The organism is Stenotrophomonas sp. YJH_SMC_80, from assembly GCF_059372495.1.
Map to the genome: position 1 here is coordinate 1 of NZ_JCAFVP010000003.1, position 54,634 is coordinate 54,634.

Below are 54,634 nucleotides of genomic sequence, written 5' to 3' on the forward strand. Positions count from 1 at the left end.
CCAACGCTCGATGCCGCGAGGGCGGATGTGTTCGAATACATCGAGCGGTTCCACAACCCGAGGATGCGACGAAGGGTCGCCAGGCAAGACCAGAAGTTCTCAGCCCTTTTACAACCGTCCGTGATTTCGGGGTAGAACCCGGGACTGGCACGTCCGAACGGGGCGGATGCCGTATTTTCGGAAGCACGGCTTCCTTAAAGGGGCGCTGCTCGGGGGCGGATTGGGCGTGGTGGCGGTGGTGGCGGCTGCCGTTCTGGGGTTCAAGTATGCGGAGCATCCCCAGTTTGGGGAGATCGCTACCGCAGCGTTCTACTTGGCTTGGCTCTGGGGCATGTTCTTGATCGGCGTGCTGGCCGTAGTGTTCGGGTGGGTCAAGCGGGCGTGGGATAGGACGGCCCTGCCATCTGCCTGATGACCCAGCGCATGGACTGACATCTTAGGCGGGATGAGAGGTGAGCACCGAACCGTGTCCTTCGTGTGTCATTCCCAGTGTGACTTGATAGGACCGACCACGCACGTTCGTTTGGAACTCAAGCCAGTCGCCGTAGGGCTTTGCCACTCGCGTAATGATCGTGCATTTGCGTTCATGAACGTAGCTGACCACTGCGCTGTAGGAAATCTCGTCGTAGGCGGTTCCGATTACGCTCGGCTCTTTGCCAAGAGTCTCGATTGCCCATTCGATCATTTGGGTAGTGCGCGCATCGTTGCGCCTCGGAGCGTTGATGGGGAGTCGGCGTTCGATTGGCGTGTGGAGGCTGCGATACTGTTCTTCTGTCGGATCAATGTTTGCGAACTTAGCTTTGTTTGCTGCGTCCAAGCGATCCCACATCTGGCAGACGAAATCGATGCTGCCGGACTGCTGCTCCACGAAAGAGGCGCCGTTCTTCTCCATCTCTGCTGCGAAGCCCAACAGGATTTCTAGAGACTGCCGAGTGTTGAGCATCACGCCCAAGTAAGCCTCCGGAACTCCTCTACGCTGAGCCATCATCAGCAGCGCGCTGACAAACTCATCTCGCCGATCCTCGTTTTTAACCCAAGAGGGAAGGTTCTTCGGGCCCTCGCTGTCAATCGCTTTAAGGGCGATGTTCTTGTTGGCCTCCTGCATCCTTACTTTAGCTTTAAGGATGGCTTTCCCTACAAATACTGCACCGTAGACCAGTAGAGATAGGCCGCTGGTAGGGATCGCAAGGGCTAGCGCAATCAAGAAAAGGATTGTCATGTGCGTCCGAGGATGTGGAAAAAGATGTCGGTTGGGCGGAGTATACGTTCCAACTTTATCGGACGGCAGATATGTCGTGGCAACTTCATCTAAAAGTATCAAGGGTGCTCGAAAGTCAAGGGACAAGCCGGATCAAGAGCTGGAGGATGTGGTTGCCCAAGCCAAGGCGATCACCGAGTCATGGGCAGAGCGCCACGACCTGTGGGGTGATTCTGGGCACAAGGATCCACTTGATCACTACGACACTGAGCCGGGTGAGGGTTCTTCCATTTTGACCCTCTGGTCCGAAGGTATGGTGGGGCGCTGCTTGAATGAAGGGATGGACGAGGCCGAGGAGCTCTACGCGGCATTGGAGTCCATCGGTGTATTCATTGAGCTAGATGACCACGTCACCGCCGGCTACTACCTCATTGACCAGGAGTCCGACCTTCAGAAGAGGTTCGACGAATGGGCTCGCTGGAGGTGGACCTGTCGGCTGATCGAGGCCGATACGGCGGATGTTTCCGGCGATATCTACGAATATTTTTCGAAGCGCCCAGATGACCTGTATCGGCTGAGTCCCCGTGCGTTCGAAGAGCTGATCAGCAGCGTGTTCACGGCCAGAGGCTGGCGGACTCAGATCGGACCGGGCAGCGCCGATGAAGGCGTGGATGTCCGAATGTGGATTCAATCCCCTTTGGGTGATGCCCTCACGCTGGTGCAAGCGAAGCGTTACGCCAAGCATCGTCCTATAGACCTTGATGCAGTGGCAGCCCTTGAGGCGCATAGCCTGCGGGAGAAGGCGGGCGGGTTGTTTGTTACTACGTCTCGCTACAGAAACGTCGCCAAGCGCTTTGCTAGCCGAAATAAGGACCTGATCCTCGCCGACTCATCGGACGTTGCATCTTGGTGCGAGGAGGCAAGCCAAGAGGCCATGAAGGCGAAGGCCAGGGCGCTAGCAATGACTTCGCTCGGCCCGCTGCTCGACGAGATTCGTGCCCGAGGCACGCATCCTGCGCTGGTCTTTTCCTGGAAGAGCTTCAGCTACCCGTGCTTCTGCATCGTTCTTCGAGAAACGCCGACAGGTGCTCTCCTTTTACCAATCCCTTCTCAAGCAACTCCGCCGGATGGCCTGGTTGGATATGTTCTCCCGGTGCTTGATGGGAGCTTGGTCGACCAGACACCGGGCAACGGCGTGTTCAGAGCGATTCGGAGCGAAAGCGAAGGCCGGGTCAGCTATTGGGGGAGTGGCGAGCTGTATGGTCGGTGGGATGGCAAGCCGTTGAGGTTTGATCTCTGCGACTGACCTATGGGCGGGGACGATGGTCCCCGGCACATCAGCTAGGCCCTCTGCATGTCAGCGTCAGCGTCTGGTAGTCCACCCGCACGGGGTTGTAGAACTGGCGATACCAGTTGAACGCGAAGGTCTCGCCCACGTTGTGCTCGTTGCACGCCGGCAGGCCTTGCTGGGTGCCAAAACCGCCGTTGGGCGTGCATCCAGGCTGGCCCGTGCAGGTGGTGTAGGGCGTCGAAGCCACCACCGAGGACTCAGGCCACTCCCAGCGATAGGGGTTGTTGCTCTTGCCGACCAGATCGGACGCGCAGGCCTGGCGGCACACGGCCAAGGAGGTGCCGCCGCTGGTCCAGTTGTAGTCGCAGTAGTGCATGCCCATGTTGGAGACGCACTCAAAATCGTAAGAGTAGGCGTAGCGGATGTTCCCCGCGTCCGAAAGCGCGTTGCATTGCTCTTCATAGAAAGCCGACTCGCTCACGTTGGCGGGCCAGTTGCCGGGCATCGGTGCCGGCGTCTCGACCCGTTGGATGGGCACGTTGGCGATGGCCCAGTCCAGCTTTGCTTTCTCCGCTGCTGTCAGGCGCACCACGGCGTCGGGATACCAGTAAGAAATGCCACTCGAACCCGAGGGCGGCGGCACGTCCTGCCCATCGGCCGAGTGCCACGCCACAACCTGCAAGCTCCCATCGCTGCAGCGAGCGGCCGTGGGCTTGCACGTGTTGACCTCGTAGCGACGAGCCCCGGTATCCACCCAGTGGGACCAGCCGCCGTAAGTGGGCCCGGGCAGGGTCGTGGTGCCAAACGGGCAATGGGTGAACACGTCCCGAGACCGCACCTGCTGCCGCTCCCAGGTATGCGTGCCGGTTTGGCCTGACGGGCAGGCTTGCGAAGTGGGCAGCCATTGATCCCGTTGCTCCCGGGCGGCTCCAGGGCAGGCCTGGCAATCCCTCGCCGTCACGGCCACCACGCTCTGGGATTGAACCCAAGCCTCGGGATGCTCCCATGCAGCGTCTGAGTTTGGATCCACGTCGCCGGGAGCGCAGACCTCGCGCGTGCGCACCGTCTCCGTGCCCCAGGTGCCCGTCGGACAGCTGGCCCGAGCCACCGAGCTTTCCGATTGCCGGCAAGGCACCAAGGCGGGCGGGGCCGGGTTGGGGACTGGCATTGGGAGCGGCTGAGGCACCGGAGCGCTGGGCACAGCAGGGAGCGATGGAACCGCAGGGGACGGCCCAACCCCAGGGCCCAGCGACACACTCCCAGGAACGCCAGGCAGTGCATCGGGCACGCTGGGCGCGGTGGATACGGGCCCAGCCGGGGTTGGCGTTGTAGGGGCCGGGAACGCGGGCGTGGAGGGAGTGGGAAGCGTGGGCACCACGGCCACCGACGCACCGGCCACCAGGCCCGAGTAATAGACGATCTCGACAAAGGCCCCATCGGCCCCGCATGCCAATCCCAAGCCGGGGATGTCCAAGGTTCCGCCGTTGCCCAACAAAACACTGGTGTTGCCCACGATCACGTCCCGCACGTTCGCGTCGCCCGCAAGGGCGGAGACGAACGGCACGCAGGCCCGCGCAGGAAGCCCGGACAGCCCCACGGAAAAGGCATCCCCCGCCAAGCGCACCGTGGCCGGGGACACAGTCACTGCACCACCCCACGCGTTGCTCATGGTCGCTGCGCTGGCTTGGCGGAAGTCGGCGGGGGCCAGCCCATCTTCAAGCACGTTCAACGTGCTGACGCCGCGGAACGAGCCAACGACGCCATGGGACCGATCAACGCGGTTGGCCAGGTCCCGAACGTTCTCGACGTCCGATGCCACGTTCACCCGGGTGGTGACGCGGGGGTAGACCAAAAACGCGGCGGCCCCCATTGCCGTGGCAACCCCCAATGCGAGCAGCAACTCGACCAGGCCAAAGCCTGGGGCAGGAGAACGACGGTGAGGGCGAGCTTGCGTTGTCATGCACTTCAGCATGCGACACGAACGCGTTTTGACAAGCCCTAAAAGCAGTTCTTGATTTTAGTCAAAACCCTTCAAATCAATGGGTTGACAAAGGTTGGCGATGTGGTTGGATCGTGGTGTAGGAGCGGTTTAATGGGTAAACCGACCTATCCACAAAAAGAGAGTGACGACATGAAGATTCATCCCGTCGAGCCTGCCAGCACTGACCTGGCGCATTTCCAACTCCACACCGCCGCGCGGTTCCTGGACCGCACCAATGGCCTCAATCAGCTGGCCGACAAGCACCGCAGGATCCAGCGCTTGGCCACCCGCGCCCGCCATGAGCGGCGTTGGAAGAAGGAAGAGGAGCGCTTCGTATGAGCCTCTTGAACATGGCCCTGCTGTTTGTCGGTCTCCTGGGCACCGCGGTGTTCTACCGGGACCTGGTCGCCAACCCCATCACCGCCGGGCGCGCCCTCGTGCGCTTCTATCAACTGCCGGCGGAGCATCGCCAAGGCAGCGTTCTGCAAGAGGTTTCCACGGCATGGTGGAACATCGTGCTGGTGCCGTTCTACGTGCTGGTGGCCTTGGTGCTCATCGGGGTTCTGGGAGGTGGGCAATGAGTGCCGGGACCGAAAGCCTCATCCGAGCCATCCAAACCAACGACCCGCTGGCGTTCTATGGGTGGCTACACACACTCAAGGGAACGTCCGACCTCGACGCTGGCGTGGCCGGCGATCCTGGCATCACTGCGTTGGCCGTCGCCTCCCTCATGTATTCCAAGGCCATCCAGTCGGACCCGGTCCTGGCGACGCGTTATGCGGCAATGATTGAGGCGCTTATGGACGCCGGGGCCAATCCGCTGGTTCAGATCGGGGAGCGGTTCGTGGTGCGACGGGGGCACACCGGGAAGCTGGAGCGGCGCCGGGTGGACGAAGGCCGAACGCTGGCGGAGGTCTGCGGGGGCGTTCTTTGCCCGGCCATGCAGGCATGGTTCGCACGCCATACCGCAGATTTGATGAACACCCACCTTCACCGCTACCACCCAGCGTTCATCAAGACTCAGCAACCGGTCGCTGAAGAGGTTTGAAGCGCGTGCCGGCGGCTACTCGCCGCCGAAAGGCGGGGTGGAGACAACGGCAGGGTGGGCCACGGCTTCCGCCGGGCCCCAGGGTCGCTGAACGTAAGACGTCTGCACCGCTGAAACCCTCTAGCTGCACGGCCCTTGCGGGATTAGGTTTGCACCATAGTGTGTTGCACGACCTACCCATAAAAGGAGCCTTGCCATGCGTCTCGTTGTTTGTTGCTTCAAAGGGGGCGTGGGGCGCACCACGCTATCGCTCAACCTCGCCGCCGCGTTTGCCGGCCAATCCCGCGTGCTCGTCAATGACCGTGACCCTCAGTGCGGATCGGTCGCGTGGTCTGCGATGAGCGATGGGGAGACCCCGTTCACCGTGAGCCGGGCGTCCTCGCCTGGGTTTGACCTGGAGATCCAAGACCTGCCGCCCAGCGCGCCAGTGAAGGATCAGTTGCCGGACGCGGACCTCTACATCGTCCCAACGCTGCTCGACGGGGGCAGCTACGTTGTTTACCTGCGGACCATCGACACGCTGCGACGTCAGGGCAAGCCCTTCCTGCCGGTCGCCAACCGGGTCAACCTCAAACGGGCGGAGCACCGCCGCCGCCTGGAAGATCCCAGCCTGGCAGGCGCCATCGTCATTCCCGAGCGGGCGGCGTTGGCGAGCTACTACGAGCTTGGCGAGACCGTGTTCTCCATGCGCGGCGCTGGCGTGGACAAGGCGCGAGAGGACATTCTGCGGATAGGTCAGGCTATCCAAAAAAGATTGGCCAACCCGGCGCGGGGGCATGCATGATGGAGCTCCCAATGCTGCCCCTGCCGGACCTCATGGCTGCCAAGAAGACCCCCGCCAAGAACGCCGTTGCCAAAACCCGCAAAGACCTGTCCAAGGCTGCGAAAGTGGTTCATGCCAAGCCGCAGCGGGAGTATGCGCCGCTCATTGATCTGGACCAGTTTTCCGAACAGCAGCTGGCAGAGCTGATGGTGGCTGCAGGGGACGCGCCAGGACGAAAGACCTACTTCGATTTCCAAGAAGAGCGGCCCTACTTGCGGGACGGCCAGAGGGTTCATCTGGAGGTGGGACGCGACTCCACCATGTTTGACTACCGCGACGAGAACGGGGCGCGTGTGGAGCGAACGATGGTCACCGTGCCGCCCAAGCTGCGTGAGCAGATTCAGGACGTCACCGGGGAAGAGCAGCCGATTCTCACCACTGCGCTCATCGCGCTGGCGTCCTGGGCCTGCCAGGAGCTCAAAAAGAGCAAACGTCGCCTCGTAGTGACCACGGCAACCGATGACCTAGATCCGATGCGGAGACAGGTTCGGAAGGCACTGGTAGGCCAGGCCCGGAGGGCTCGTTAGTCCATGGCTGAAATCCAAAGCTCCGGACGCTTCCACCACGTCATCGTGTTGCTCAAAGGAAGCGACAAGAAGAAGGCCTTGTTCACCGATTTGACGGCAGCTGAGCTAAAGCGGCGCTTTGTTAGGCCATACAAGCAGGGCAAACCGGTCCTGCTGCCGGACAACTCGGTTGTCCAAACACGGGACATCACTTGGACCGCTATACGAGCCACTGTCGAAGCCGCCGCGCCCACTTTGGAGGCGCTGGCAGAGGCGAGTCGCCGCAATACAGATGAGCTCAACCGAGGTGGCGGAGTGGTGTTCCTGGGGCGCTACTCTTGGGGCAACGAAGATCTGGCGGAAGAAGGGCAGGACGTCACATCGCGCTACATCCAGGCCCCGCCGGGGGAGGATAGCCTTTACCGCCGCTTGGGTTCTTGGCTGGCGGACAACTTGGGCAAGGCCGGCATCGGCCTCCTGCTTGCCGTTGTTTCGGCGGTGGTGCTCACGTGGTTGGGATTGAAAAGGTAGGGCAGGGCAGATGCTCGGTTGATTGAGCGGAGCATAGACCGGTGCTTCCATGTTCGGACTAGGCAAACCAGCCCCATGCGAAGCAGGCGCACTCGGTCCATCATTCCGCGAATCGGGTCCAAGCGTAGCCATGCGCAGTGAGCCGCCGTTCTGCGATCGCCAGAAGATCTTCATCGAAGAACGTGCGCCATTCGGTCTGCACGATGATGGCCTCACAGGTCAGGTCCATTCGGCCCGCCAGTAGCAACTCGTTGAAGCCGTCCGAGGGCTTAGCGCTCGCGACGATGTCCTTGACCGTTTGAAATGGTCCCTTGCTGCGGATCATCGCTACGAAACGGTTTGGGTGATAGTTGAATGCCTTGGCCTGGTCCACAGCTTCGAGAAGCACCTGTTCGAACTTCGCTTCCTGTTTGCTGTCCATCAAATCTCCATCTCAAAAGGGTGATGCGTTCAATCTTAGCCGAACCATTGATGGTGCCTAGCGTTAGCACGCAAGGAGAGGAACTTTCAACGGGTTCGTCGACGGACACGTTCGCCGGATTTGGTTGCGCGACGCTAAGCACACCTGCTATTCGACCAGGCATCTGACGGAGTTTTCTTTTGGCTCCTGTCGAGCTGCTGGGATCGGCACCCGGCTGGCCAGGGAGACAGCCGGTGGGATCGCGCTGGGCGGGGCGAAGAGGCAGCTGGTAGACCGGTCTCTTAAACAGAGCCGCCGAGTTATTTTGAGATCTTGAAGAGAAAAAGCAACGTCAAAGGCGGCTAGAGCAAAAGCGACGTGGAGAAAAGGCGGGTGGGCGGGCCCGGTGCTTGGCTATGAATGTGAGGCATTTCAGGATTTTTTGTGTTTTCTGTGGTTGCCCGTCAGTTCTACACTTTAGTCAAAAAAATGTGTTGTTTTCGGATTTACATTTTTTGGCCCTGTCGTAACCTGGGTTCATAGGGAGGCAATACCGCTAACCTGAAAAACAAAGGATTCATCATGAAAACCGCTCGCCGCCGAACCCTCGAAAACCGCGCCGCCCGTTTGGGTCTGAAACTCTCCGAAGCTGGGCGCCACGTCAAAATGGAAGCTGCCAACAACTGCGAAGCCATGCCGCGGTGGGAGCTCTCTGACGGGAAGCATCAAGGCACCCTCCGCGGGTATGCCACCCTGGCCGAGGTTTCCGAAGCGTTGGATCACGAGGAAATCGCTGCAGAGTTTTGAGCAGGTCCTACGCCATCCCTCGGGTGGCAGTGAAAGACAGGCGGCCATGGGCCGCCTTTTTTATGGCTGGCGGCGGGTGGAAAGAGCAACGGCAAAAGCGGCTAGAGCAAAAGCGTGTTGGGGAAAAGGCAGGTGGGGCCTCGGCTTCCGCCGGGGCCGGTGCTTGGCTGGAAGTGTGAGGCGTTTCAGGGTTTTTGTATTTTCTGCGGTTGCCCGTCAGTTCTACACTTTAGTCAAATAAATGTGTTGTTTTTGAGTTTACATTTTCCGGGCCTGTCGTAACCTGGATATATAGGAAGGCAATACCGCTGACCGAAAAAGCCAAAAAGGTAAACGGCATGCAAAACAACACTTTCACCATCGAAGCCGACTACTCCACCAACAGCTGGAGCAGCAACTGGGAGCCCATCGAGAACGCGGAATACTCGACGCTCGCCGAAGCCGAAGCGGGCATGGAAGATCTGGAGCAAAACCTGGGCTGGCGCAACATGCGCATCGTGGATGAAACGCGTTTTGTCTGGGCCTACGGACAGGAGGGCGAGGATGAGGAAGTTGCTTAACCCCTACGCCATCCAACCCAAGCAACCGGCCCCGCGCCGGTTGTCTGGACCGAAGAAAGAGCTGATCTACGTCGATGCATCCAACGTTCTGATTGAAAGCGATGCGCATGTCCTAGATATGCGAGAGCTTCTCAAGCTCCACAAAGAAGATTTAGAAAAGAGGAGCAATAGCGTTTTGCAGGAGATCGCTCGTGGTTCGTAACCCCTACGCCATCCGACCCAAGCAACCGGTGCCCCGCCGGTTGCCCATGGTTCGCATTGCCGCCAACAAGGCCGCCGCATTCCGGGCTCTCGCTCACCAACGGGGGCTTACGGCCAGCGGTGCCCTAGCTGCCCTGGTGGCCGCCCATGCTGACATCCGCCAGCCGTTCGAGCCCCGAGTCCGTGCCAAGCATGGGCCTGATGGGATGCGTTACGGCGCGAGCCGTTGCTGCGGTCGGTTCCGGCACGATTTCGGTTGGGCGTGCAGTTGCAATACAGGCCGTGGTCAATGCGGTTGCAGGTGGTGCTGGTTCCGCCGCAGAGAGCGCAATCAAAGGCCAGCCCATCACGGCGGAGGGCGTCGCTTCAAATGCGATTGGCAGTGCCGTTGGAGGATTGGGAGCCTCCGGTGTTGGCGTTGCCATGGGTGATTTCGCTGGCCCAGCTTCACGAGGAACACTCAAAAGGCTGAGTCAATCCCGCGGCCCAGGCGGACCGAACATGGCAAGTGCCACTGCATCAACTGGAACTGCAATTCCGAGGCAATCAGCATTCCAGGGCGGGGCTTCCCAAGCGGGCCAAGGCGTCGCGGGAGCAGGGGCAACTATCGTACAGAAAGATCTGGAGAAGAAGAAATGACTTCCATGATAAAAGGTTTCCTAGGGGCTCAGCTTCTCGCTGCGTTCTTCGGCCTTGCGTATTTCGCGGTTCTTACGTACCGGCATCATCCGGATGCTATGCATATCAGTCTGCGGATTTGGGGCTACTTCGCGGCGTTGTTTCTGATCCTTCAACTTTTCTTTGCGCTTAAACAGTGGTGGCAAAGGCCGCATCGAAGGCGATAGATGTGCGCTCTTTTTTGGTGTGGTGATTTTTGGAACGTTCTGGTCGATCTTTACACGGAAGAGGGGGGAGGGGTGATCTAGTGCTTCAGGCTCACGTGTACGAAGTTGGCGATGGATATCGATACGAGGTGGTATTGGTAAACGAGCCGTAGAGTCTGCGGGTCTGTTCGAATTTCATCGGTTTTCAGCAGTTGTGACTGAACTGGCGGCTACATGGGGTGTGGTCGACCACTGCGGACGATCCTCATCCAAACACCGCCTCGCATCCTGTCCTAACTTGGCCTTATGGCCACTTACGGACGCTCCACCCAATGTCATTTGCACTCACCAAGCGCATCGTTCTCACAGTTGAGCCCAGAGAGCGCCCCTACCAGCTCAGGAACGCTCAGGTTCGTGGTTTGATCCTTCGAGTGCCGCCCTCGGGTCACAAAGCATGGATCGTGACCTGGGCGCACGGTAAGCGTCGTACCTTGGGTCCGGTAGAACATCTGACACTTGATCAAGCCCGCGACCAAGCCCGGCAAGAGGTTGCCGAATGCGTTCAGTCCGGATTGCCGACACTCGCAAAGTCCAAGCCCACCAGTTGCACGCTTGAAACACTGCTCAATGACCACTTCGAACCTTGGGCGATAGCTGAGCTCAAGGGCGGTCGTCAGTACCCGGACCGCATCAGATCGGTGTTCTCGTGGCTATTGCGCCGTCAGATCATTGAGATTGACGCGCCCACCATGGAGCGATGGTGGCGCGGGCGCGTCATTGGCCCTGCCGTCGTCACCAAGGCTACCGCAGCGCGCGACTTTGCTTGCCTGCGGTCTGCCTTGTCGCGGGCCGTTGAGTGGAAGCTGATCGAGACTAACCCCCTCATGGGCATGCGTCAGCGATCAGCGGCTAGCCGCAAGGTGGTCCGGTTCCTGTCCCCTGATGAGGAGACGATGCTCCGGGCCGCGCTGGCAGCGCGCGATCTAGCTGGGGTTGAGGGGAGGGCGAACGCCAATGCGGCCCGACGCAAGTACCGGCAAGCGGTTCTGCCTGATTTGCCGATGGACGGGTACGTCGATCACCTGACCCCGGTGGTTCTTACAGCCATTACGCGATTCCGACACCGCCGGGTGGCAAAATTGAAGGATCACCCGATGGTCGATTTGTTCAGGCAAAGGGGTCTGATGGTCAACCCACTGGGGTTCGAATAGATGGCGGGCACAAGCCATCAACTCATCCTGATCCCCGCGCCCAGCAGCCGCATGGTCATGTTCCCGGTGTAACCAATGCCGACGGAACCCCATGGCTTCCGATCAAACAATGAGTTGGAGTGACGTAAATCATGGAAACTGAAGCTGCGATCATTGAGATGACAAAGCTTGTGAATGAGTTCGCGTTGGGCTCCGTTGATGCCCAAGCTTTCATTGAGAAGTACTCGAATTTCTACTACTATGAAGCGCTGGACGGACATGAAGCTTCAAGTGCACTGCGCCCCGAGAGCATGATGAAGCTCGGGCCCGCTATAGAGCTGCATCGCCGCGTTCAAGAAGATGTGGTGAACAAGATCTCGTTCGATGCGGGGTTTTCAACTGAAGCGATGAGGATGGCTGGGCGACTCTCCCCGCCGGAGGCGCGGGAGCACGCGCTGAGGATATGTGCAGATGTTGGGATTGAAGTTGTTCTGTCGGCAATCAATGCCGCATGAAGCCGTCCGGCGACAGGTTGTCACCGCCCGGCGACGAAGCGGCAGTATTGATGTCACTTCTGGACTTCGCATCAAATCCTCCGGGGAAATCCAGTCTCCTGCTCTGGGGGGGGGGGCGGTCACGAGGTGAGCCATGCTGCCCAGCATGATCGGGTTGGATTGTCCGCTTTCCAGGCTTTGCTTGTTGCGCCACCGTCCAACTCGGAGAGCAACGGCGTGATGCAGATCCGAGTCGGCGCATCTTCGGAAGAGGCGCGGGCTACGGGGGTGGAGACCCGGGCCGCGCTTGAGCTGGGGGAGCCTGCCCGGAAGAGCTACAGCGACACGAACGGCACGGTTAATGTCTGCTCCCCCACCAGCAATCGGGAGTGTTGAATGAACCGCGTTCTGATGCTTGCGTTGGCCTTGTCCAGTGCCTCATGTCGCGCCGGTGAGGAGCTCCCTGGGCCTTGCCAGGCGGCAAGCAGTCCGGTGGAGTCCATTGCGCCGGTCGTTCCCGCCGCGACCGAGATGCAGGTGCGTGGCTCTGTCGTGGCGACCGTCGTCGTTGAAGAGGATGGGCGGGTGACAAATCCCGTCATCACGCGGTCACAGTTTGAAGCGCTGGACCGGGGGAGGGTCGACAATGCTGCTTATGAGCGCGCAGCCTTGGTTGCCGTGGCGAAGTGGCGTTTCCCTCCGGTCCCATCCCGGTGCACCAGGAAGGTCACATTCGATTTCCAACGTCTGGATTGAATGAGCCCGGTCAACCTGTTGAAACAGCAACGGCAGCGAGCAGGAATTGAAGACCCTCATCGAGGACGACGAGAGGAAATGATCATGCGGATTGCTTCTTCAGTCGTCATTCTGGCCGCCTCGCTGCCGGCTGCAGCGTCCGCTGCGCCACCTGTCTCTGTGCCGCAGGCCTGCGCGCCGACCTACTGCATTGAGGTCGGCGCCACGTTGCCCGACCGGCCGGTGACGATCCGGGTTGAATCGACGGTTCCCGCAGACGCCTCGACGACAACGGTGGACATGGGGCGTGGATTTTCAATTGCCTTCCATTCCCGGTATGTCGAATGGAAAGCCGGGCGAATGGGCCTCCCGTCCGCGCGATGGACACCAGGCAAAGCCAAGGCGAGCGCGGCAGCTTGCCTGAAGTGTGGCGCGCCGGGCTGGAATGAAGTCATGGGCATTGCCATGACCGGCATCCCCGAAGACTATGGCAATGACCTTTCCGGTATCAGTGTCTGCTTTTGGCCGCTTGATCGTTCATCGGCAGGGCACGGGGACGGCAAGTCCCTGCGCCTTGGGGGGAAGGTCTGCATCGCAGATCCAGCCCCGAAGCGCTGAGCAGCACGTCTGCGCGGAGTGCTGCCTTAATAAGCAAGATCGAAATAGTAGATCTTCTTTGCTCCGAACACGCCGCAACCTTCGCTGGTGAGTGCGTGGAAGCCGATCGGTGTCCGCGATGACGCCGCCGACAGGATGGCCGCGTACTTTTCCCGGCCGGATTTGTCGCTGGCCAGATCGATTGTCCAGCGCCCGTCGGAAGCACACTCGTTGTTGGTGGGCTGGCCTTCCAGCCATACGGAAACGAACGTGGATTCGACAACCAGTTTGGTGATTTTTCCGGTCTGGTGTGTATCGGCCCATGCGCTGCCGGACAGCAGCAGTGCACCGAGCGTGATAGCGAGTTGTTTCATGTCTTCCCTGCAGGCCCGGGGCATCAAGCCCTATATATAGCGCAGCAGGTGCCGGATCTGATGAGCACGAGCATCACCAGTTGCCGCAGAAAGCCGCCGATCACCCCGGCCAGCACCCCGGCCGCGATCCGCATGGCCAGCCGGAACCATCGCCCGGTGCGTTCCCGCAGCCAGGGCAGTACCACCGTTACCTGTGCAGCCAGCAGCAACACCACCACATCCATCCCCAGTGCATCGACCAGCGACAGCAGCGGCAGCAGGTCGGGATTGCAGGCCAGTACAAGCAACAACACGCTGCACAGCAGCGCGAAGGCGCGGCGCCCGGTGGGCAGGGTGGTCCAGCGCAGTAAACGATCAATCAGGGGCATGAATCTTCTGCTCCTTGTCAGAGCGGTGCTCGCAGGCGGTCATTCCGCGCGGACGGGCTGCCGCAGCACGGTCTTCAACCGCGCCGCGTCGGTCCTGCGCGGGTCGCTCAGGTAGATCTCATGATGGGGGCCGGCAAAGGTGTAACCCAGTGCGGGCATCAGTTCGTCGTGCAGATGGGCCAGGGCCGGACCCTCGTCATCGTAGGCGCCTACATGCAGGGTCTGCAGGCAGAGGCCCTCCTCAATCACCTGATGGCGAAGGCTGGCCGGAACGTCGCCCAGTTTCTTCGCCGCCTTGGCAATGGCAGCCTCCAACTGCGCTGGACTGATCCCATCCGGCGTGCGGATCGTCGCCGTCCACCTCCACTCATCCTTGCGGCGTGCCACAAAGCTCGACGGATCCTCGGCGGTCCAAAGCGCTTCCAGCGGTGGCACCACGTAGTCCTGGCCCCCGGCCTTCAGGGCGAACTTCAGTGCATAGCTCACCGAGTACAGCCATTGCACTGCCTGCAGGTAGGCCGGGGCAGAGTTCGGGTCGCCGCGACCATCGACCATCAGGTAGGGCAGGGGCGGTACATCGACCGGTACGAACTGGCCGGCGGGCGGGTGATAGAGTGCCCGGTCGCGCTTCTTGAAGTCGATCTTGTCCATCGGGGTCTTCCTCCTGTGCCGAGCATCCCATGCCAGGCACCCGTCAGCACGCCTGAACCGATTCAGGTGACTTTGCCGAACGAGGGCGAACGGCCCGCGAACGTCCAGGGCCGGAATGCCGCCCTGGGTCATGCGCCCCGCCGCGCCCGCGCGGTGCGACAACGTGTCGCAGCCAGAATCGGGCCTTTCCTGCGCTCGATCAATGTCAATGCCTTTCTTAAATGGTGGGTGACGGCCTAAAATTGAAAGGCTGACTCGACCCACCTCCCTACCTGTCTTCCGGACCGGTGGGACCGGCTTTGGCCGGAACAGGCAGGACGGGGAACGGCATTCCCTCGCAATTGGATCGACCGATGATTCCGTTGAAAACCCTTGGGCGCTGGTTGCGCCCGGGCCTGCTGCTGTCGTTGCTGGTGATGCTCACCGGCTGCGATGCCGTGGCCATCCTCAGTCCGAAGGGCCAGATCGGCCAGGATGAGAAGACCCTGCTGATCACGGCCACCGTGCTCATGCTGCTGGTCGTCATCCCGGTCATCATCATGACCCTGACCTTCGCGTGGAAGTATCGCGCCTCCAACACCAAGGCCCGTTACGAGCCGAAGTGGTCCCACTCGACGGCGATCGAGGTGGTGGTGTGGTCCATTCCCTGCATGATCGTGCTGGTGCTGGCGGTCCTGACCTGGCGTTCGTCGCACGCGCTGGACCCGTATCGTCCGCTGGAATCGGACGTCAAGCCGGTCACCATCGAGGCGATCTCGCTGGACTGGAAGTGGCTGTTCATCTATCCGGAAGAGAAGGTGGCGGTCGTCAACGAAATCAAGTTCCCGGTCAACACGCCGCTGAACTTCAAGATCACGTCCGATTCGGTGATGAATGCCTTCTTCATCCCGCACCTGGGCAGCATGATCTACTCGATGGCTGCGATGGAGACCAAGCTCCACCTGATCGCCAACGAGACCGGTGAATTCCCGGGCATGTCCTCGCACTACAGTGGCGCAGGCTTTGCCAAGATGCACTTCACCGCCTACTCGGTCACCGATGCCGAATACCGCCAGTGGCTGGACCAGGTCCGTGCCGGTGAGCAGACCCTGGACAAGGCCTCGTTCAAGGCCCTGGGTGAAGCACGCAACGCCGAGTGGTATCCGGTCACCTACTTCGGCAAGACCGAAGAAGGCCTGTTCGACTGGGTCATCGCCAAGCACATGGGCGACAACAAGCATTACGGCATGAAGCACTCGCACGCCGGTGCCGCCGCTGCCGATGCCGCCAGCCATGAAGCGCACGAGGGGCATGCCCCCAGTGACGCGCATGATTCCAAGGAATCGGGTGAAAACCTGGATGCCACCGAACACGAACACGCTGGCCATGCTGGCCACGCGGGTTCGGGAGAATGAACATGTTGGGAAAACTCTCTCTTGAGTCGATCCCCCACGATCCGATCGTGCTGACCACCCTGGTCGGCGCGGTGCTGGGTGGCCTGGGCGTCATGGCCCTGATCACCAAGTTCAAGCTGTGGGGCTATCTGTGGAAGGAGTGGTTCACCTCGGTGGATCACAAGAAGATCGGCGTGATGTACCTCATCGTCGCCTTCGTCATGCTGCTGCGCGGCTTCTCCGACGCGATCATGATGCGTACCCAGCAGGCGCTCGCCGTCGGCGGGTCCGAGGGTTACCTGCCGCCGCATCACTACGACCAGATCTTCACCGCCCACGGCGTGATCATGATCTTCTTCGTGGCGATGCCGCTGATCACCGGCCTGATGAACCTGGCCGTGCCGCTGCAGATCGGTGCGCGCGACGTCGCGTTCCCGTTCGTCAACTCGCTCAGCTTCTGGCTGTTCGTGTCGGGCGCTGTGCTGATCATGCTGTCGCTGTGGATCGGTGAGTTCGCTGCCACCGGCTGGCTGGCGTTCCCGCCGTTGTCGGGCATCGAATACAGTCCAAGCGTCGGCATGGACTACTACATCTGGGGTCTACAGGTGGCAGGCCTGGGTACCACGCTGAGCGGTATCAACTTCTTCATCACCATCCTGAAGATGCGTACCCCCAGCATGAAGCTGATGCAGATGCCGGTGTTCACCTGGACCGCCCTGGTGACCAACGTGCTGATCGTCGCTGCCTTCCCGGTGCTGACCATCACCCTGGTGCTGCTGACCCTGGACCGTTACCTGGGTACGCACTTCTTCACCAATGACGGTGGCGGCAACGCCATGCTGTACATCAACCTGATCTGGATCTGGGGTCACCCGGAGGTGTACATCCTGGTCCTGCCGGCGTTCGGTGTGTTCTCCGAAGTCATCGCGACCTTCTCGCGCAAGGCGCTGTTCGGCTACAAGGGCATGGTCTACGCCACCGCCTGCATCGGCGTGCTGTCGTTCATCGTGTGGCTGCACCACTTCTTCACCATGGGTTCGGGTGCCAACGTCAATGCCTTCTTCGGCATCACGACGATGATCATCTCGATCCCGACCGGCGTGAAGATCTTCAACTGGCTGTTCACCATGTTCCGCGGCCGCGTGCACTTCACCACCCCGGTGCTGTGGACCATCGGCTTCATGGTCACCTTCGTCATCGGCGGCATGACCGGCGTGATGCTGGCGATCCCGGCCATCGACTTCGTGCTGCACAACAGCCTGTTCCTGATCGCCCACTTCCACAACGTCATCATCGGCGGCGTGGTGTTCGGCATGTTCGCCGGCATCACCTACTGGTGGCCGAAGATGTTCGGCTTCCGCCTCAACGAGTTCTGGGGCAAGTGCGCGTTCTGGTGCTGGTTCATCGGCTTCTACGTGACCTTCATGCCGATGTACGTGCTGGGCTTCATGGGCATGACCCGTCGCCTGCAGAGCACCGTCAACCCGGCCTACGAGCCGCTGCTGCTGATCGCCGCCGCAGGTGCCTTCATCGTGGGTGCCGGCATCCTGTGCCAGATCATCCAGGTGGCCGTGTCGATCCGCGACCGCAAGAAGACCGTCGACCTGACCGGCGACCCGTGGGATGCCCGTACGCTGGAGTGGGAAACCTCTTCGCCGCCGGCCTTCTACAACTTCGGCACCCTGCCGGAAGTCACCGAACTGGACGATTTCTGGGAGCGCAAGCAGCGTGGTGAAGCCTGGCCGAAGCCGGCCAAGTACACCGACATCCACATGCCGCGCAACACCGGCACGGGCGTTGTCATCGGTGCCTTCAGCCTGGTGTTCGGCTTCGCGATGATCTGGCACATCTGGTGGCTGGCCATCGTCGGCTTCGTCGGCATGATCGCCACGTTCATCTACCGCACCTTCGACCAGGACGTGGACTACTGGGTCCCGGCCGCCGAGGTGGAACGCATCGAGAACGAACACCGCAAGCACCTGGAAGCCCAGGGCCTGGTGAAGTCGGAGCTGAAGGCATGAGCACCAATACCTCGACCCTGAGCCACGGGCACGCCGCGCATGCGGCGGCCCATGGCCATGACGACCACGAGCACCACGACACCGGCGGCAACACCGTCTTCGGTTTCTGGGTGTACCTGATGAGCGACTGCCTCATCTTCGCCTCGCTGTTCGCCACCTACGTGGTGCTGGCAGGCGGCACCGATGGTGGCCCCACCGCGAAGGACCTGTTCGAACTGCCGTTCGTGGCATGGGAAACCGCGCTGCTGCTGACCTCGTCGCTGACCTTCGGCCTGGGCATGATCGCCATGCACCGCAAGCAGATGGGCCAGATGTACCTGTGGCTGGGCATCACCTGGCTGCTGGGCTTCGGCTTCATGTGCATGGAAGTGTGGGAGTTCCAGCACCTGATCCACCAGGGCTACGGTCCGGACCGCAGTGCCTTCCTGTCGGCGTTCTTCGCCCTGGTCGGTACCCACGGCCTGCACGTCAGCGCCGGCCTGCTGTGGCTGCTGGTGATGTTCGTGCAGCTGAAGAAGTACGGCCTGACTCCGACCAACAAGACCCGCATGGCGTGCCTGAGCCTGTTCTGGCACTTCCTGGACCTGATCTGGATCGGCGTGTTCTCCGTCGTCTACCTCAATGGAGCGCTGTAATGGCACATGACAACCATGCACACGACCACGGCACCGGCGGCGAAAGCCATGGCACCGTGAAGTCGTACCTGATCGGCTTCGTGCTGGCGGTGGTGCTGACCGTCATCCCGTTCTGGATGGTGATGTCGGGTGATTTCTCGCGCACCGTCAACGGTGTGGTGATCGCGATCACGGCAGTGCTGCAGATGCTGGTCCACCTGGTGTTCTTCCTGCACCTGGACCGTTCTTCGGAAAGCCGCTGGAACGTCAACGCTGCGGCCTTCACCGTGGTGGTGATCGGCATCATCGTGGTCGGTACCCTGTGGGTCATGCACAACATGAACGTGCACATGATGCACTGACGTCCGTGCGACGTTGCCACGCAGAAGGGCCGCCCTCGGGCGGCCTTTTTGTTTGTCGCGCCCACCGGGAATGGCACGCGCAGTGGTAGTGCCGGCCGCTGGCCGGCAATTGCGGGAAGCCGGCCAGCGGCCGGCTCTACCAGGATCCACGCCATGCGTGGATGGGGTCAGAGTCCTTGCCTGCAGCAAGGGATCCGACCCCAAAGCCATCGGCCTCATCCCACCTGGCATGGCCGGCACAGGGGGTAGTGCCGGCCGCTGGCCGGCAGTTGCGGGAAGCCGGCCAGCGGCCGGCTCTACCAGGAGATCCACGCCATGCGTGGATGGGGCTGAATCCTTGCCTGCAGCAAGGGATCCGACCCCAAAGCCATCGGCCTCATCCCGCCTGGCATGGCCGGCACAGGGGGTAGTGCCGGCCGCTGGCCGGCAATTGCGGGAAGCCGGCCAGCGGCCGGCTCTACCAGGAGATCCACGCCATGCGTGGATGGGGTCTCACCCCACCCGGCGCAGGAATTCCTCGGCGTCCATCGGTCGGCCCAGGTGGTAACCCTGCAATTGATCACACCCCAGTTCGCTCAGGTACTCGCGCTGTGCCTGCGTCTCCACGCCCTCTGCCACCACCTGCAGCTGCAGGGTGCGCCCCAGCGCGATGATCGACGAGACGATGGCGGCATCCTCTTCATTGCATTCCAGATCGTGCACGAACGCGCGGTCGATCTTCAGTTCGGTGGCGGGCATGCGCTTCAGGTAGAGCAGGCTGGAATAGCCCGTGCCGAAGTCGTCGATGGCAATGTGCACGCCCATCGCGGTCAGGTCGTTGAGAATCGCCAGGCTGGCGTCCACGTCCTTCATCGCCGTGGTCTCGGTGATCTCCAGGGTCAGGCACGCCGGCTCGATGCGGTGCCGTTGCAGCACCTCGCGCACACTGTCCAGCAGCGCCGGCGAGGCGAACTGCAACGGTGACAGGTTCACCGCCATCGACCATTCGGAATGTCCGGCATCGTGCCACGCGCGCAGCTGTGCACAGGCACGGTCCAGTACCCAGTCACCGATCGGCAGGATCAGACCGCTGCGTTCGGCGATGGGAATGAACACATCCGGCGCCAGCAGGCCCAGCTCGGGATGCTGCCAGCGCAGCAGCGCTTCGGCGCCGGTGGCCGGTGCGCCGGCGGCAGGGAACTTGGGCTGGTAGTGCAGCACCAGCTCGTCGCGGGCGATGGCCTTGCGCAGGTCCTGCAGCAGGCGCAGCTGGCGGTTGGCACTGAGCTGCATCGAGGGGGTGAAGAACGTATAGCCGTTCCGGCCGGTCTCCTTGGTGTGGTACATCGCTGCATCGGCGTGTGCCATCAGCTCGCGCTCGTTGCCGGCATCAGCCGGATACAGGGCGATGCCCAGGCTGGCGCTGACCTGCAGCTCGGCTGCATCCAGCAGGAACGGTTCGCCCGCCGCCGCGATGATCCGCTCGGCGACCACCACTGCATCGTCGGGAACATCGATGGCCAGCACGATCACGAACTCGTCGCCGCCGAGGCGGGCGAAGGTGTCCTGTGGCCGCAGCAGGCCGCCGATACGCTGCGCCACCGCCACCAGCAGGCGATCTCCCAGCTGGTGTCCGTACGCATCATTGACCGCCTTGAAGCCGTCCAGGTCGCAGAACATCACCGCCACCGCCTGGTTGCGCCGCCGCGCCTTCTCGATGGCCTGCTCGATGCGGTCCTGCAGCAGCATGCGGTTGGGCAGCTGGGTCAGCGGGTCGTGCAGGGCGGCCTGGATCAGCCTGTCGTTGGCGTGTGCCAGTGAATCGGCCAGCAGCCCGGTGCGCACGCGCATCTGCCGGTCGAACAGCGAGGCCACCAGGGCGATGCCCAGGGTCGCCACCGTGGTGACGATCACCAGCACCGCCAGCCAACGCGTGTCGATGCCGCCGCTGCCGACCGCGCCGCAGATGCTGCCCTCCGGGAAGCGCGCCGCGGCCATGCCGGTGTAGTGCATGCCGACGATGGCCAGGCCCATCACCAGTGAGGCGAGCAGGCGCAGGCGCGTGGTGTTGCGCTGCTCGGCACGCAGGCGGAAGGCAATCCACAGCGCCGCACCGGCGGCGCCGATGGCAACCGCGATGGAGGCAGCGAACCAGCCCGGGTGATAGTCGATGCCCGGCTGCATGCGCATCGCGGCCATGCCCAGGTAGTGCATGGTGGCAATGCCCAAGCCCATCAGCACGGCGCCGGCCAACAGACGTCGCCAGGGCAGGCTGGACCGCGACACCAGCCACAGCGCATAGGCCGAGGCGCCGATCGACACGGCCAGCGAGTACAGGGTGATGCCGAGGTCGTAGCCGACCGGAATCGGCAGGTCGAAGGCCAGCATGCCGATGAAATGCATCGACCAGATACCCAGGCCCATCGCCGCCGCGCCGCCGGCCAGCCACCAGCGGGCCACGCGGCCCTCGGCGGTGGCCAGGCGGCCGGCCATGTCCAGCGCCGTGTACGAAGCAAGAATGGCCACCAGCAGGGAGATGGCGACCAGGCTCTGACTGTAACTGCCAGTCATGTTGAATCCAGAGGGGGAGGGAGGGGGGCGCCCGCAAGGCGCACGCCCGCGACAGCTATCGGCGCGGGCAGGCGGGACTTGAGCGGTCGCAGCACCTGCGACCCGGCTCGGCTATCCTGCCACGCCTGTTCCCGTTGCTGGAAATCATCCGATGGCCAAAGCCCGCACCGCCTACGTCTGCAATGAATGCGGCGCCGAATTCAGCAAGTGGCAGGGCCAGTGCACCGAGTGCAACGCCTGGAACTCGCTGTCGGAAATCGTGCTGGAGAGCGCGGCGGCGGCCAAAGCGCCGGCGTCGCGCCGGGCGGGTTGGGCGGGCAAGATCGATCCGCCGAAGATCACCGCGCTGAAGGACGTGGAGCAGACCGAGCACCGCCGGGTCAGCACCGGCATCGGCGAGTTCGACCGCGTGCTCGGCGGTGGCCTGGTCGAGGGCGCGGTGGTGCTGGTCGGCGGTGACCCGGGCATCGGCAAGTCGACCCTGCTGCTGCAGGCAGTGGCGAAGATGGCGGCCGAACTGCCGGTGCTGTACGTCACCGGCGAGGAGTCGCTGGCACAGGTGGCCGGTCGTGCGCACCGGCTGGAACTGCCACTGGATGGGGTCAACGCGCTGGCCGAGACTGGCGTCGAGTCGATCCTGCAGCATGCCTCCAGGGCGGGCCCGCGGCTGATCGTGGCCGATTCGGTGCAGACCCTGTGGACCGAGAGCCTGACCGCCGCGCCGGGTTCGGTCAGCCAGGTGCGCGAGAGCGCAGCGCGGCTGGTGCGTTTCGCCAAGGAGACCGGCACCGCCGTGTTCCTGGTCGGCCACGTGACCAAGGAGGGCGGCATCGCCGGCCCGCGCGTGCTCGAACACATGGTCGATGCGGTGCTGTACTTCGAAGGCGAGAGCGGCAGCCGCTTCCGTTTGCTGCGCGCGTTCAAGAACCGCTTCGGTGCGGTCAACGAACTGGGCGTGTTCGCGATGGGGGACAAGGGCCTGAAGGAAGTCTCCAATCCATCGGCCATCTTCCTGTCCGGCGGCAGCACCCATCAGCCGGGCAGCTGCGTGATGGTCACCCGCGAGGGCACGAGGCCCCTGCTGGTGGAGGTGCAGGCACTGGTCGATGCATCGCCGCTGTCGAACCCGCGCCGTGTCGCGGTCGGCCTGGAGCAGAACCGCCTGGCCATGTTGCTGGCCGTGCTGCACCGTCACGGCGGCGTGCTGGTCGGCGACCAGGACGTGTTCGTCAATGTGGTCGGGGGTATCCGCGTACAGGAGACCGCGGCCGACCTGCCGGTGCTGCTGGCGGTGCTGTCCTCGCTGCAGGACCGGCCGCTGGCGGAAAAGACGATTGCCTTTGGCGAGGTTGGCCTGTCCGGCGAGATCCGCCCGGTGCCCAACGGCGAGGACCGCCTGCGCGAGGCGGCCACCCATGGTTTCAAGCGCGCCATCGTGCCCAAGGCCAACGCGCCCAAGGGCGGTTCGGTGAAGGGCATGGAAGTGATCGCGGTGGAGCGCCTGTCCGAGGCTATCGACGCGGCGTGATGCGCGCGGCCCTGCCTCTACAAACGTCGTATACGGCAACGGTCAGCCTGCCTGTGCTAGTTTTTCCCGCTCGACGAAGGCGCCCTCTGGCGTCTTTCCGTGCCCAGGAGTAAACGATTACATGCAGGACACCACGCTCACCGCCCCCAACGCCGAAATCCGTCGCGCAGGGGTCGATCTCAATGGACTGATGACGGTGCTGGGCAAGCACCTGTATTCCACCCCGGTGGTGGCGCTGCGTGAGCTGGTGCAGAACGCGCATGACTCGATCATCCGTCGCCGCATCGAGCAGCCCGGCATCGAAGTGCCGTCGCGCATCTCGGTGCAGGTCGATGCCGCTGCCGGCGTGCTGCGCATCACCGATACCGGTGCCGGCCTGACCCGCCAGGAAATCCATGACTACCTGGCTACCGTGGGCGTCGGCTACACCCGGGGCCTGCGCCAGGGCGGGGAGGACGATGAAGGCCTGATCGGCATGTTCGGCCTCGGGTTCCTGTCGGCCTTCGTGCTGGCGCGCAGGGTCAGCGTGCGTACCACCTCGTACCAGACGCCGGAACTGGGTCATCTGTACGTGTCCAGCAATGCCGAGCAGTACACCGTCAGTGAAGTGCCGGCACGTGCGGTCGGTACCGAAGTGGAACTGGAGTTGCATCCGGACTTCCTGCCGCTGGCCAACGAGGCGCGCCTGCACGAGGTGCTGGGCCGCTATTGCGCGCTGCTGTCCGAGCCGATCTTCATCGGTGCTGCGGCCGAGGCGCTCAACCCCGAGCCGCCGCCGTGGCGCAGCCAGGGTGACGTCGTCGTGCATCCGGTACAGGCGCGTCGCCAGGCGCTGCAGTTCGCTGCGCGCTTCGAGCACGATTTCGAGCCGATCGTCACCGTGCCACTGCGCGCGGATGGCGACAGCGATGCCACCGGCCTGTTGTGGGTCCAGGACGGCGCTACCTACGGCACCAGTGACAACCGCAATCTTTCGGTGTTCGTGCGCGGCATGCTGCTGGATGACGATGCGCGCGACCTGCTGCCGCCGTGGGCCGGTTTCATCGGCGGGGTGATCGAATCCTCGCGGCTGACGCCCACCGCCAGCCGCGAAGACCTGCAGCGCGATGACCAGTACCGGGCCGTGCAGCACGCGCTGCTGGAGGCGCTGATTGATGGCCTGGCCGACGTCGCACGGCAGCAGCCGGAAGCCTGGCGACGCGTTCTCACGCGCCATAATGAGGCCTTGCTGGGCGCGGCGCTGTGCGATGACCGCCTGTTCGACCTGCTGTTGGAGCACGTGCGCGTGCCGACTTCGCAGGGCGACCTGCCGGCCAGTGCGCTGCCGGCGCGTGGTGCCGTGCATGTGATTCTCGACAATGGCGGTGGCTTCGAGGAGATGCTGTTCCGCGCGATGGGGGTACCGGTCGCGCATGGCCACCGCTATGCAGTCGTGCCGTTCCTGCGTCGCTGGGCCCAGGCCAAGGGCCTGCGCCTGGTTGAACTGGGGACCGAGCAGGGTAACCGTGCACTGTTCCGAAGCGATGACAGCCTCGACGAGGCGCAACTGGCATGGCTGCGCGAGCAGCTGGGCGACGGCGAACAGTTGCTGCCGGCACGCTTCAGCCCCGAGTCGCTGCCGGTGGTGGTGGTGCCCGACCGCGAAGCCGAGCTGAAGCAGCGCCTGGAAGACGACGAGAACGACAAGCGCGTGTCGATGGCCGCGCTGCGCCTGGCCCGGCAGTTCACCGCACGCATCGAGTCGCGCGCGCCGTCGCGGCTGTATCTCAATCTCGACAACCCGGCAGTGCAGGCGCTGCTGCGCGCCCAGCGCGAGGGGCATCCACAGGCCGAAGCCGCAGCCCGTCTGCTGCGCTCACTGAAGATCATCGTCGCCGCGCAGGGCCGCCCGCTGGCACACGCGAACGCTACGCCCGGCCCGGATCTCAACGGCGCCTTTACCGATATTGCCGGTGCCCTGCAGCAGATGCTGCGCTGAGCACCGTACCTTCTCATCCAGCCTTCGCTAGACAGGAGCACTTACCCCATGGACATCTGGAACTGGGTCGAAAAACTGCAGGGTGACCTGCGCCAGGCCGGCCAGGCGCAGAACGCGCACCTGCTGAACCGTCTCGCCGACGAGGTGAGTGAACTGCAGATCGACCGCGTCGATGCATTGCTGCCCGAAGCGCGTGCGCTGGGCAAGGCACTGGACAACCCGTGGGTCGACGTCTATGTCGGCCACTGGGCGCTGCGCAACCGCGTCGGCAACCGCGTCGAAGGCGAGAGCGCGCTGGGCGAAGCGGTGGCGCTGTTCGAACGTGCGCACCGTGATGACACGCTGGAATGCCCGCAGTCGATCTGCGTGACCCAGGATCTGGCTGCCTGCTATGGCAACATCGATGGCCCGGGCTGGGTGCCCGAGCGCATCGAAGTCTGCGATGAAACACTGGGTCGCATCGATCCGAGCTGGGCCTGTTTCCAGTGCCTGAGCTGCGAGAAGGCCGATGCGCTGCTCGATGATGGTCGTGGCCAGGCGGCGCTGGATTACCTGCAGGCGCAGGCCGATGCCGTGGAGGCCTGTGGCAAGGAAGTGTTCGACAGCTTCCCGGAGATGCAGATCAAGATCCTGCTGGGAATGGGCCGTGCCGATGAGGCACTGGCGCTGATCGAAAAGCGGGAGGCCGAAGTTGCTGCGTCCGGAGAGTACGAACCGGCCAACTGCACGGTGCCGCGCCGCCTGTCCAAGGCCTGGGCGCTGGCCCAGCTGGGCCGCGACGAAGAGGCGCTGCAGCAGCTGGTGCCGTGGAGCGAGCTGACTCCGAACTACTGGCGCCTGTGGGCCAACACCGCCGCCGCGCTCTGCCAGCGGGATCCTGCGCGCAACACCTGGGATCTGGGCACGCGCTTCAACACGATCATCGAGCACTTTGCCCGGGTCGGATCGCATCGCCTGCTGATCGAAGTGGCAGCGCTGAGCCTGGAGCTGGCGCTGCAGCGTGGCGCGCGCTGGGTGGCACTGCGGCAGCTGGAACTGGCCCGCACCCATCTGGCGCAGCTGCGCCAGGATCGTGGTGCTGCGGCGCTGGTGGCCGGCCTGGCCGCGCGCATCGACGCGTTGCCGGATGTCGCACCGCTGCCGGTGCCGGCGGGCGAGCTGCTGGCATGGCTGGACGCGCAGGGCGAACAGAACCAGTCGCGCGATCCCGAGCGCGAAGCGCAGTGGTTGCTGCAGGCGCATGCCGAGCTGCCCGATGACGAGGCGCTGGCCGAGATGGCGGCCAGCGCACTCAATGCCTGCGGCGCGCAGCCCGAGGCGCGCGCGCTGCTGTGGCGGTTCGTACGCGGCCATGCGCAGTACGATGGTCCCGCGGCCTACACGCTGATGCGCTGGCTGGCCGAGCAGGGCGACGACGATGGCCTGCGCCAGCTGGCCGATCTCTACCGTGGCAGCGTGCCGGTGTTCGCGCACTGGTGCGAGGTGCAGCGTGCACGCCGCGTGTCCGACTGGCCGGCGCTGGAGCAGGCGGCCCGATCCCTGCTGGAGCTGTCTCCGGGCTCGCACGGCGCGCGCGGCACGCTGGCGCGCATGTACATGGAAACCGGCCGCTTCAGCGAAGCACAGGCCTGCTATGCGCAGCTGGTTGAATTGCTGGAAGAGCCGAATGCCGCGCATTGGGACCACATGAGTGCCGCCAGCGCGGCGCGGGATTGGGACGCCGTGCGTCGCTCGGCGAAGGCGATCGGCATGGAGCTGTCCAGCCAGGAAGGCGTGGTCGAAGAGCCGTGGGGCTGGGTGATCATCCGCAGCGAAGAGAACGGTGAGCCGATGGAGTACTACGCCCGTCGCAGCGGGCCGGTGACCGCGCGCATCGTCGAGAACGCGCCGTCCAACCGCGCCCAGCAGGTGGGCGACTGGGTGGTGTTCGATGCCGCGCTGGTGCATCCGGCACCCGAGGAGGAGGAAGCACGCGAGCATTTCATCCCGACCTATGCGCAGGTGCATGTGCTGGAACGCGGCGGCTTCGCCCGCAGCTGGATGATCGATGGCGCGCACCCGGGCGAAGAGGCCTGGAACGTCTTCGTCGAGGCGGCCGAAGCACAGGGTTGGAAGGTGTGGTCGCACAGCCGCCCGGACTACACCGTCACCGACCCCGATGTGGAAGACGGCACGCTGCCCGGCCTGCTGTTCACCGTGGCCCAGCCGCAGGACCATGCACCGCTGGCGCTGCACCGCTTCCTCCAGCAGCAGACCGCGACGTGGCCGCATCCGCATTGCTGGCTGCGCCTGGCCGAAGCCTGCGACCAGGATCGCCAGCCGCACCTGGACGTGATCGAGCGTTACGGGTTGTAAGCCGGGTATCGGGTAGTGCCGGCCGCTGGCCGGCAGCACCGGGATATCCTGTAGTGCCGGTCAGCTGCCGGCACTACCTCAAGGAGAAATACATGCGAAATACAGGGATGTTCGTGATCGCCGGGCTGCTGCTGGCCCCCACCGTGCAGGCTGCTCCCGCCTGCCGGGAGCCTGCGGCTGTGGCCCGCGCCTTCTACGAGGCGACGACCGGCAACGGTGATCTGCTGGATCCGCCGGCCGCGCTGGTCAGCGCGGCCTTCGGCAAGGCGCTGCGTGATGAGCGTGCCTGCCAGCAGCGCGAGGAGGGCATCTGTACGATCGATTCCGATCCGTGGCTGGATGCGCAGGATGGCGACATCGACAGCCCCGTGCGTTACAGCTGGAAAGAGGCCTCGGCGACCACTGGCCAGGTAGAAATGCGCTATTTGGTCTGGAAAAAGGCCTACGTGACCCGGTTGCCGATGGTGCGCCAGGGCCAGGGCTGCTGGCAGGTCGATGACATCCTCACCAACAGCGGCCGTTCGGTGCGGAAGATCCTGGCGCAGCCGGTGCCCTGACCGGCGGCAGCATCCACGCAGGGTGCGGTCCAGTTGCCGGCCAGCGGCCGGCACTACCAGGTGATGTTGGGTGGGGGCCGACCGTTGGTCGGCACACTTCTATCACGTATGCCCGAACACCAGTTCGATCACGAACTGGCTGCCGAAGAACGCTAGCAGCAGCAACAGCATTGCCGCCAGCGTCCAGTGCACCGCCTTCATGCCGCGCCAGCCGTAGCGGCGGCGGCCGACCAGCAGCACGCCGAACACGACCCACGACAGCACGCTCAGCACAGTCTTGTGCACCAGCTTCTGTGCCAGCAGGTCATCGACGAACAGCACACCGGTGACCAGGGTCAGGGTCAGCAGCGCGAAGCCGACGGTGATCACCCGGAACAGCAGTGATTCCAGGTCGGCCAGCGGCGGCAGCGCCCGCAGCCACGGCCGGAACTCGCGGCGACGCAGTGCGCGTTCCTGCAGCCACAGCATGATTGCCAGCAGCGCGGCGATGCTCAGCGTGGCGTAGGCCAGCAGCGCCAGCCAGGCGTGGCTGGCCAGGCGCCAGCCCAGCACTTTGCTCGGTTCGTGGCCGTAGCCGTGGTAGGCCAGTAGCAGCACGGCAGCCAGCGGGAACACCACCACGCCCAGCGCCGACATCCGCCCGCGTGCGCCGACCAGCGAGGTCAGCCAGGCCATGCCCAGGCCGACCAGCGACAGCGCGGCGAAGAAGTGCATGTCCGGCCCGCCGTTGGCGCGCATCGCCACCATCACGTGGTAGCCGCCGTGCAGCAGCATCGCCGGCAGGGCGGGCCACAGCCAGGCGGGGGAGCCGGTGCTTTCATCGCGGCCAAGCGCACGCACCAGCAGGGCGCTGGCGGCCAGGTAGAGCAGGGCGGCGATGAGAACGATTAACATCGTTGCAGTTTCGCATACCCCTGCGGTGGTGGCGACGGCCCCGTGGTCGCAGCCCGGGGAGGGGAGCGGACCCGTTATACTGTCTGCCTTATTGTCCCCCGCTTTCAGACAGGTTGCGCCGCATGTTCGAGTCCCTGACCCAGCGCCTTTCCGGCACCATCGAGCGCCTGCGTGGCCGTGGCCGCCTGACCGAGGAGAACATCCGCGAGGCGACCCGCGAAGTGCGCATCGCGCTGCTCGAAGCCGACGTTGCGCTGCCGGTGGTGCAGGCCCTGATCGAGCGCATCAAGGTACGAGCGGTCGGCCAGGAAGTGCTGAAGTCGCTGACCCCGGGCCAGGCGCTGATCAAGGTCGTGCGCGACGAGCTGACCGCGGTGATGGGCGCCGAAGCCAGCGACTTGAACCTCAATGTGCCCGCGCCGGCCATCATCCTGATGGCGGGCCTGCAGGGCGCCGGCAAGACCACCACGGTGGGCAAGCTGGCCAAGCACCTGAAGGAAAAGCGCAAGAAGAAGGTGATGGTGGTTTCGGCCGACGTCTACCGTCCGGCCGCGATCGAACAGCTGAAGACCCTGGCCGAGCAGGTCGGCGTGCTGTTCTTCCCGTCCAGCGCCGACCAGAAGCCGGAAGCCATCGTCCGTGCCGCCATCGACGACGCGCGCAAGTCGTTCGTCGACGTGCTGCTGGTCGATACCGCCGGCCGCCTGGCCATCGACGAAGCGATGATGGCCGAGATCAAGGCCCTGCACGCTGCGGTGAACCCGGCCGAAACCCTGTTCGTGGTCGACGCCATGACCGGCCAGGACGCGGCCAACACCGCCAAGGCCTTCGGCGACGCCCTGCCGCTGACCGGCGTGGTGCTGACCAAGACCGACGGTGACGCCCGTGGCGGTGCCGCACTGAGCGTGCGCTACATCACCGGCAAGCCGATCAAGTTCGTCGGTGTCAGCGAAAAGCCGGAAGGCCTGGACGTGTTCCACCCGGACCGTATCGCCAGCCGCATCCTCGACATGGGCGACGTGCTGTCGCTGGTCGAGCAGGTAGAGCAGCAGGTCGACAAGGACAAGGCGGCCAAGCTGGCCGAGAAGGTCGCCAAGGGCAAGAAGTTCGACCTGAACGACATGCGTGACCAGCTCGAGCAGATGCAGAACATGGGCGGCATCGGCGGCCTGATGGACAAGCTGCCGGGCCTGGGCAACATCCCCGACCATCTGAAGCAGCAGGTCAGCCAGGGCAAGGAAGTGCCGCGCATGATCGCCATCATCAGCTCGATGACCAAGAAGGAACGGCGCAACCCGAACCTGCTGAACGGCTCGCGCCGCGCGCGCATCGCCAAGGGCTCGGGCGTGACGCCGGCTGACGTCAACAAGCTGATGAAGCAGTACATGCAGATGGAAAAGATGATGAGCAAGATGGCCGGCGGCGGCATGAAGGGCATGCTGCGCAGCATGAAGGGCATGATGGGCGCCATGGGCGGCCGCGGCATGCCGTTCCGTTGATGCAGCGACGGGGCCGGCGCGCATTGCGACGCGGCCCGGTCACAATGACTGGCGTATGCTGGATGGCGACTTCTCCAACAGGTATGTCGCGTGAATGCATCGCCGATTCTTGAACGCGCCGACACCTTCTGTCGGCGTTTTTCATTGCAGCTTCCGATCCTGCTGGCACCGATGGCCGGTGCCTGCCCGGTGCCGCTGTCGGCCGCGCTGGCCAATGCCGGCAGCATGGGCGCGATGGGCGCGGTGTTGTCCTCTTCGGCCGATATCGGTCGCTGGATGGACGATTTCCGCGCCGCTTCGACCGGCCCGGCGCAGGTGAACCTGTGGGTGCCGGATCCGGTGCCGACCCGTGACGTTGCCGCCGAGGTTGCCAGCCGCGCCTTCCTGGCGCAGTGGGGCCCGGACGTGCCGGCCAGCGCCGCCGATGCCACGCCCGCCGACTTCGAAGAACAGTTCGCCGCACTGCTGGCCGCACGCCCGGCGGTGGCCTCGACCATCATGGGTGTGTTGCTGCCGCGCCACGTGCAGCAGTTGAAGGATGCCGGCATTGCCTGGATCGCCTGCGCGACCACCTTGTCCGAAGCGCGTGCAGCACAGGACGCCGGTGCCGATGCGGTGGTGGCGCAGGGCATGGAAGCGGGCGGCCATCGCGGTGCGTTCGATCCGGCGATGGCCGAGCGCCAGCTGGTCGGCCTGTTCGCGCTGCTGCCGCGCCTGGCCGATCACCTGCAGATCCCGGTGATTGCCGCCGGCGGTATCGCCGATGGCCGCGGTATCGCCGCCGCGCTCACGTTGGGGGCCAGCGCGGTGCAGATCGGCACCGCGTTCCTGCGCACGCCCGAAGCAGCGATCGCCTCGGCATGGGCCGATGGGCTGGCCGCCAGCGAACCGGAAGACACCTGGCCGACGCGCGCCTTCAGCGGCCGCCTGGGCCGCGGCCTGGCGACCGCCTATGTGCGCGCCGCTGCCGCAGAAGGCGCCCCGGCGCCACGCCCGTACCCGGTGCAGCGCGGGCTGACCGCGCCGATGCGCAAGCAGGCCGCGCAGGAAAACCGCCTGGCGGCGATGCAGGCCTGGGCCGGGCAGTCGGCGTGGATGGCGCCGGCACAGCCGGCCGCCGACGTGCTGCGCGGCATGTGGAGCCAGGCGCAGGCGCTGCTGCGATGACGGTGACCTGCAACGGCCTGCCGGCACAGGTCGAGGATCTGCTGCCGGCGCTGGTCAACTACGGCCATTTCACCTCGCTGCAGGTGCGCGACCACGCGGTGCAGGGACTGGACCTGCATCTGGCGCGGCTGTCACAGGCCACGCGTGCACTGTTCGGCAGCGAGCTGGATACGGTGCAGGTACAGACCTGGATGGCACAGGCCCTGCAGCAGGCCGGCCTGGCCGATGCCTCGCTGCGGGTGACGGTGTACTCGCGCCGGTTCGATTTCCGCAACCCGCTGGCGGCGGTGCCGGTGGACGTGCTGGTGGCAGTATCAGCGCCGGTGGCCCTGATCGCGCCCAAGCGCGTGCGCAGCGTGGTCTGGCAGCGCGAAATGCCGCAGATCAAGCACGTGGGCACGTTTGGCCTGTTCGCCGAGCGCCGCGCGGCGATGGCCGAAGGATTCGACGATGTGCTGTTCGTGACCGCTGATGGCGATGTGAGTGAAGGAAGCACCTGGAACCTGGCCGTGCACGATGGTGAACGGCTGCTCTGGCCGCAGGCGCCGGCCCTGCGCGGTACGGCCGAAGCGCTGCTGAAGCGGCATTGGCCCGATGCGCAGTTGACGCGGCCGTTGGCGCTGGCTGAACTGGGCAGTGTGAAGGCCGCTTTTGCCTGCAACGCCAGCGGCCTGTGGGCGCTGGAGGCCATCGACGGGCAACTCCTGCCAAGCTCGCAGGCGCTGGCTGAACAGGGCAGGGCGGTGCTGGCGGCGGTGGCTTGGCAGGGGCTGGGGTCAGATCCCTTTTGCGCCGCAAAAGGAATCTGACCCCAAGCGGCCCCCCGGGGTTGGCTCGGCCAGACTCTACCGCTATAATCGCCCGCTTACCTCGCCATCCTGGCGACTGGGCAATAGGAAAAACACCATGGTCAAGATTCGACTGACCCGCGGCGGCGCCAAGAAGCGTCCGTTCTACCACATCATCGTCACCGACGTGCGCAGTGCGCGCGACGGCCGCAACATCGAGCGCGTTGGTTTCTACAACCCGGTCGCCCAGGGCGGCGAGAAGCGCATCGAGCTGGACCTGGCCCGCGTTGACCACTGGGTCAAGAACGGCGCCCAGCCGACCGACAAGGTCCGCAACCTGATCAAGGAAGCGACCAAGTCCCAGGCCGCTGCGGCCTGATCCTGACGGGCCACGCTTCGGCGTGGCCCTCTTGGTTGAAGCAGATGAAAGATATCGAGCGCCGCATCCTGCTGGGCAGGGTTGTCGGCGCTTTTGGTGTGCGCGGCGAGATCAAGCTCGAGTCCTGGACCGAGCCACGTTCCGCCATTTTCCGTTACCAGCCGTGGATCGTGCGCAGCCCGTCCGGCGTGGAAACCACGATTGAAGGTGTGCGTGGCCGCGACAGTGGCAAGCACCTGGTCGCCCGGTTCCCCGGCGTCGAGGACCGCGATACCGTTGAAGCGATGCGCGGCACCGAGATCTACGTGGCCCGCAGTGCCCTGCCACCGCCGAAGCCCGATGAGTATTACTGGGTGGACCTGGAAGGCCTGGACGTGAAGACCACCGAGGGCGTTGCCCTGGGCCAGGTCTCGCACCTGTTCAGTACCGGCGCCAACGACGTGGTGGTGGTCCGGGGTGACCGCGAGCGGATGATCCCGTTCGTGCAGCCGGACTTCGTCAAGTCGGTCGATTTCGAGGCCAACCTGGTCGTGGTCGACTGGGATCCCGAGTTCTGAGTGTGAGCATGCGTTTCGACGTCATCACCCTGTTCCCCGAGTTCCTCGCCCAGTCCGCTGGACTGGGCGTGGTCGGGCGCGCGCAGGAGAAGGGATTGTTCAGCCTGCATGGCTGGAATCCCCGTGATTACGCCGAAGGCAACTACCGCCGGGTGGACGACCGTCCGTTCGGTGGCGGCCCGGGCATGGTGATGCTGATCGAACCGTTGCAGGCCTGCCTGCAGGCGATCCGCGATGCTGATCCGACCCCGGCGCGGGTGATCTACCTCAGCCCGCAGGGGGCGCCGTTGACCCAGGCCAAGGTGCGGGAACTGGCGGCATTGCCGCGCATGGTCCTGCTCTGTGGCCGCTACGAGGGCATCGACGAGCGTTTCCTGGAAGCCAATGTCGACGAGGAAATCTCCCTCGGCGACTACGTGCTGTCGGGTGGCGAGCTGGGTGCGGCGGTCATCATCGACGCCGTGGCCCGCCTGCAGGACGGTGCCCTGAATGACGCTGAATCAGCGGCCCAGGACAGCTTCGAAGGTGATCTGGGCCTGCTCGACTGCCCGCACTACAGCCAGCCGGCCCAGCACCCTCTGGGCGACGTGCCGGACGTGCTGCGCTCAGGCAACCATGCGGCCATCGCCGCGTGGCGCCGCCAGCAGTCGCTGGTCCGTACCGCCCAGCGGCGTCCGGACCTGCTGGATGAACAGGCGCTGGGCAAGGCCGACCGCGCGCTGCTGGAACAGGGCCGTCAGGCCCAGAAACAGAAGGCCGCCCCCTAGCGCAGGGCCGGCTTTATCGGCTATCATGACCAATTACCGCCAGCCCAGGCCGGCGCGCGCAGTACCCACAACAAACGTGCAGCACAGTCCGGTGACTGCATGAGCCCACGTTGTCTACATGACACGCCCACCCGAACAAGAATCGGTGTAACCCATGAGCAAGCTGAACAAGTCCATCGTCGCGGAATTCGAATCCGCCCAGATCACCCGTGAACTGCCGAAGTTCAGCCAGGGCGACACCGTTGTCGTCAACGTGAAGGTGAAGGAAGGCAGCCGCGAGCGCGTGCAGGCCTACGAAGGCGTCGTCATCGCCACCAAGAACGCCGGCCTGAACTCCTCGTTCACCGTGCGCAAGATCTCGCACGGCTACGGCGTCGAGCGCGTGTTCCAGACCCACAGCGCCATCATCGACTCGGTCGAAGTGAAGCGTCGTGGTAAGGTCCGCGCCGGCAAGCTGTACTACCTGCGTGGCCTGGAAGGCAAGGCTGCCCGCATCAAGGAAGACCTGGCTGCCGCTGCTGCCGCCAAGGCTGCCCGTCTGGCCGAAAAGGCCTGATAAACAACTTCGGTTGTTGCCGCGACGGCCACCTTCGGGTGGCCGTTTGCGTTTCCGGCATCGCATCGGCCACGATCAGGTGATGAACGACATCAACCCGCGCTATCCCGCCGTGATCCAGTCGGCGTTGCGCTTCCTCGACGGCAAGGGACTGGCGCGTGTGCAGTCGGCGCCGTTGCTGCATCGCCTGCTGTGGCGCATGGGCATCGCACTGCCACCGCCGATCCTGGCCGGCTTCGGTACCAATGCGCTGGTGCAGGGCCTGTTGTTCGGGCTGTTCTGGACCGCGCTGATGTGGCTGATGCTGTGGCAGGGCAGTGAGCGTCCGCTGGCGCTGCTGCTGGTGGCCGGGCTGTTGGCCGGAGCGCTGTTCGGCATGGTGATGGCGGCGCTGATGCGCTCGCTGCGCCGGCACCGCAAGCTGCCGGAGTGGCGCCAGTTCCGCGCGGGGCAGGCGGACTGAGCCGATGGCGCACTGCGCCGTTACCGCCCGGCACGGGCCGCGGTAGGCTGCAGTGTCATCCCGATGGACGTGCCGTGCGATGCCTGCCAAGCGAACCGCACCTTCCGCTGCGCCCAAGCTGTTGTCAGGCGGCAATCCGCAGATCGCCAAGGGCGAGGGCGATGCCACGGTACAGGCGTATATCGCGGCGATGCCGGACTGGAAGCGGCCGATCGGCGCACGGCTGGATGCGCTGGTCGAACAGGCCGTACCCGGGGTGCACAAGGCGGTGAAGTGGAACTCGCCGATGTATGCGGTGGCCGCGGGCGAAGGCTGGTTTCTCAGCTTCCATTGCTTCACCCGCTATATCAAGGTGGCGTTCTTCCGCGGCGCTGCGCTGAAACCGGTGCCGCCGGAGCCGTCCAGGAGTGCCGATACGCGCTACCTGCACATTGCCCAGGATGGCGTACTGGATGAAGCCCGGTTTCTTGACTGGGTGCGCCAGGCCGCGGCATTGCCCGGCGAACACATGTAAGCCCACCGTTCTGATCTCCTTGCCGACGAGAGCCGCTGATGGCCACGCATGCACCCAACCCGGCCGATGCCGGAACCCCGGCCGCCGAACTGATCGATGCGCGCATCGCTGAACTGGGCGACTGGCGTGGCGAAGCGCTGGCACGCGTGCGTGCGTTGATCCATGAAGCGCTGCCCGACGTGCAGGAAACCTGGAAATGGCGGGGTACACCGGTGTGGGAGCACAACGGCATCCTGTGCACCGGCGAGACCTACAAGCAGGCGGTGAAGCTGACGTTTGCCAATGGCGCGGCGCTGGCCGATCCGAAGGGACTGTTCAACGCCAGCCTGGAGGGGAACACGCGGCGCGCGATCGATATCCATGAAGGCGCGATGCCGGATGCCGCCGCGTTCAAGGCGCTGATGCGCGCGGCGGCCATGTTCAACGCGGCGAAGAAGAAGCGGTAGAGCCGGCCGCTGGCCGGCTGTTCCGCGATGCTGCTGGAGAGGTGTGAGGTTGCCGGCCAGCGGCCGGCACTACCGCATCGGTGCGGCATCCGGGTCGGCCACCGGCGACGGCGGGCAGGCCGGAATTTCCGACGGCGTGGCCAGTTCCTCGGCGTGCGAGGGCTTGCCCATCATCTTCGCCTTGCGCCAGCCGCCCCAGCGGTAGTACGCCAACGACAGCAGCATCGACACCAGCGAGCTGACCGGGAAACTCCACCAGATCGCATCGGCGCCCCAATACGGCTGCAGCAGCTCGGCGAACGGCACGCGCACGCCCCACAGCGAACCAGCCAGGATCAGCAGCGGCGGGATCACCGCGCCGGTGGAGCGCACCACGCCGGAGATCACGAAGCTGACGCCGAAGAAGAGGAACGAGCCGATCACCACGTGGTTGAGGTGACGGGCAATGTCCAGCGCCTGGCTGGCCGGCGGCAGGAACAGGGCCAGCAGCTGGCGATCGAACAGGACCAGTGGCAGGATCAGCGCGCCGGTCAGCAGGAAATTGAACAGCACGCCCTGGCGTGCGGTGCCGCGTACGCGGTCCCAGCGCTGTGCACCGACGTTCTGCGCCGCCATCGAAGAGCACGCCGCGCCGATCGCCATCGCCGGCATCTGCAGGTAGTTCCACAGCTGCAGGGAAGCGCCGTAACCGGCGGCGGTGTCGGTGCCGTACTGGTTGACCATGGTCATCAGCAGGATCACCGACAGCGAGATCAGCACCATCTGCAGGCCCATCGGCACGCCCTTGAGCACCAACGCTTTCAGGATGGTCAGGTCGAGCTTGAACAGGCGCATGTCGGCGCGGCCGAGCCACAACGTGTGGCGCTTGTGCCGCATGTACAGCAGCAGGCCGGCCAGCGACAGCGTCTGCGCGACGAGCGTTGCCCAGGCCGAGCCGGCGATGCCCAGCGCGGGGAACGGCCCCATGCCGAAGATCAGAACCGGGTTCAGCACGATGTCCAGTGCCACCGACACCATCAGGAAACGGAACGGTGTGCGCGAGTCGCCGGCACCGCGCAGCGCGGCGGTGAGGAAGGCGAACGCATACAGCGTCGGCATCGCCAGGAAGATGATCTGCAGGTAGGCCTCGGCCAATGGCAGCGAGGCGGCCGGCGTGCCCATCGCCGCCAGCAGCGGATGGGCCATGAACCAGCCGGCGATGGCGATGATCACCGACAGGCCGATGAAGAAGGTGGCGCTGGTACCCACCACGCGCCGCGCCTGCGGGATGTCGCGCGCGCCGATCGCCTGGCCGATCAGGATGGTCGAGGCCATGCCGAAGCCGAACACCGAGCCGATCAGGAAGAACATGATGTTGTTGGCGTTCGCGGTGGCGGTCAGTGCCGCCTCGCCGAGGAAGCGCCCGACCCAGACCGCATTCACCGAACCGTTCAGCGACTGCGCGATGTTGCCGGCCAGGATCGGCAGGGAAAACAACAGGAGATTGCGGCCGATCGGGCCGGAGGTCAGGTCAAGCGGCGCTTTGGCCATGGAGTGGTGATCGAATCCCGGGAGGCGCACACTAGCACCAAGCCGGTTTGCAGGATGTGGCAATGCATCAACGACTGCAGGTGAAATGGAGCATGGCGCTGGTCTTGATCGGCGCCGCACTGGCCGCATGTTCGACAGGTGACCGGCTGGGTGATACCCAGGTGCGGCCAACCGACCGCCCCGAGTGCCTGGTCGGCAGCCAGCGCCAGGATCTTTCCGCCGGCGTTCCCACCCTGATCGGGGGCAGTGGCTGCCGCACCGACCCCGACAACCCGCGTCCCCTGAACAAGCGAACGGAGTAGTCCCTGCCGATGACCGAGCTTTCCCCGCTGTCGCCCAGTGTCCGCCTGGACATCTGGCTGTGGGCGGCCCGTTTCTTCAAGACCCGCAGCCTGGCCAAGCAGGCCATCGAAACCGGCAAGGTCAGCGTCGCCGGGCAGCGCCCGAAATCCTCACGCGCAGTGCGCGTCGGTGAGCAGCTGCAGGTCGACCGCGGCGAAGAGCATTTCGAGATCCAGGTGCTGGGCCTGAGCGACCAGCGCGGGCCGGCGCCGACGGCGCAGCAGCTGTATGCCGAGAGTGAGGCCTCCAAGGCGCGCCGTGCCGAACAGCGCGCGTTGCGCATCGCGGCGCGCGATGGTTTCCAGCCGCCGGAGCACAAGCCGGACAAGCGCGCACGGCGGTTGATCCGCGCGCTCGGCGATATCGACGCGTTGTAAGCAGCAGGGCGCCAGACCGGATCCGGCGCCCCCTTGGCTCAGCGCTTGCCGCCCAGCAGGCTGCCGCCGATCTTCAGCAGATCGCCCACGCCGAGCTGGCCGTCACCGTCCTGGTCCAGCAGGCTGCCGAGCAGGCCGCCGGCAAGACCGCCCTGCTGCTGCACCTGCTGCTTTTCCTGGCCGAGGGCCTGGCTGAGCGAGCCGGCGTCGGCCTGGCCGCCACCGAGGCGCTGGGCGAGGAAAGCCATCACGATCGGTGCGAGGATCTGCAGCAGCTGGCTGGTGCGGCCACTGTCGAGCTGGGTGGCCTGGGCCAGGCCGGTTTCTACCTTCTGCTGGTTGCCGCCGAAGATGTGGCCGAGGATGCCGGCGCCATCGCTGGCGGCATCACCGCCACCGCCGCCCAGTACCGAACCGAGCACGCTGCCCAGGTCCAGCCCACTGTGGTTGTTCTGCAGCGCGCCGAGCAGCGCCTGCGCGCCCTGCGGCTGCGAGGCGTTGTTGCCCAGCGCGCCCATCAGCACCGGCAGCGCGGCACTGATCGCGCCGGAAGCCTGGGTGTCGCTGATGCCGAGCTGCTGCGATACCTGCTGCAGCGGTGCGCCCTGCAGTTTGGCGAGAAGTTCGTCGGTGAGGCTCATCTGCGGAATCCTTGATTGGGGTGGGGCGTGCAGAAGGTACGACGCGGACCGTTAAAACGGCGACGCCGCCTCACGGGGAGGCGGCGTGCTGTTCACGGGGCAGGGCGATCAGAGCTCGATGTCTTCGGCGCCCGGGGTCGCGGTGGGGAAGTCCGCTTCCGGCTGCGCCGGCTTGAACGGATCCGACGGCTGGCTGGCCAGCGCCTTCAGGGCCGCGGCAACGCCAGCGCCATAGGCCGGGTCGGCCTTGCTGCAGTTGTCGATGTGGCGCTGCTTGATGAAGTCCGGCGCATCGCCCAGGGCGCGGGCGGTGTTGGCGAACAGGCGGTCCTTCTGTGCCTGGTTGTAGCTGCGGAACAGCGCACCGGGCTGGCTGAAGTAGTCGGCGTCGTCCTCACGGAAATTCCAGAAGTCGGCGTCACCGCGGATCTTCATCGGCGGCTCGCGGTACTGCGGCTGTTCCTGCCACTGGCCGTAGCTGTTCGGCTCGTAGTGCGGCAGGCCGCCGTAGTTGCCGTCCACGCGCATCGCACCGTCGCGGTGGTTGCTGTGCACCGGGCAGCGTGCGGCGTTCACCGGAATCTGGTGGTGGTTCACGCCCAAGCGGTAGCGCTGCGCATCGGAATAGGCGAACAGGCGTGCCTGCAGCATCTTGTCCGGCGACGGGCCGATGCCGGGCACAAGGTTGCTCGGTGCGAACGCGGACTGCTCGACGTCCTGGTACCAGTTGACAGGGTTGCGGTTCAGTTCGAACTGGCCCACTTCGATCAGCGGGTAGTCGCTCTTCGGCCACACCTTGGTCAGGTCGAACGGATGGATGCGGTAGGTTTCCGCCTCCAGCTCGGGCATTACCTGGATGAACAGCTTCCACTTCGGGAAGTCGCCCTTCTCGATTGCGGCGAACAGGTCGCGGCCGTGGCTTTCGCGGTCATGGCCGACCAGGATCTGCGCCTGCGCGTCGGTCAGCGATTCGATGCCCTGCTGGCTGACGAAGTGGAACTTCACCCAGAAGCGCTCGCTGTCGGCGTTGGTGAAGCTGTAGGTGTGCGAGCCGAAGCCGTGCATGTGGCGGAAGCTGCGCGGGATGCCGCGGTCGCTCATCACCACGGTCACCTGCAGCAGGGCTTCGGGCAGCAACGTCCAGAAGTCCCAGTTGTTGCGCGCGCTGCGCAGGTTGGTATGCGGGTCGCGCTTCACGGCCTTGTTGAGGTCGGCGAACTTGCGCGGGTCGCGCAGGAAGAACACCGGCGTGTTGTTGCCGACCAGGTCCCAGTTGCCTTCTTCGGTGTAGAACTTCAGCGCGAAGCCGCGGATGTCACGCTCGGCGTCGGCGGCGCCACGCTCGCCGGCCACGGTGGTGAAGCGCGCGAACATCTCGGTCTGCTTGCCGACCTTCTCGAACAGCTTGGCACGGGTGTACTTGCTGATGTCGTGGGTGACGGTGAAAGTACCGAACGCGCCCGAGCCCTTGGCGTGCATGCGGCGCTCGGGAATGATCTCGCGGTTGAGGTTGGCCAGCTTCTCCAGCAGCCAGACGTCTTCCATCAGCAGCGGGCCACGTGGGCCGGCGGTCTTGCTGTTCTGGTTGTCCACCACCGGTGCGCCGAAGGCCGTGGTCATCGGCGTGACCGGATCATCGCCGTGCTTCTGCTTGGGCGTGGTGCTCAGTTCACGCTGCTGCTGGGCGCCTTCCGCAGGCGACGGCGCGGTGTGATACGGGCACTTGGGGCTGTTGTTATCGGACTGGCTCATGGCTGGCTCCTGCGGGTGAAGACGGGGTGGAACATCTTCACTCGACTTTAGCTATGGCCAGATGAAATGAATAATCGAATGATCCATTCAGGTTGATAGTTTTTGTCAATTGAAACGTGGAATAAGATTTACGGGGCCTTCCATAGGCCTCCCGCATGGCGGCGGGAAGCCATGTGTGCGCCCTGCGGTTACAGCAGCGTTTTCAGCCGATACAGCGCTTCCAGTGCCTGCTTTGGGGTCAACTCGTCCGGATCGATCGCCGCCAGCGCTTCCTGCGCCTTGCTGGACGGTGCCGCGAACAGCCCGAACTGCTGCGGGGCATCCAGCGCCTGCGGCGCCAGCTCGGCGGCGTGGCTTTCAGCGCCGCGCTGTTCCAGCTCGGCCAGGCGACGCCGTGCCTGCGCCACAGTGGCGCGCGGCAGGCCGGCCAGTGCGGCCACCTGCAGGCCAAAGCTGCGGTTGGCCGGGCCGTCTTTCACTGCGTGCATGAACACCAGCGCTTCGCCGTGCTCGACCGCGTCCAGGTGCACGTTGGCGATGCCGCTGCGGCCGCCCTCATGCTGTTCGTCGGCCAGCGCGGTCAGCTCGAAGTAGTGGGTGGCGAACAGCGTGTAGCAGCGGTTCTGGTAGGCCAGGTGGCGGGCCACCGCGTCGGCCAGCGCCAGGCCATCGTAGGTGGAGGTGCCACGGCCGATCTCGTCCATCAGCACCAGCGAATGGGCGGTGGCGTGGTGCAGGATGTAGCTGGTCTCGGCCATCTCGACCATGAAGGTTGACTGCCCGCGGGCGAGGTCGTCGCCGGCGCCGATGCGGGTCAGGATGCGGTCGATCGGGCCGATCACCGCCCGGCTGGCCGGCACGAAGCTGCCGATGTGGGCCAGCAGCACGATCAGCGCGTTCTGCCGCATGTAGGTCGATTTACCGCCCATGTTCGGGCCGGTGATGACCAGCATGCGACGGTCCGGATGCAGGTCCAGGTCATTGGGTTCGAACGGCTGTTCGCGTACCGCTTCGACCACTGGATGGCGGCCGCGTTCGATCTTCAGGCACGGCTCGGCCTGCAGCTCCGGGCGCGCCCAGTCCAGCGCCTGCGCGCGTTCGGCGAAGGCGGCCAGCACGTCCAGTTCGCTCAGCGCAGCGGCACATTGCTTCAGCGGTTCCAACTGCCCGCCAAGGGTGTCCAGCAGCTGCTCGTACAGGTACTTCTCGCGCGACAGCGAACGGTCGCGCGCGGACAGCACCTTGTCCTCGAATGCCTTCAGTTCTTCGGTGATGTAGCGCTCGGCATTGGTCAGCGTCTGGCGGCGGGTGTAGTGCACCGGCGCACGATCGGACTGGCCCTTGCTGATTTCGATGTAGTAACCGTGAACGCGGTTGTAGCCCACCTTCAGGGTGGGAATACCGCTGCTCTCGCGCTCGCGCAGTTCCAGGTCGACCAGGAACTGGTCGGCATGGGTGGACAGCCGGCGCAGCTCGTCCAGCTCTTCATCGAAGCCATCGGCCAGCACGCCGCCGTCGCTCAGCTTCAGCGGCGGCATCTCGGCGATGGCGCTGGCCAGCAGCTGCGCGCACGCGTCGTGTTCGCCCAGCGCCGCATGCAGGGCCTGCAGGCGCGGCGAGTCCAGCGGGGCCAGCACTTCGCGCACCGCCGGCAGCAGGCCCAGGCCGTCACGCAGGGTGGAGAAATCGCGCGGGCGCGCCGAGCGCAGCGCGACGCGGGTGAGGATGCGTTCCAGATCGCCGAGGCGGCGGAACTGCTCGCGGATGTCGGCGTCCGCACCGCGATCGATCAGGGTTTCCACCGCGTGGTGGCGCTGCACCAGCACCTCGCGCAGGCGCAGCGGGCGGTGCAGCCAGCGGCGCAGCAGGCGCCCACCCATGGGTGTCACCGTGCTGTCGAGCACGCCCAGCAGGGTATTGCGGGTATCACCGTCGACACGCGTGTCCAATTCCAGGTGGCGGCGGGTGGCGGCATTCATCGCGATCGCTTCGCCGGCTGTTTCCATCGCGATCGAAGTCAGGTGCGGCAGGCGCTGCTTCTGGGTTTCCTCGACATAGCCGAGCAGGGCGCCGGCGGCGGCGGTGGCACGGGGCTTGTCATCGATACCGAAGCCGCTCAGATCGTGCAGCTTGAAGAAGTTCAGCAGCTGGCGGCGGCCGCTGTCCGCGTCGAACAGCCACGGCGCACGGCGGCGCACGCCGGTGCGCTGGCGCAGGAACTCCGGCCAGTTCTCCTCGTCGGGCACCAGCAGCTCGGCCGGCTCCAGCCGTGCCAGCTCGGCTTCCAGGGCGTCGTCGGTCTCCACTTCGTTGACCAGGAAGCGGCCACCGGCCAGGTCGGCCCAGGCCAGGCCGTAGCCCTGCTTGCTGCGCGACAACGCCATCAGCAGGGTGTCGCGGCGCTCGTCCAGCAGCGCTTCGTCGGTGACCGTGCCGGGGGTGACGATGCGCACCACCTTGCGTTCGACCAGGCCCTTGGCGAGCGCCGGGTCGCCGATCTGCTCGCAGATCGCCACCGACTCGCCCAGCGCCACCAGCCGTGCCAGGTAGCCTTCGTAGGCATGCACCGGCACGCCGGCCATCGGGATCGGCGCGCCGCCGGAGCTGCCACGCTGGGTCAGGGTGATGTCGAGCAGCCGCGCAGCCTTGCGCGCGTCGTCGTAGAACAGCTCGTAGAAGTCGCCCATGCGGAAGAACAGCAGCAGGTCCGGGTAGTCGGACTTGGCTGCGAAGAACTGCTTCATCAGCGGGGTGTGTTCCTTGGACGCCTTGGCGTTGCTGGTATTGTCTTTTGTATCAGTCACTTGGGGCGTTTCGCGTCTTGGGCAGGGCGTCAGGGCGTGACCACGCGCAGGCATGGCCGGAGAAGTCATTAGTGTAGCGACCTGGGGTGGTCGATGATCCGCGGCACCCGCGCTGGGCCCGGAGGCTGTCCGTGTGCCAACGCCTGCGCCCCTGCGCCGGCACTTTGGTTGATTTCCCCAGGGTCCCACGGTAGTGTCAGCCCCGGCGATCTCCGCCAAGCGGCCTCCATGGAAAACGGGGCGACTTATCCCCGGGCGGGCGTTGATGGAAAGAACAAGCATGACTGCAGCCTGCATGGCCGCCGAACCTCGTTACACTTGGCGTACCGTCCTGCTGAGCATCCTGGTCGCCATCGTTCCGCTTGCCGGCTCCGCACCCTACACCTTGCTGAAGGCGGTGCTGCTGCTGGCCCTGCTGGTCACCGGCGTGGTTCTGATTCGCCGCCAGCCCGATGTCCGCCTGCGCTACCGCATCGCCCGGTTCATCGTAATCGTCTGCTTCCTGCGCCTGGCCTATGCCTTCTACAGCATCCTCTGGCACGGGCTGCGCTGGAACGAGCTGGATCTGCCGGCGCAGACACTGCTCTACCTGGGTACCGCTGCTGTGTTCGCCACTGCGCTGGACTGGCGCCTGATCTGGAAGATCTTCGCCGTGTCCACCCTGGTCTTCGGCGGGTCGTGCATCGTGCAGCACCACGTGATGGGCCTTGAACGCGCGCACGGTTTCAGTGGCGGCGAATGGACGGCCATCGAGTTCACCATGGTGACGCTGTGCATGGCGTTGTTCTCGGTCATCCGGTTGATCCAGCCCAATGTGCATCCGGCCGAACGCTGGCTGCACGGCGTGGCCATCGCCGTCGGCGTCTACGGTTCGATCCTGGCGCAGAGTCGCGGGCCGATCCTGGCGTTCATTCCCGCCATGCTGATGGTGATTGTGGTGCACGTCCGGCGAACCCGGCGCTGGCGGGGGGCACTGGTCTTCGTCGGTGCCCTGGCCATTGGCGTGGTCGGCGCCACCTCGGTGCTGAACCACGAGGTGATCCAGCGCTTCGGTGAGGTCAGTGGCGAGATCTCCGGCTTCAACCAGGAAAACGAGGTCGGCTCGGTCCGCGAGCGCATCGCCATGTGGGGCGTGGCGGTCGACGCCTTCGCCGAGCATCCCGTGGCGGGGGTGGGCCTGAACCAGTTCGGTACCTATGCGCGTGAGGGCATCGCTCGCGGCGAGGTGTCCGAGTCGATCTTCCGCTACAACCACCCGCACAACGAGTACCTGGAAGCGGCGGTGACCGGTGGCGTGCCGTTGCTGCTGCTCATGCTGCTGGTCTTCATCCTGCCCGGCATTCATTTCGTGCGGCGCCTCGGCCACGCCGACGACATCACCGCGACGATCGCCATCGCCGGACTTGCCGTGGTCATCGTCTATGCGCTTTCGGCGTTCACGGACAACGTGTTCTACCGGGCGATGCCGCATTCGTTCTATTTCTACCTGGTGCTGGGCTTCATGATGGCGACCGCCTTGCCGGCGCGTAACCTGCATCGGCCAGGGAGTCCGTCCTGATGGCGCATATCCATCTACTGGCCGCCGACAACCAGCGTGGCCTGTCCCATGACATCCAGGTGATCGAGCGCTCGTTGCAGCAGCTCGGGCACACGGTGACGGTCAGCCGCCTGGACGCGGTGCGCAATGGTGGCGCCTGGAAACTCCGCGGAATGCGCCTGCGCAGGCTGCTGGCCTCGTGGCTGAGCCTGGGGCGCACGCCCGCCCGGTTCGACGTCAACATCTCGCTGGAACATGTCCGGCCGACGAGCTTCGGACTGGCCAACGTCAATCTGTTGATCCCGAATCCGGAATGGGTGTCCGCACGCAGCCTGCGGATCCTGCCGCGGTTCGATGCGTTGCTGACCAAGACCGAAGAAGCCACGCGCATCTTCAACGCGCTGGGCATGCGCGCGCTGGAAGTCGGTTTCTGCAGCCGTGACCGCTACGACCCGGCAGTGCCGCGCAGGCCGCGCAGCTTCCTGCATGCGGCCGGTACCAGCCGTATGAAGGGAACGGCTGCACTCGTCAATGTCTGGAAACGGCACCCCGAATGGCCCTTGCTGACCATCCTGCGCGGCGGCCCTTCGGACGAAGATGAGGGCGGTGCCGCGAACCTGAGAATCGTCCGCGAGCGGCTGCCCGACCAGGAGGTGCAGCGCCTGCAGAACGAACATGCGTTCCACCTGTGCCTGTCGCAGACCGAAGGCTGGGGCCACTATCTGGTGGAAGCGATGAGCTGCGGGGCGGTGGTGATCACCTGTGACGGCGCGCCGATGAATCAGATGATCGACGACAGCCGCGGCATCCTGGTTGCCGCGCACGAGGGCGAGCCCTGCCATCTGTCCAGGACCTGGCATGTGGATGAGAAGGCGCTGGAACAGGCCGTCGAGCGCGCGCTGGCGATGGATGAGGCCGAGTGGACCCGGCTGGGCGCCAATGCACGCGCATGGCACCTGGCCAGCGAGGTGGCGTTCCCGCGCCGTCTGGGCGATGCCCTGGCCAAGCTCTGAGCTGATGTGGGGCTGGTCGCCGCAGCCCGCTCAGCCAGGCACCAGGGTGATCTGCGGATGGCTGCCGAAGATCTCCATGACGATCTCGAAGTAGGTCTGTCCCTGACCAAGCGCCAGTGCCGTCAACTGAGCGTGGATGGCCGCACCGTTGAACCTGCCGCCCTGAGCGAGTTTCGATTGCAGCCAGGCGCGCGTGGTCTCGCGGCCCAGTGCATCGCGGCTGTGGGCGATGTCACGCCACACCACCGTGGCGATGGCATGGCCTGCGAGAGCGCCGTAGCCGCCGTGAAGCAGGTCATCAAGCGCATCCAGGCTTGCGCCCAGTTGCCAGTCTTCGTCGGCCATGAACACGCGATTGATTTCCACGTAGAGGCTGGCGATGTCGTTGATGGACGCGCCTTCGATGTGCAGGATCCGTGTCATCTGCGGACTGTAGCTCTCCCGGGCGGCGGTTGTGTCCGGCGCAGATAATCCAGGGCCGCTTCGGATGGAGCTGGCATGATTATGGTGTTAAATCTGCGTGATTTTCATCGGGCGCTGGCGTGTCAGCGGTATTCGATAATGATATGGCGCCATTATCTGTCGCCTTGTTTTCTGACTGCCTGCACAGTTCCATATATTTGGATCGGTCCATATATAAAGTCCCGTAAAGTTTCCCTTCGCTGCGCCGCCATCGAACGTACGGCCACGATCAAGGGAATTGAGATGCTTGCCTTACGTAATCTCCGTGTGGGATCCCGGCTTGGCGCCGGCTTCGGTCTGCTGCTGCTGTTCATCATGGCCATCGTTGGCCTCGTGCTGTACGGAAACCACCTGAAGTCCGCCCAGTTCGAGAAAGTGGTGGACGTCAACATGGTGAAGATGCGGCTGTTGAACGACATGCTGGATACCAACAACGCGGTGCTGATGCATCGCCGGCTGATGGTGATCAAGCGCGGTGAGGATTTCGACAAGGATTATCAGAAGGCGCAGGAGCTGTCGCAGACCTACGACGGTATCTGGGCCAAGTACATCAAGATTCCACGCGACGCCACTGGTGATGCCCTGGTGGCGAAAATCGACGCGGCACGCAAGGCCACCGACGCCTCCACCCAGCATCTGCACGAGCGCATGAAGGCCGGTGATTTCGACGGCGCGGCCAAGGAACTGCTCGCCGAGCACGGCTTGGCCACCGCATGGAATGAGGCGATCTCGACCCTGCTGCGGCATCAGGAGACACTGACCGAGCGCAGTCGCGAGGAATACCGTTCAACCGAATCCTGGACCGGCACGTTGTCGATCGTGTTCGGCGCGTTGAGCCTGGTACTGGGCTCGCTGGCCGCGTGGGCCATCACCCGTAGCCTGACCCGCCCGCTGGAAGGTGCGGTGAAGCTGGCCGACGGCATCGCCAACGGGCGGCTGGACAACAGCATCGACGCGTCCGGCAACGATGAGGTGACGCAGCTGCTCAGGTCGATGCAGCGCATGCAGGCGCAGTTGCAGTCGGTGATGGCGGCGCAGGGTGAACTGGCCCGCCAGCACGACGCGGGCAGCCTCAGCTATCGCATGGACGAGAGTGCTTTTCCTGGCGACTACGGGCGCATGGTGCACGAGACCAATGCGCTGGTCGGCTCGCATGTGCAGGTGCAGAACCGGCTGATCGAAGTAATGAAGCATTACGCCCGCGGTGATCTGTCAGTGGACATGGATCCGTTGCCGGGCGAGAAGGCCGCAATCACCCAGGCCATGGACGAAACCAAGACCAGCCTGTCGGCGATCAACGGTGAGATCCGCCGCCTGGCGACGGCTGCAGCCGCAGGCGACTTCAGCCTGCGCGGCGATGAAGATCGCTTCGCCTATGAGTTTCGCGACATGGTGGCCGGGCTCAATCGCCTGATGCAGACCACCGACGAGAACCTGGTGCAGGTGTCGACCCTGCTGCAGGCGATCTCGCGCGGTGACCTCACCGTGCGCATGCAGGGCGACTTCCACGGCGTGTTTGCCCGCATGCGCGATGACTGCAATGCCACCGTCGATCAGCTCAAGCAGATTGTCGGCCGTATCCAGTCCAGCGCGTCCAGCATCAACCTGGCGGCAGGCGAGATCGCGTCGGGCAACACCGATCTGTCGCGTCGCACCGAGCAGCAGGCGGCGAACCTGGAAGAGACGGCGGCGTCGATGGAGGAGCTAACCTCCATCGTGAAACAGAACGCCGAGCACGCACGACAGGCCAACCAGCTTGCCATCGGTGCGCATGGCGTCGCCTCGCAGGGCGGCGAGGTGGTCGGCCAGGTGGTCACCACGATGTCGGCTATCGAAGCCTCGTCGAAGAAGATCGCCGAGATCATCAGTGTCATCGACGGCATCGCGTTCCAGACCAACATCCTGGCCTTGAACGCGGCGGTGGAAGCTGCGCGTGCCGGCGAGCAGGGGAGGGGCTTTGCGGTGGTGGCCAGTGAGGTGCGCACGCTGGCGCAGCGCTCGGCCGGTGCGGCCAAGGAGATCAAGGGCCTGATCGAGGATTCGGTCGGCAAGGTCGCCGATGGATCGGCGCTGGTTCGTCAGGCCGGCACCACGATGGGCGAGATCGTGGCCTCGGTGCAGCGCGTGACCGACATCATGGCCGATATCTCTGCCGCCTCGCAGGAGCAGAGCTCGGGTATCGAACAGGTGAACCAGGCGGTGGTGCAGATGGACGAGACCACGCAGCAGAATGCGGCGCTGGTGGAAGAAGCCAGCGCGGCGGCACGCTCCATGGAAGAGCAGGCCAACCTGCTGGCCGAGGCAGTTTCGGTGTTCCGCACGGGGGCGGTGACCGCCGCCGCAGCGGTCCGCCCGGCGTTGGCAGCCGTGGCGGCATCGGTTGCACCGGTACGCCGGCCGGCGGTGCTGCCGCCGCGGATGGAACCGACGCTGGCCGCCAATGCGGGCGGTTGGGAAGAGTTCTAGCAGAGGGCAATGCCGGTAGGAAGACAGCGCCCATCACGATGGCTGATCGTGATGGGCGCGGATTTCTTCCTGAACGCGCGATGGCCGATGAGGCGGCGGATACGCGCATTTCACTTCCGGTTGCCAACCGCAGGAGGACACTTGCGCCATACCGGAACTCAGGAGATGGCCATGAAGACCTCGACCCGATTGCTTGTGCTGGGCACGCTGCTGGCGGCTTCGTCGGTGGCCGGTGCGCAGACGTATGGGCCGCGCGATGAGGGACGCAAGTTCAATGACGGCAGCCGCGTGGTCTGCAAGAACGTGGAAGTGCAGCGCAACTCGCGCGATCCGAACCGCATCACGGGTACCGCTACCGGCGCAGTGATCGGCGGCCTGCTGGGCAACCAGGTGGGCGGCGGTAACGGCAAGAAGCTTGCAACCGTGGCCGGCGCCGTGGCCGGTGGTGCGGCCGGCCGCCAGATCCAAGGCAACCAGCAGCAGAAGAACGGTGACCGCGTGGTTGAACGTCGCTGCGAACGCGTCTACCGCTGATCGGTCACAGCCAGACCTCGTTTCCCCTTCCACACCGCAGTACCCGAACGCCGGCCCCACGCCGGCGTTCTTCGTAGCAGGAAAAAGGGGACGGAGGGAATTAAGTCGCAATCCCCTAAACCGGCCGTTTACGACTTAATCCCCTCCGCCCCCTTTTTTGCGAGGAGGCGCCAGGTGGCGAGGCTGCCGTAGAGCAGCAGCAGGACGGTGAGGGTGATCAGTTCGTGGCTGACGTCGGCCAGGCTGGCGTCCATCTGGTTCAGCCGCACCATCAGGTTGATGCCGGAGGTGGTAGGCAGCAGCTGCGCCAGCCAGACCAGCGGTTGCGGCGTCATCACTGCCGGCCACGACAGGTTGGCCAGGAAGAACAGCGGGATCGAGGTGGCGATGATGTACTGGAAGGCGCGTTCGCGGGTGCGGAAGAAGCTGCCGACGAACAGGCCGAAAACCACGGTAGCGGCGATGAACAGGGTGCCGCCCAGCAGCTGGCCCAGTGGGTTTCCGCCGCGCGGATAGTCCTGCACCCAGGCGGTGAACCCGGCGTACCAGAACAGGCCGAACAGGCCGATCAGGCCGAAGCCCATCGCCATGCCGGCCAGGGTCGGCAGGTCGAAGCGCAGGCGCCGGCCGAGTGCCAGACGACGACCACCGAGCAGCACGCCGATGCCCATCAGCAGGGTCTGGTGCACGATCAGCTCGGCCACGCCGGGCACGATGGCGCTGCCATAGCCTTCCTGGGTGTTGTACAGCGGGCGCTGCACCAGGGTGACCGGCGGCGCCTGTGGCGCGCCCATGAAGGCGGCCTGGTCGACCACGGCGTCACGCCCGAACGCGCCCAGTGCGTCGGCCACGCTGCCCAGCACCCAGCTGGCACGGCCCAGGTAGGCGCCGTTGCCGAGCAGCACCAGCTTGGCCGGGTGGCCGCGCAGGATGTCGCGCTCCAGGTTGGCCGGGATCAGCACGATGCCTTCGGCGTGGCCGGCTTCCAGTTGCTGGCGCGCACTGTCGATGTCCGCCGGTTGCCCGACCACGCGTGCAACGCGGAGTGCATCGAGCTTGCGCAGCAGCTCGCGGCTGGTCGCGCTGTGGTCCTGGTCCACTACCAGCACCGGCAGGTTGCCGGCCACCTGGTGACGGTACGCGGCCGGGTAGAAGAAGGAATACAGGATCACCGCGCCGACCATCACCACGATCGCGTAGCGGTCGCAGAGCACCGCCATCAGGGTCTGCCGCAGGCTGCGCCAGAGTGCGCTCATGCGTCGGCTCCCGCAGGCTGTGCGGCTTCCGGCGTGCGCGCAAAGGCGATCAGGCGCAGGCCGCCAATGCCTCCTGCCACCACCGCCATCAGCAGCAATGTGGCCAACGGCCACACCGAAACCTGCAGCGGCGAACCGATGAACTGCTGCTGGGTCTGCAGCTTGATGTAGGCGCTGAGTGGCAGCAGCTGATGCCAGATGCGGGTGAACAGGGGGCCATCCAGCACCGGGAAGGTAGCGCTGGAGAACGCCAGTGCGGTGCCGATGCTGAGGCCGACCGCGGACAGCGCGGTACCCATGTCGCGGGTGACGCCGACGAAGAACAATGCGTAGGCGGCCGTGGCCAGGTAGAACAGTGGCTGTGCGAGCAGCAGCAGGAGCACGCTGCCGGCCACACCATCGCCGCGCAGCCAGGCCAGGTAACCGATGCCGAGCGCGCCATACAGCGAAAACAGCAGGATGTACGGCGTGACCTTGCCCGCAATCGCCGACCACGGCGTTCGACCCAGCCAGGCGGGCAGGGTGCCGTCGCGGATCTCGCGGCCGAGGCTGCCGGCCACCGCAAGTGCCAGTACCAGCGACAGCACGGCTGGGAAGATCAGCGGCAGCAGGAACAACTCGTAGCTACGCGCAGGGTTGTACAGGATGTCCGACTGCACCGCGATCGGTGCCGCACGCAGCTTTCCGGGGCCGACCTGCAGGCCGATGCGTTCGCGCAGCAGGCGTGCGTTCCAGGCCGAGACTGCGTCGCCGATATCGCGTGACGCAGATTGGCCGGTGGTCATATAGGTGGCGTTGTAATAGGCGAACACCGTGCCCTGGCGTCCACGCAGCGCCTGCCGGGTGACATCGCGCGGCACCAGTACGATGGCAAACACATCCAGCCTGCGCAGCTGCGAACGCGCGTCCTCCAGGTCCGCCGGCTGGCTGGCGATGCGTACGCCGGGGCTGGCATCGAGCATGCGCAGCAGCAGGCGGCTGTCACTGCTGTGGTCGAGGTCGACCACGGCAATGGGGATGTCGCGCATCACCGACGGCGAGAACATCCACGCCATCACCGCCAGCATCAGCAGGGGCAGCACGGTGACCAGCAGCAGGTCGGCACGGTTGCCGCGCAGCGACTGCAGCTCGCGCCGCCACGAAGCGGCGAAGCAGTTGCGGTCCGGGCTCAGTGCTGGGGCCATGCGAACAGCACGCTCATGCCGGGGCGGAAGCCCTCGATGCGGCGTACCGGGCGCACCCGCACCTCGAAACTGCGGACGTCGTAGCCGGACGACTGGCGGGTGGTACGCCAGGTCGCATAGTCGCCGGCAGGGTTGATGAAGTAGACCTCGAACTCGCCGTCCAGGCCGAGTGCCGGCACGTTGCCCTGCAGCTTGCTGCCGACCTTCAGGCCCTGCATCTGTGATTCGCGCAGGTTCATCGCCACCCACATGCGATCGATGTCGACCAGGGTGAACACCGGGTAGCCGGCCGGCACCAGCTCGCCCGGGTCGGCCATGCGCTTGTTGATTTCGCCCGCCACCGGCGCGCGTCCTTCGACTTCGGCACGGGCGGCGTTGACTTCGGCCACCGCGCCCTGCGCCTGCTGCACCTGGCCCTGCGCGGCACGCTTGTCCTGCTCGCGTGCGCCGGCCAACGCCATGTCGTACTGCGCGCGCGCGGCACGGGCCAGTTCGCGCGAACTGGTGGCCTGGGCATGCGCTTCATCGCGCTTCTGCCGGGTCATCACCCCTTCGTTGAACAGGTTCTGCACGCGCTGGTAGGTGGCTTCGGCCAGCGTTGCACCGGCTTCGGCGCGCTTCCAGTTCGCTTCGGCGGCGCGGATGTCTTCGCTGCGCGCGCCTTCGTCGGCCTTGTCGGCCACCGCCTGTGCGGCGGCCAACGCGCCGTGGGCCTGCTGTTCCTTGGCGGCCACTTCGGGGCTGTCGAGCAGGAACAGCACCTGCCCGGGCTGCACGCGGTCGCCCTCGCGCACCTTCAACTCCGCCACGCGGGCGGTGATCTTGGCGGCCACGTTGATGGTGTCCGCGTCGGCCATGCCCTGGATCTGGTCGGCCGGGCTGCGCCAGGCCAGCCACAGGCCGAGCACCACCGCGACCAGCAGCGCCACTACCAGGATCGGGCCCAGGCGGCGCTTGGCCGGGGGTGTTGTCGCATCGTCGTGCAGCACATCACTCATGGTCGATCACCTCGTCCGCACGGCGCCGGAATTCTTCAAAACGGTCCATCTGTCCACTGACCTCCAGCAACTGCGCCAGCGCAATATCGTATTGGTAGGCGGCCTGTGCGCGCTCTACACGGGCACCGCCGAGGCCGAGCCGCGCGTCGATCACATCCAGCGAGGTGGCCTGGCCCTCGCGGAACGCCAGCTCCTGCAGGCGCAGGTTTTCCTGTGCCTGGGTGATGCTGCTGTCGAGCAGCACGTACTGCTGGCGCGCGGTCTCCAGTTCGTTCCATGCCTTGCGCACGCCCAGCGCGACCTGGTTCTCGGCCTCGCGCAGGCCCGCTTCGGCCTGGTCCAGCTGCGCGCGCGCGGCGCTGATCTGTGCCGGCCGCGAGTTCGGCGACAGGAAGGTGTACTTCAGGCCGATACCGAACGCCCAGTCCGGATCGGTCAGCATTTCGTCGCGGCGGCGGAAGTCGTACTGGCCGAAGGCAAAGATCTGCGGTTTCAGCTTGGCCTGCTGCACGCGCACGCCCTGTTCGGCCTGCGCCACCATGGCCCGCAGGCGTGCGATCTGCGGCTGGCGCGCCTGCGCAGTACGCTCGAAGCTGGCCACCGGTTCCAGCGGCACGCGCTGCACGAACAGCGGCGAAACCGGCTGCACCTCGCCACCACTGCGCAGCAGCGTGGCCAGTGCGGCCTTCAGCGTGGCCAGGTCGTTCACTGTCTTCTGGTATTCGCGCTCGGCCTTGTCGCGGGCCACGGTGGCCTGCAGGCGCTGGGCGCGGGTGGCGAAACCCTCGCGTTCCAGCTTCTCTGCATCGGACAGGTGGCGGTTGAGGCCATCGCGCACGTCACGGCGCACGTCCACCGCCTGCTCGGCCAGGCGCTGCCCGAAGTAGGCCTGGGCCAGCTGCACGGTCAGCGATTGACGTTGTGCTTCGCGCTCGGCGCTGGCCTGTTCGTGGGCGGCACTGGCCGCACGCTGCGCGGCCGGAATCACGCCGCCGGTGTACAGCGGCAGCACCGCAGTGACCACTGGACGGGTGCGCCAGTCGCGCTCGGTGAACGACAGCGGCGAATCGATGCCGAAGGCTTCAGCCACCGGCGCCAGTGAGCCCAGCGGCAGAGTGAGCGTCTTCTGGAACTGCAGGCGGCGCACTTCGCCGGTGATCTCCGGCAGGCGCAGCAGCCGGGTGGCGTCCTGCAGGTCCTGCTTGTTGCGAACGGCTGCATCGGCAGCGGCCAGCGCATCGGAGACCTGCTCCAGGCGTTGCCGCGCCTGTTCCCAGTCCAGTGCGGGTGCATCGGCACTGCTCTGCGCTGCCGCCGCAAGCGGCAGGCAGGCTGCCAGGGTCAACGCGACTTTCGCGCGGTGCATCCTTGTACGTCGGCCGATCACGCCCATGCCGTCCCAGTGGTAAAGAAGTGCGCAAACGGTAGTGCGCATCGTGTGAAGCCCGGGTCTGCGGTCATCGGTCTTTCCTCAACGAAGGGTGCCGCTGGCCGCAGTACGCAGCGCCTGGGTGATGTGCTGCAGCGTGCTTGAGCGCACGGCGGCATGCTGCCAGTACAACGGCACATCGAGCCAGCGGCGGGGTTCCAGTACCACCACGCGGCCGGCGCGCACAGCGGGCGCGGCCAGGGTTTCCGGGGCCAGGCCCCAGCCGAGTCCGCACGCGGCGGCTTCGACGAAACCGGTGGAGGAGGGCAGGTAGTGTAGCGACGGCTGCAGCCGCGCGCGGGTCAGACGACGCACGAAGCGCCACTGCAGTTCATCTTTGCGGTTGAACACCAGCATCGGCG

The 54,634-nt window shown here is 65.0% G+C and carries 56 protein-coding genes and 1 pseudogene (1 of these 57 cut by a window edge); 39 read left to right on the forward strand and 18 right to left on the reverse strand.

The features are described from left to right. Positions 1-135 (forward strand): annotated as a pseudogene (locus tag AC5P99_RS05745) (IS3 family transposase); the annotation flags it as partial. Between the two features lie 301 nt (positions 136-436). Here AC5P99_RS05745 and AC5P99_RS05750 read toward each other — a convergent pair. Continuing rightward, the gene (locus tag AC5P99_RS05750) at positions 437-1,219 is read right to left on the reverse strand and encodes a hypothetical protein (RefSeq protein WP_480984734.1); all 783 of its coding nucleotides are present in this window, start codon (positions 1,217-1,219) and stop codon (positions 437-439) included. Between the two features lie 76 nt (positions 1,220-1,295). Here AC5P99_RS05750 and AC5P99_RS05755 point away from each other — a divergent pair, with 76 nt between their 5' ends. Continuing rightward, positions 1,296-2,504: a restriction endonuclease gene (locus AC5P99_RS05755; protein WP_480984735.1), complete on the forward strand. Its 1,209-nt coding sequence runs from the start codon at positions 1,296-1,298 to the stop codon at positions 2,502-2,504. A 31-nt stretch (positions 2,505-2,535) separates the two neighbouring features. On the opposite strand, the gene AC5P99_RS05760 is transcribed toward AC5P99_RS05755, so the two are convergent. After that, entirely contained in the window at positions 2,536-4,449 is a 1,914-nt protein-coding gene (locus AC5P99_RS05760; RefSeq protein ID WP_480984736.1) for a type 4 pilus major pilin, read from the reverse strand. A gap of 132 nt (positions 4,450-4,581) precedes the next feature. On the opposite strand from AC5P99_RS05760, the gene AC5P99_RS05765 reads away from it, so the two are divergent. The 6 genes from AC5P99_RS05765 to AC5P99_RS05790 all read left to right on the forward strand — a co-directional run bounded on the left by AC5P99_RS05765 (position 4,582) and on the right by AC5P99_RS05790 (position 7,378). Continuing rightward, complete coding sequence (locus AC5P99_RS05765; protein ID WP_140222678.1) at positions 4,582-4,809, forward strand: hypothetical protein; 228 nt, start codon at positions 4,582-4,584, stop codon at positions 4,807-4,809. Continuing rightward, positions 4,806-5,051 (forward strand): hypothetical protein, encoded by a 246-nt coding sequence (locus AC5P99_RS05770; RefSeq protein WP_197643934.1) that lies wholly within the window; start codon positions 4,806-4,808, stop codon positions 5,049-5,051. Before AC5P99_RS05765 ends, AC5P99_RS05770 begins: the two co-directional genes overlap by 4 nt. After that, complete coding sequence (locus AC5P99_RS05775; protein ID WP_049419301.1) at positions 5,048-5,518, forward strand: hypothetical protein; 471 nt, start codon at positions 5,048-5,050, stop codon at positions 5,516-5,518. Before AC5P99_RS05770 ends, AC5P99_RS05775 begins: the two co-directional genes overlap by 4 nt. A 196-nt stretch (positions 5,519-5,714) precedes the next feature. After that, positions 5,715-6,302 (forward strand): ParA family protein, encoded by a 588-nt coding sequence (locus AC5P99_RS05780; protein ID WP_480984737.1) that lies wholly within the window; start codon positions 5,715-5,717, stop codon positions 6,300-6,302. Between the two features lie 11 nt (positions 6,303-6,313). Next, positions 6,314-6,868: a hypothetical protein gene (locus tag AC5P99_RS05785; protein ID WP_480984738.1), complete on the forward strand. Its 555-nt coding sequence runs from the start codon at positions 6,314-6,316 to the stop codon at positions 6,866-6,868. Between the two features lie 3 nt (positions 6,869-6,871). Beyond that, the gene (locus tag AC5P99_RS05790) at positions 6,872-7,378 is read left to right on the forward strand and encodes a hypothetical protein (RefSeq protein WP_312390637.1); all 507 of its coding nucleotides are present in this window, start codon (positions 6,872-6,874) and stop codon (positions 7,376-7,378) included. 100 nt (positions 7,379-7,478) lie between these two features. Here the strand turns inward: AC5P99_RS05790 and AC5P99_RS05795 are convergent, their stop codons facing one another. Then, entirely contained in the window at positions 7,479-7,799 is a 321-nt protein-coding gene (locus AC5P99_RS05795; protein WP_312390640.1) for a hypothetical protein, read from the reverse strand. Positions 7,800-8,360: 561 nt separating this feature from the next. Between AC5P99_RS05795 and AC5P99_RS05800 the strand changes: the two genes are divergently transcribed. The 7 genes from AC5P99_RS05800 to AC5P99_RS05830 all read left to right on the forward strand — a co-directional run bounded on the left by AC5P99_RS05800 (position 8,361) and on the right by AC5P99_RS05830 (position 13,207). After that, complete coding sequence (locus AC5P99_RS05800; RefSeq protein WP_312390643.1) at positions 8,361-8,585, forward strand: hypothetical protein; 225 nt, start codon at positions 8,361-8,363, stop codon at positions 8,583-8,585. Between the two features lie 338 nt (positions 8,586-8,923). After that, complete coding sequence (locus tag AC5P99_RS05805) at positions 8,924-9,145, forward strand: hypothetical protein (RefSeq protein ID WP_312390645.1); 222 nt, start codon at positions 8,924-8,926, stop codon at positions 9,143-9,145. After that, positions 9,129-9,347, forward strand: a complete 219-nt coding sequence (locus AC5P99_RS05810) for a hypothetical protein (RefSeq protein WP_312390647.1) — start codon at positions 9,129-9,131, stop codon at positions 9,345-9,347. The genes AC5P99_RS05805 and AC5P99_RS05810 overlap by 17 nt, the downstream gene beginning before the upstream one ends. Positions 9,348-10,502: 1,155 nt before the next feature. Next, on the forward strand, positions 10,503-11,381 hold the full coding sequence (locus AC5P99_RS05815; protein ID WP_080353049.1) for a site-specific integrase family protein: 879 nt from the start codon (positions 10,503-10,505) through the stop codon (positions 11,379-11,381). A 131-nt stretch (positions 11,382-11,512) separates the two neighbouring features. Then, positions 11,513-11,875: a hypothetical protein gene (locus tag AC5P99_RS05820; protein WP_088436143.1), complete on the forward strand. Its 363-nt coding sequence runs from the start codon at positions 11,513-11,515 to the stop codon at positions 11,873-11,875. 375 nt (positions 11,876-12,250) lie between these two features. Next, entirely contained in the window at positions 12,251-12,610 is a 360-nt protein-coding gene (locus AC5P99_RS05825) for a TonB family protein (protein ID WP_032966499.1), read from the forward strand. After that, the gene (locus tag AC5P99_RS05830) at positions 12,611-13,207 is read left to right on the forward strand and encodes a hypothetical protein (RefSeq protein WP_187757221.1); all 597 of its coding nucleotides are present in this window, start codon (positions 12,611-12,613) and stop codon (positions 13,205-13,207) included. 26 nt (positions 13,208-13,233) lie between these two features. Here AC5P99_RS05830 and AC5P99_RS05835 read toward each other — a convergent pair whose 3' ends face one another. Genes AC5P99_RS05835 through AC5P99_RS05845 form a run of 3 tightly spaced genes read right to left on the reverse strand, consistent with a single transcriptional unit; the run spans position 13,234 to position 14,579 of the window. After that, positions 13,234-13,560 carry a hypothetical protein gene (locus AC5P99_RS05835; protein ID WP_005408578.1) on the reverse strand — a complete coding sequence of 109 codons (327 nt, stop codon included), beginning with the start codon at positions 13,558-13,560 and terminating at the stop codon, positions 13,234-13,236. A 23-nt stretch (positions 13,561-13,583) separates the two neighbouring features. Next, positions 13,584-13,928 (reverse strand): hypothetical protein, encoded by a 345-nt coding sequence (locus AC5P99_RS05840; protein WP_495212976.1) that lies wholly within the window; start codon positions 13,926-13,928, stop codon positions 13,584-13,586. Between the two features lie 39 nt (positions 13,929-13,967). Further along, on the reverse strand, positions 13,968-14,579 hold the full coding sequence (locus tag AC5P99_RS05845) for a GyrI-like domain-containing protein (protein ID WP_187757219.1): 612 nt from the start codon (positions 14,577-14,579) through the stop codon (positions 13,968-13,970). Between the two features lie 353 nt (positions 14,580-14,932). On the opposite strand from AC5P99_RS05845, the gene cyoA reads away from it, so the two are divergent. The 4 genes from cyoA to cyoD are packed head-to-tail and all read left to right on the forward strand — an operon-like array spanning position 14,933 to position 18,949. Further along, positions 14,933-15,973: a ubiquinol oxidase subunit II gene (cyoA, locus tag AC5P99_RS05850; protein ID WP_005408581.1), complete on the forward strand. Its 1,041-nt coding sequence runs from the start codon at positions 14,933-14,935 to the stop codon at positions 15,971-15,973. A gap of 2 nt (positions 15,974-15,975) precedes the next feature. Next, positions 15,976-17,973: a cytochrome o ubiquinol oxidase subunit I gene (cyoB, locus tag AC5P99_RS05855; RefSeq protein ID WP_005408582.1), complete on the forward strand. Its 1,998-nt coding sequence runs from the start codon at positions 15,976-15,978 to the stop codon at positions 17,971-17,973. Next, positions 17,970-18,608: a cytochrome o ubiquinol oxidase subunit III gene (cyoC, locus tag AC5P99_RS05860; RefSeq protein ID WP_005408583.1), complete on the forward strand. Its 639-nt coding sequence runs from the start codon at positions 17,970-17,972 to the stop codon at positions 18,606-18,608. The genes cyoB and cyoC overlap by 4 nt, the downstream gene beginning before the upstream one ends. Next, on the forward strand, positions 18,608-18,949 hold the full coding sequence (gene cyoD / locus AC5P99_RS05865; RefSeq protein ID WP_005408584.1) for a cytochrome o ubiquinol oxidase subunit IV: 342 nt from the start codon (positions 18,608-18,610) through the stop codon (positions 18,947-18,949). Before cyoC ends, cyoD begins: the two co-directional genes overlap by 1 nt. A gap of 492 nt (positions 18,950-19,441) precedes the next feature. On the opposite strand, the gene AC5P99_RS05870 is transcribed toward cyoD, so the two are convergent. After that, the gene (locus AC5P99_RS05870; protein WP_005412645.1) at positions 19,442-21,499 is read right to left on the reverse strand and encodes a putative bifunctional diguanylate cyclase/phosphodiesterase; all 2,058 of its coding nucleotides are present in this window, start codon (positions 21,497-21,499) and stop codon (positions 19,442-19,444) included. Positions 21,500-21,650: 151 nt separating this feature from the next. Between AC5P99_RS05870 and radA the strand changes: the two genes are divergently transcribed. The 4 genes from radA to AC5P99_RS05890 all read left to right on the forward strand — a co-directional run bounded on the left by radA (position 21,651) and on the right by AC5P99_RS05890 (position 27,917). Further along, complete coding sequence (gene radA / locus AC5P99_RS05875) at positions 21,651-23,027, forward strand: DNA repair protein RadA (protein ID WP_005408586.1); 1,377 nt, start codon at positions 21,651-21,653, stop codon at positions 23,025-23,027. 121 nt (positions 23,028-23,148) lie between these two features. After that, positions 23,149-25,005, forward strand: a complete 1,857-nt coding sequence (locus tag AC5P99_RS05880) for an ATP-binding protein (RefSeq protein ID WP_164222408.1) — start codon at positions 23,149-23,151, stop codon at positions 25,003-25,005. A gap of 48 nt (positions 25,006-25,053) precedes the next feature. Further along, positions 25,054-27,360, forward strand: a complete 2,307-nt coding sequence (locus AC5P99_RS05885) for a tetratricopeptide repeat protein (protein ID WP_088436064.1) — start codon at positions 25,054-25,056, stop codon at positions 27,358-27,360. Positions 27,361-27,452: 92 nt separating this feature from the next. Further along, the gene (locus AC5P99_RS05890; RefSeq protein ID WP_088431002.1) at positions 27,453-27,917 is read left to right on the forward strand and encodes a YqhG/Tai3 family protein; all 465 of its coding nucleotides are present in this window, start codon (positions 27,453-27,455) and stop codon (positions 27,915-27,917) included. A 102-nt stretch (positions 27,918-28,019) separates the two neighbouring features. On the opposite strand, the gene AC5P99_RS05895 is transcribed toward AC5P99_RS05890, so the two are convergent. After that, positions 28,020-28,811 carry a cytochrome C assembly family protein gene (locus tag AC5P99_RS05895; RefSeq protein ID WP_495212977.1) on the reverse strand — a complete coding sequence of 264 codons (792 nt, stop codon included), beginning with the start codon at positions 28,809-28,811 and terminating at the stop codon, positions 28,020-28,022. A 122-nt stretch (positions 28,812-28,933) separates the two neighbouring features. Between AC5P99_RS05895 and ffh the strand changes: the two genes are divergently transcribed. From ffh to AC5P99_RS05945, 10 genes are all read left to right on the forward strand, one after another. Then, the gene (gene ffh, locus AC5P99_RS05900) at positions 28,934-30,310 is read left to right on the forward strand and encodes a signal recognition particle protein (RefSeq protein ID WP_005408591.1); all 1,377 of its coding nucleotides are present in this window, start codon (positions 28,934-28,936) and stop codon (positions 30,308-30,310) included. 90 nt (positions 30,311-30,400) lie between these two features. After that, a complete protein-coding gene (locus AC5P99_RS05905) occupies positions 30,401-31,477 on the forward strand; it encodes an NAD(P)H-dependent flavin oxidoreductase (protein WP_495212978.1) in 1,077 nt (358 codons plus the stop codon). Further along, the gene (locus AC5P99_RS05910; protein WP_049451938.1) at positions 31,474-32,286 is read left to right on the forward strand and encodes an aminotransferase class IV family protein; all 813 of its coding nucleotides are present in this window, start codon (positions 31,474-31,476) and stop codon (positions 32,284-32,286) included. Before AC5P99_RS05905 ends, AC5P99_RS05910 begins: the two co-directional genes overlap by 4 nt. A gap of 97 nt (positions 32,287-32,383) precedes the next feature. Beyond that, positions 32,384-32,644, forward strand: coding sequence for a 30S ribosomal protein S16 (rpsP, locus tag AC5P99_RS05915; RefSeq protein ID WP_005408594.1), 261 nt, complete (start codon positions 32,384-32,386; stop codon positions 32,642-32,644). A gap of 44 nt (positions 32,645-32,688) precedes the next feature. Next, positions 32,689-33,201: a ribosome maturation factor RimM gene (gene rimM, locus AC5P99_RS05920; RefSeq protein ID WP_005408595.1), complete on the forward strand. Its 513-nt coding sequence runs from the start codon at positions 32,689-32,691 to the stop codon at positions 33,199-33,201. 8 nt (positions 33,202-33,209) lie between these two features. After that, positions 33,210-33,968 (forward strand): tRNA (guanosine(37)-N1)-methyltransferase TrmD, encoded by a 759-nt coding sequence (gene trmD / locus AC5P99_RS05925; protein ID WP_495212979.1) that lies wholly within the window; start codon positions 33,210-33,212, stop codon positions 33,966-33,968. 154 nt (positions 33,969-34,122) lie between these two features. Next, entirely contained in the window at positions 34,123-34,524 is a 402-nt protein-coding gene (rplS, locus tag AC5P99_RS05930) for a 50S ribosomal protein L19 (protein WP_005408597.1), read from the forward strand. 82 nt (positions 34,525-34,606) lie between these two features. Further along, on the forward strand, positions 34,607-34,987 hold the full coding sequence (locus tag AC5P99_RS05935; RefSeq protein WP_049451937.1) for a DUF6404 family protein: 381 nt from the start codon (positions 34,607-34,609) through the stop codon (positions 34,985-34,987). Between the two features lie 79 nt (positions 34,988-35,066). Beyond that, positions 35,067-35,501, forward strand: a complete 435-nt coding sequence (locus AC5P99_RS05940; protein ID WP_005412655.1) for a DUF1801 domain-containing protein — start codon at positions 35,067-35,069, stop codon at positions 35,499-35,501. 38 nt (positions 35,502-35,539) lie between these two features. After that, positions 35,540-35,947, forward strand: a complete 408-nt coding sequence (locus tag AC5P99_RS05945; RefSeq protein WP_005412656.1) for a DUF1801 domain-containing protein — start codon at positions 35,540-35,542, stop codon at positions 35,945-35,947. 69 nt (positions 35,948-36,016) lie between these two features. Here the strand turns inward: AC5P99_RS05945 and AC5P99_RS05950 are convergent, their stop codons facing one another. Then, positions 36,017-37,477: an MATE family efflux transporter gene (locus AC5P99_RS05950; RefSeq protein ID WP_495212980.1), complete on the reverse strand. Its 1,461-nt coding sequence runs from the start codon at positions 37,475-37,477 to the stop codon at positions 36,017-36,019. 62 nt (positions 37,478-37,539) lie between these two features. Here AC5P99_RS05950 and AC5P99_RS05955 point away from each other — a divergent pair, with 62 nt between their 5' ends. Together AC5P99_RS05955 and AC5P99_RS05960 are read left to right on the forward strand one after the other, a co-directional pair. Next, positions 37,540-37,779, forward strand: a complete 240-nt coding sequence (locus AC5P99_RS05955) for a hypothetical protein (RefSeq protein ID WP_049451934.1) — start codon at positions 37,540-37,542, stop codon at positions 37,777-37,779. Between the two features lie 9 nt (positions 37,780-37,788). After that, positions 37,789-38,196, forward strand: a complete 408-nt coding sequence (locus tag AC5P99_RS05960) for an RNA-binding S4 domain-containing protein (RefSeq protein WP_005408603.1) — start codon at positions 37,789-37,791, stop codon at positions 38,194-38,196. A gap of 38 nt (positions 38,197-38,234) precedes the next feature. Here the strand turns inward: AC5P99_RS05960 and AC5P99_RS05965 are convergent, their stop codons facing one another. From AC5P99_RS05965 to mutS, 3 genes are all read right to left on the reverse strand, one after another. Then, a complete protein-coding gene (locus tag AC5P99_RS05965) occupies positions 38,235-38,837 on the reverse strand; it encodes a DUF937 domain-containing protein (RefSeq protein ID WP_495212981.1) in 603 nt (200 codons plus the stop codon). Between the two features lie 108 nt (positions 38,838-38,945). Continuing rightward, positions 38,946-40,589, reverse strand: coding sequence for a catalase (locus tag AC5P99_RS05970; RefSeq protein ID WP_005408605.1), 1,644 nt, complete (start codon positions 40,587-40,589; stop codon positions 38,946-38,948). A gap of 188 nt (positions 40,590-40,777) precedes the next feature. Further along, positions 40,778-43,447, reverse strand: coding sequence for a DNA mismatch repair protein MutS (gene mutS, locus AC5P99_RS05975; protein WP_425505018.1), 2,670 nt, complete (start codon positions 43,445-43,447; stop codon positions 40,778-40,780). A 241-nt stretch (positions 43,448-43,688) separates the two neighbouring features. Between mutS and AC5P99_RS05980 the strand changes: the two genes are divergently transcribed. Then, complete coding sequence (locus AC5P99_RS05980; protein ID WP_237398738.1) at positions 43,689-44,951, forward strand: O-antigen ligase family protein; 1,263 nt, start codon at positions 43,689-43,691, stop codon at positions 44,949-44,951. Further along, positions 44,951-45,943 (forward strand): glycosyltransferase, encoded by a 993-nt coding sequence (locus AC5P99_RS05985; RefSeq protein ID WP_043396648.1) that lies wholly within the window; start codon positions 44,951-44,953, stop codon positions 45,941-45,943. The genes AC5P99_RS05980 and AC5P99_RS05985 overlap by 1 nt, the downstream gene beginning before the upstream one ends. 30 nt (positions 45,944-45,973) lie before the next feature. Here the strand turns inward: AC5P99_RS05985 and AC5P99_RS05990 are convergent, their stop codons facing one another. Further along, on the reverse strand, positions 45,974-46,366 hold the full coding sequence (locus AC5P99_RS05990) for a barstar family protein (RefSeq protein WP_049451902.1): 393 nt from the start codon (positions 46,364-46,366) through the stop codon (positions 45,974-45,976). Positions 46,367-46,648: 282 nt separating this feature from the next. Here AC5P99_RS05990 and AC5P99_RS05995 point away from each other — a divergent pair, with 282 nt between their 5' ends. Beyond that, a complete protein-coding gene (locus AC5P99_RS05995) occupies positions 46,649-48,871 on the forward strand; it encodes a methyl-accepting chemotaxis protein (protein WP_495212982.1) in 2,223 nt (740 codons plus the stop codon). 165 nt (positions 48,872-49,036) lie between these two features. Further along, entirely contained in the window at positions 49,037-49,405 is a 369-nt protein-coding gene (locus AC5P99_RS06000; RefSeq protein WP_032965667.1) for a glycine zipper 2TM domain-containing protein, read from the forward strand. 128 nt (positions 49,406-49,533) lie between these two features. On the opposite strand, the gene AC5P99_RS06005 is transcribed toward AC5P99_RS06000, so the two are convergent. The 5 genes from AC5P99_RS06005 to AC5P99_RS06025 form a co-directional block, all read right to left on the reverse strand. Beyond that, complete coding sequence (locus AC5P99_RS06005; RefSeq protein WP_495212983.1) at positions 49,534-50,661, reverse strand: ABC transporter permease; 1,128 nt, start codon at positions 50,659-50,661, stop codon at positions 49,534-49,536. Beyond that, complete coding sequence (locus AC5P99_RS06010) at positions 50,658-51,845, reverse strand: ABC transporter permease (protein WP_329769108.1); 1,188 nt, start codon at positions 51,843-51,845, stop codon at positions 50,658-50,660. The genes AC5P99_RS06005 and AC5P99_RS06010 overlap by 4 nt, the downstream gene beginning before the upstream one ends. Beyond that, positions 51,830-52,843 (reverse strand): HlyD family secretion protein, encoded by a 1,014-nt coding sequence (locus tag AC5P99_RS06015; RefSeq protein ID WP_005408651.1) that lies wholly within the window; start codon positions 52,841-52,843, stop codon positions 51,830-51,832. The genes AC5P99_RS06010 and AC5P99_RS06015 overlap by 16 nt, the downstream gene beginning before the upstream one ends. Next, entirely contained in the window at positions 52,836-54,236 is a 1,401-nt protein-coding gene (locus AC5P99_RS06020; protein WP_024958230.1) for a TolC family protein, read from the reverse strand. Before AC5P99_RS06020 ends, AC5P99_RS06015 begins: the two co-directional genes overlap by 8 nt. 78 nt (positions 54,237-54,314) lie before the next feature. Continuing rightward, positions 54,315-54,634, reverse strand: partial view of a LysR family transcriptional regulator ArgP gene (locus AC5P99_RS06025; RefSeq protein WP_495212984.1) — the 3' portion only. The gene runs 577 nt beyond the window's last position; only the last 320 of its 897 coding nucleotides appear in the window; its start codon lies beyond the right edge, outside the window; it ends in the stop codon at positions 54,315-54,317.

Bases quoted from the DNA above. Each gene is read 5' to 3' on its own strand.
- AC5P99_RS05750 (WP_480984734.1), bottom strand. From the start codon at position 1,219: ATGACAATCCTTTTCTTGATTGCGCTAGCCCTTGCGATCCCTACCAGC.
- AC5P99_RS05760 (WP_480984736.1), bottom strand. From the start codon at position 4,449: ATGACAACGCAAGCTCGCCCTCACCGTCGTTCTCCTGCCCCAGGCTTT.
- AC5P99_RS05765 (WP_140222678.1), top strand. From the start codon at position 4,582: ATGGGTAAACCGACCTATCCACAAAAAGAGAGTGACGACATGAAGATT.
- AC5P99_RS05770 (WP_197643934.1), top strand. From the start codon at position 4,806: ATGAGCCTCTTGAACATGGCCCTGCTGTTTGTCGGTCTCCTGGGCACC.
- AC5P99_RS05775 (WP_049419301.1), top strand. From the start codon at position 5,048: ATGAGTGCCGGGACCGAAAGCCTCATCCGAGCCATCCAAACCAACGAC.
- AC5P99_RS05780 (WP_480984737.1), top strand. From the start codon at position 5,715: ATGCGTCTCGTTGTTTGTTGCTTCAAAGGGGGCGTGGGGCGCACCACG.
- AC5P99_RS05785 (WP_480984738.1), top strand. From the start codon at position 6,314: ATGCTGCCCCTGCCGGACCTCATGGCTGCCAAGAAGACCCCCGCCAAG.
- AC5P99_RS05790 (WP_312390637.1), top strand. From the start codon at position 6,872: ATGGCTGAAATCCAAAGCTCCGGACGCTTCCACCACGTCATCGTGTTG.
- AC5P99_RS05795 (WP_312390640.1), bottom strand. From the start codon at position 7,799: ATGGACAGCAAACAGGAAGCGAAGTTCGAACAGGTGCTTCTCGAAGCT.
- AC5P99_RS05800 (WP_312390643.1), top strand. From the start codon at position 8,361: ATGAAAACCGCTCGCCGCCGAACCCTCGAAAACCGCGCCGCCCGTTTG.
- AC5P99_RS05805 (WP_312390645.1), top strand. From the start codon at position 8,924: ATGCAAAACAACACTTTCACCATCGAAGCCGACTACTCCACCAACAGC.
- AC5P99_RS05810 (WP_312390647.1), top strand. From the start codon at position 9,129: ATGAGGAAGTTGCTTAACCCCTACGCCATCCAACCCAAGCAACCGGCC.
- AC5P99_RS05815 (WP_080353049.1), top strand. From the start codon at position 10,503: ATGTCATTTGCACTCACCAAGCGCATCGTTCTCACAGTTGAGCCCAGA.
- AC5P99_RS05820 (WP_088436143.1), top strand. From the start codon at position 11,513: ATGGAAACTGAAGCTGCGATCATTGAGATGACAAAGCTTGTGAATGAG.
- AC5P99_RS05825 (WP_032966499.1), top strand. From the start codon at position 12,251: ATGAACCGCGTTCTGATGCTTGCGTTGGCCTTGTCCAGTGCCTCATGT.
- AC5P99_RS05830 (WP_187757221.1), top strand. From the start codon at position 12,611: ATGAGCCCGGTCAACCTGTTGAAACAGCAACGGCAGCGAGCAGGAATT.
- AC5P99_RS05835 (WP_005408578.1), bottom strand. From the start codon at position 13,560: ATGAAACAACTCGCTATCACGCTCGGTGCACTGCTGCTGTCCGGCAGC.
- AC5P99_RS05840 (WP_495212976.1), bottom strand. From the start codon at position 13,928: ATGCCCCTGATTGATCGTTTACTGCGCTGGACCACCCTGCCCACCGGG.
- AC5P99_RS05845 (WP_187757219.1), bottom strand. From the start codon at position 14,579: ATGGACAAGATCGACTTCAAGAAGCGCGACCGGGCACTCTATCACCCG.
- cyoA (WP_005408581.1), top strand. From the start codon at position 14,933: ATGATTCCGTTGAAAACCCTTGGGCGCTGGTTGCGCCCGGGCCTGCTG.
- cyoB (WP_005408582.1), top strand. From the start codon at position 15,976: ATGTTGGGAAAACTCTCTCTTGAGTCGATCCCCCACGATCCGATCGTG.
- cyoC (WP_005408583.1), top strand. From the start codon at position 17,970: ATGAGCACCAATACCTCGACCCTGAGCCACGGGCACGCCGCGCATGCG.
- cyoD (WP_005408584.1), top strand. From the start codon at position 18,608: ATGGCACATGACAACCATGCACACGACCACGGCACCGGCGGCGAAAGC.
- AC5P99_RS05870 (WP_005412645.1), bottom strand. From the start codon at position 21,499: ATGACTGGCAGTTACAGTCAGAGCCTGGTCGCCATCTCCCTGCTGGTG.
- radA (WP_005408586.1), top strand. From the start codon at position 21,651: ATGGCCAAAGCCCGCACCGCCTACGTCTGCAATGAATGCGGCGCCGAA.
- AC5P99_RS05880 (WP_164222408.1), top strand. From the start codon at position 23,149: ATGCAGGACACCACGCTCACCGCCCCCAACGCCGAAATCCGTCGCGCA.
- AC5P99_RS05885 (WP_088436064.1), top strand. From the start codon at position 25,054: ATGGACATCTGGAACTGGGTCGAAAAACTGCAGGGTGACCTGCGCCAG.
- AC5P99_RS05890 (WP_088431002.1), top strand. From the start codon at position 27,453: ATGCGAAATACAGGGATGTTCGTGATCGCCGGGCTGCTGCTGGCCCCC.
- AC5P99_RS05895 (WP_495212977.1), bottom strand. From the start codon at position 28,811: ATGTTAATCGTTCTCATCGCCGCCCTGCTCTACCTGGCCGCCAGCGCC.
- ffh (WP_005408591.1), top strand. From the start codon at position 28,934: ATGTTCGAGTCCCTGACCCAGCGCCTTTCCGGCACCATCGAGCGCCTG.
- AC5P99_RS05910 (WP_049451938.1), top strand. From the start codon at position 31,474: ATGACGGTGACCTGCAACGGCCTGCCGGCACAGGTCGAGGATCTGCTG.
- rpsP (WP_005408594.1), top strand. From the start codon at position 32,384: ATGGTCAAGATTCGACTGACCCGCGGCGGCGCCAAGAAGCGTCCGTTC.
- rimM (WP_005408595.1), top strand. From the start codon at position 32,689: ATGAAAGATATCGAGCGCCGCATCCTGCTGGGCAGGGTTGTCGGCGCT.
- trmD (WP_495212979.1), top strand. From the start codon at position 33,210: ATGCGTTTCGACGTCATCACCCTGTTCCCCGAGTTCCTCGCCCAGTCC.
- rplS (WP_005408597.1), top strand. From the start codon at position 34,123: ATGAGCAAGCTGAACAAGTCCATCGTCGCGGAATTCGAATCCGCCCAG.
- AC5P99_RS05935 (WP_049451937.1), top strand. From the start codon at position 34,607: ATGAACGACATCAACCCGCGCTATCCCGCCGTGATCCAGTCGGCGTTG.
- AC5P99_RS05940 (WP_005412655.1), top strand. From the start codon at position 35,067: ATGCCTGCCAAGCGAACCGCACCTTCCGCTGCGCCCAAGCTGTTGTCA.
- AC5P99_RS05945 (WP_005412656.1), top strand. From the start codon at position 35,540: ATGGCCACGCATGCACCCAACCCGGCCGATGCCGGAACCCCGGCCGCC.
- AC5P99_RS05950 (WP_495212980.1), bottom strand. From the start codon at position 37,477: ATGGCCAAAGCGCCGCTTGACCTGACCTCCGGCCCGATCGGCCGCAAT.
- AC5P99_RS05955 (WP_049451934.1), top strand. From the start codon at position 37,540: ATGCATCAACGACTGCAGGTGAAATGGAGCATGGCGCTGGTCTTGATC.
- AC5P99_RS05960 (WP_005408603.1), top strand. From the start codon at position 37,789: ATGACCGAGCTTTCCCCGCTGTCGCCCAGTGTCCGCCTGGACATCTGG.
- AC5P99_RS05965 (WP_495212981.1), bottom strand. From the start codon at position 38,837: ATGAGCCTCACCGACGAACTTCTCGCCAAACTGCAGGGCGCACCGCTG.
- AC5P99_RS05970 (WP_005408605.1), bottom strand. From the start codon at position 40,589: ATGAGCCAGTCCGATAACAACAGCCCCAAGTGCCCGTATCACACCGCG.
- mutS (WP_425505018.1), bottom strand. From the start codon at position 43,447: ATGCCTGCGCGTGGTCACGCCCTGACGCCCTGCCCAAGACGCGAAACG.
- AC5P99_RS05980 (WP_237398738.1), top strand. From the start codon at position 43,689: ATGGCCGCCGAACCTCGTTACACTTGGCGTACCGTCCTGCTGAGCATC.
- AC5P99_RS05985 (WP_043396648.1), top strand. From the start codon at position 44,951: ATGGCGCATATCCATCTACTGGCCGCCGACAACCAGCGTGGCCTGTCC.
- AC5P99_RS05990 (WP_049451902.1), bottom strand. From the start codon at position 46,366: ATGACACGGATCCTGCACATCGAAGGCGCGTCCATCAACGACATCGCC.
- AC5P99_RS05995 (WP_495212982.1), top strand. From the start codon at position 46,649: ATGCTTGCCTTACGTAATCTCCGTGTGGGATCCCGGCTTGGCGCCGGC.
- AC5P99_RS06000 (WP_032965667.1), top strand. From the start codon at position 49,037: ATGGCCATGAAGACCTCGACCCGATTGCTTGTGCTGGGCACGCTGCTG.
- AC5P99_RS06005 (WP_495212983.1), bottom strand. From the start codon at position 50,661: ATGAGCGCACTCTGGCGCAGCCTGCGGCAGACCCTGATGGCGGTGCTC.
- AC5P99_RS06010 (WP_329769108.1), bottom strand. From the start codon at position 51,845: ATGGCCCCAGCACTGAGCCCGGACCGCAACTGCTTCGCCGCTTCGTGG.
- AC5P99_RS06015 (WP_005408651.1), bottom strand. From the start codon at position 52,843: ATGAGTGATGTGCTGCACGACGATGCGACAACACCCCCGGCCAAGCGC.
- AC5P99_RS06020 (WP_024958230.1), bottom strand. From the start codon at position 54,236: ATGGGCGTGATCGGCCGACGTACAAGGATGCACCGCGCGAAAGTCGCG.